Source organism: Mangrovimonas sp. sgz306409, from assembly GCF_059735265.1.
Map to the genome: position 1 here is coordinate 173,015 of NZ_JCAPEU010000002.1, position 57,671 is coordinate 230,685.

Consider the following 57,671-nt stretch of genomic DNA (forward strand, 5'->3'; position numbering starts at 1 on the left):
TATGTAGGAGATGCTCAATTTGTAGCTTTCGATCAATCTAGTTTTGCTGGTGATATTGCCAAATGGAGAACTTTTGCGAATTCTTTGAGGTTGCGCTTGGCAATTAGAGTGTCTAAAGTGAATCCAAGTTTGGCACAAACAGAAGGTGAAAAGGCATTTAACAGTAATGCAGGACTACTAGATGAAACTATGACCATTGATATGGGAGGTTTTGTGCACCCAATCTATACCATCAGTAAAGTTTGGGGAGATATCTGTATGAGTGCCGAAATGGAATCGATTCTAAAAGGATTCAACGATCCACGAATTGCCAAGTTTTTTGATGCGCCTCTAGATGAAACCTTAGGAGATTACAAGGGCATCAGACAGGGAATTGAAATTGAAGCGAAAGCACAATACGGAAGCCACTCTTTAATTGGTGAAGCTGTTGAAGGAGATTCAAAAGTATGGATGACAGCAGCTGAAATTCATTTCTTAAAAGCTGAAGCAGCTCTTAGGGGATGGACTGGTGCAGGAGATGCACAGGCTAATTATGAAGCGGGTGTGATGGCATCTTTTGCACAATTTGGTGTAGGTGGTGCTGATGCTTATTTAGCGGATGCTACAAGTACTCCAAATGATTTTATAGATGCTTTAAATCCGGACAATGATTATGTGTATCCAAGTGACGTTACAGTGGCATTTAATACGGCAGGAACCAATGAGGAAAAATTGGAGCAAATCATTACTCAAAAATGGATTGCCATGTTCCCTGATGGACAAGAGGCCTGGAGTGAATTTAGACGTACAGGATATCCTAGAGTATTCCCAGTGGTGGTGAACAATAGCGGTGGTGAAATAGATACTGATATTCAAATTAGACGTATCAATTTCGTGGACAATGAAATCAATACCAATGGGGAGAATGTCCAAACTGCGGTAGGCTATCTTAATGGTCCCGATACAGGAGGGACGCGTTTATGGTGGGATACCGGAGGATCTAACTTTTAAATTTTTTTCATATTCATTTTAGTTAGCAGAAAGGCAAGCGGGAGTTCAATTTTCCGCTTGTTTTATCAACATATCATTTAAAAAGAAATTTAGCATGAAACTGGATATTGCAGATTATAACAGTATCGTATATAGGGAAGCAGGGAAGTTTGAGGAAACCCGTTTTGAAAAAATCCACAACGTTATCTTTAAAACTTCCAATGAGGCCTCCATCTTGGTGGCTCATGAAATTGCTGATTTGATTAGGGGGAAGGCGGTCAAAAACCAACCTTGTGTGTTGGGGTTGGCAACAGGGTCGTCTCCCATTAAGGTGTATGAGGAGCTTGTTCGCATGCACAAAGAGGAGGGGTTGAGTTTTGTAAATGTGATTACATTCAACCTAGATGAGTATTATCCTATGGATAAAAGCAATATCCAAAGTTACCATTACTTTATGCACCAGCACTTGTTCGATCATGTTGATATTTTGCCGGAGAATGTTCATATTCCAGACGGTAAAGTAAGTCCGGAAGAACTGTATCAATATTGTATTGATTATGAATTGAAAATTAAAGCCGTTGGTGGTATAGATTTTCAGTTGTTGGGAATTGGAAGAACGGGACATATTGGCTTTAATGAGCCTGGGTCTCACTATAATTCTGCTACGCGAAGTATTACCTTGGATCACTTAACTAGAAGTGATGCGGCGCATTCGTTTTTAGGTATAGACAATGTACCAAGAAAAGCCATCACCATGGGAGTGGGAACGGTTAGAAATGCCAGAAGAATCGTTCTGTTGGCTTGGGGTGTGAGTAAAGCGGAAATTATCAGAAAAACTATTGAAGGGGAAATTACGGCCCATGTTCCTGCCACCTATTTGCAGGAACACGACAATACCACTTTTGTACTTGATGAAGGCGCTTCGGAAGAATTAACACGTGTGAAAACACCGTGGTTGGTAACTTCCTGTGTGTGGACCGAAGAACTTAAACTGAAAGCAGTAGTTTGGCTAAGTGAGTTGACAGGGAAGCCTATTTTAAAGTTAACCGATAAGGATTATAACGACAATGGGATGTCAGGATTGCTTACTGAAGAGGGCACAGCATACGATTTGAATATTAAGATGTTCAATAAGTTGCAGCATACCATTACGGGTTGGCCGGGAGGAAAACCAAATGCAGATGATTCCAATCGACCAGAGCGTGCCGATATTCCTAAGAAGCGTGTCATTATTTTTAGTCCGCATCCTGATGATGATGTCATTTCTATGGGCGGTACTTTTGACCGATTGGTAGAGCAAGGGCATGAGGTGCATATTGCTTATCAAACCTCAGGAAACATTGCAGTGTCTGATGAAGAAGCTTTAAAGTTTGCGGAAATCTCCAAAGCCTTGAATTCGCATTCTAACGGAGCCGATATAATCATTGAGTTTTTAAAGAAGAAAACTCAAAATGATGTTGATTCCTTGGAAGCGAGAAAGCTCAAGTCTATGATTCGTAGGAGTGAGTCTTTGGCAGCGACTAGGTATTTGGGATTGCCCGATGATCAAGTACACTTTTTGGACTTGCCTTTTTATGAAACGGGGACTATTAAAAAGAACAATTTGTCTCAGGATGATTTGGAAATCATGTGCAATCTTATAGAGAACATCAAACCGCATCAAATTTATGCCGCAGGTGATTTGGCCGATCCGCATGGAACCCACAAAGTGTGTTTGGATGTTTTGTTTGAAGCTTTGGATGTATTAAAACAAAGGGATTACATGAAAGACTGCTGGGTTTGGTTGTACCGTGGTGCTTGGCATGAATGGGAAACCTATCAAATAGAGATGGCAGTGCCTTTAAGTCCGGACCAAGTACTCAGAAAACGTCATGCGATTTTCTATCACCAAACTCAAAAGGATGGGGTGATGTTTCAAGGGGATGACTCCAGGGAATTTTGGGTGAGGGTAGAGGACAGAAACCGATTGACGGCAAAAAAATATAACGATTTGGGCTTGGCGGAATACGCCGCTATAGAAGCTTTTAAGCGATACCACTTTTAGTTTATGAAACAATTATTAATGATTTTTTTCTTCTTAATGGTCTTTGTGGGATATTCCCAAAATAGCCTTATGGAAACATACAATCTGATGCCTTGGCCATCAGAGATTAGGGAACATAATACTAGGTTGGTTGTTGACTCAGAACTTACTATTTCCATTAACGGAAATAGTAAGGGACGTGTTTATACGGCGGCTACAAAATTTTTAAGAAGGCTGTCTGGGAGAACAGGTGTGTTTCTAGATAAAGGATTTCCTGTGGATAATGTTCAGGGAACGATTCAAATTGCATTTGATAAGGTTTCCAATTTAACCATTGAAACAGACGAATCGTATTCTTTGGAGATTAAGCAGGATTCCGTTCTAATAAAAGCCAAAACCGATGTTGGTGCTATGAGGGCCTTGGAAACCTTGCTGCAAACAGTGACTTCCAATGAAACTCAATACTACTTTCCTGGGCTTTCCATTATTGACCAACCGCGTTTTGTTTGGCGAGGATTGATGATTGATGTAGCGAGGCATTTTCAGCCAGTAGATGTTCTAAAGCGAAATTTAGACGCCATGGCTTCCGTGAAAATGAATGTGTTTCATTGGCATTTGATAGATGATCAAGGATTTCGAATAGAGTCTAAGGTGTTTCCTGAGCTTACGGAATTGGCTTCAGATGGTTTGTTTTATACCCAAGAACAAGTTAAGGATGTGGTTGCATATGCTGATAAATTAGGGGTTCGTGTGGTTCCTGAATTTGATGTGCCAGGGCATGCTTCGGCTATTTTAACGGCTTTTCCTGAATTGGGCAGTAAGCCTGGGTATGTGTACGAAGTGGAACGTTATTCAGGCGTTTTTGACCCCACGTTGGATCCAACAAATGATAAAACCTATGTGTTCTTGGAGCGTTTGTTTACAGAAATGACTCCTTTGTTTCCGGATGCCTATTTTCATATTGGTGGAGACGAGAATGAAGGCAAACATTGGGATGAGAATGAGCAAATTCAAAAGTTTAAGCAAAAACATAAATTGAAGACGAATCATGATCTTCAAACCTATTTCAATATTAAGCTGGAAGTGATTCTAAATAAATTAGACAAAAAGTTGATGGGCTGGGATGAAATCATGACCGAGAATATGCCAACAACGGCAGTAATTCATTCTTGGAGAGGTGAAAATGAGGGGTTTTCAAAAGGGGAAACACTTATTGCTGCAGCCAAGTCGGGCTACAATACGGTGCTGTCCGATGGATTTTATATCGATAGGATGCAGTCTGTGGTGGAGCATTATTCGGTAGAACCCATTGGCGATACAAAATTGACAGCCGAAGAGCGTAAACGTATTTTAGGTGGTGAAGTAACGATGTGGAGTGAATTGGTAACACCGTTGACAATTGATTCTAGAATTTGGCCAAGAACGGCAGCTATTGCTGAACGATTTTGGTCACCAAAGGAAGTGAATGATGTTGATTTGATGTTATCTCGTCTTGATGAGGTGAGTTTTAGATTGGAGGAATTGGGGATCACACATCTCAAAAACCGTGATGTCATTTTAAGAATGATGACCAATAATCAAAATATTCAGCCGTTGGTTGAATTGTCAAATATTTGTGAGCCTTTGGAAATTTATACAAGAAATGAAAACGGTACCGAGTACAAAACCTATTCGCCATTTACTTTGTTTGCGGACGCCTGTGTTGCCGATGCAGCCAATAAATTTGTGTTTAATAAGCGTGTTCGGGCCTTTGTAGAAAATCCTTCGGAGGAGTCTAAGCAAAGTGTGTTGGTTTGGTTGCATATTTGGGAAGAAAACCATCAAGAATTGATGCAAATTAAAAATGCTCCGAATGTCCAGCCGCTTCTTCCTTTGTCTAAATCTTTGAGTGAAACAACTTTATTATTGACTGAAATTCTTGATGATAAACAGGTTTCCCAAAAACAGTTGGGTGAACTAAAAGGATTAATGCAAGCACTTAAAGCACCTTATGTGGATGTGGAACTGGTGATTGCGGAAGATTTAGAAAAACTGGCACTTTTTTCTGAGCAAAACTATCTAAGAAAATAGCATGGTCGTTATTGCAGATAGTGGTTCTTCAAAATGTGATTGGGTGTTTTATGAAGTTGGTGAGAATCCAATAAAGATTAGAACGGGAGGGCTAAATCCCTCTGTATCCAACAAAGATGCTTTGTTGGATATTTTAAGAAATACTGATGAGGTTTTGCAACATGGAGAAGGCGTGTGTCATGTTTATTTTTTTGGAGCGGGCTGCAATACGGTTGAGAGTAAAAATATGATGAAAGATGTTTTGGTGGAAGTGTTTCCTAATGCCGTTTTTGACGTGGAAGAAGATGTAATGGCAGCCGTGAAAGCTACTGTGAAAGGCAAACCGGGAGTTGTGTGCATTTTGGGGACGGGCTCTAATGCGTGTTATTTTGATGGAACTGAAATTATCACCAAAGTACCTTCGTTGGGCTATGTTTTGATGGATGAAGGCAGCGGTAATTACTTTGGTAGGGAGCTGCTCAAAAGCTATTACTATCAACAAATGCCAGAAGATTTGAGAATGGCATTTGAAAAGCAGTTTTCTCTGGAGGAGAAGGATGTGCTCCATAGGTTGTATAAGTGTGATGCGCCTAACAAATACTTGGCGCAATTTGCTCCATTTTTGGTGGAATACAAGCCGCATGAGTTTGTACAAGGGCTTTTGGTTCAGGGCTTTTCAGTGTTTGTTGATAACCAATTGATGCAGTATTCAGAAGAGTTGAAAACAAGTTCGCTACATTTTGTAGGCTCGATAGCGTTCTATGCACAAGATATTCTACAGGAAGTTCTTTCTGGATATGGTTTTAAGGCCAAGGGTTTTGTGAAATGCCCAATGGATAACTTGGTGCAGACCATGTTGAATGGTAATTCAGTTCAACTTAAATAGTGTCGATATGCAAATTGAAATTGATGGTGATAACATCATCAACTTTAATCAATCCCATAAGTTTTTTAGGGTTTTCCAAATCAAAATCACGAATATTCAATTGCAATTTTCCTGAAATCGATAAGTCATCTTTTCCGTCATAGGTAACGGGAACGGTATATTCCTTTGTTTTGCCAGCGATTTTAAAATCTACTTTGGCGTTTACTAAGTTTTTGTCTGTTGTAGAAGGAATGACTTCTTTTAAGATAAGGTAAATATCGGGATAGGTTTCTGCTTTAATTAAATCCTGAAAATCTTTATTGATAAGTTTTTTGCCACAATCAAAAAGATAGGTATTCAATTTTAGCTTCGCCTTTTTGAAGTAAATGTTGTCTCCTTTTTTTCGAAATTCAACAGGAATAGGTTCTTCCAAGGTTTTGGAATCGAACCCGCAATTAAATTTATTGATGTTTGTGTTACCTACGATAGTTAGTTGGCTGTCTGGATGTATTTTTACATTAATCTTGTATGTTCCGGTTGTGGAAGATACGGTTAGCAACATGCACAAAAAAACTAGCGTAGGTATTACAAACTTTTTCATTAATAGAATTCACTTTAAATTATAGACTTAAGGGTGTTTCTGCTTTAGAAACTTATAACGGCCTCTACCATAAGGCCATCAAATTTACCGTCTTCAAGTCTTCCAGTGGCCCCGTCATAGTTTTGGGTCACATATTCCAGTTTTGTTAAAATATTTTTGGTCATAAACCAACCTGCGGCTGCCTGAAATCTTTCAACGGTAATGTCGGCGGTATCATCGTATTCTGAATTTACGACGTTATACCGACCGCCAAGATAGAAATTTTCTCTGTGACCAAAACGATAAATTAACTCGGCAGCGTATTGTTGCGCTTTACCATCCTTCTTAGGGGTAATTACAACAACATCATCCACAATACTTGAGCTGGCATTGGTAGATCCAGAAGTATATTCAATAGTTCCGAACAATTCCAGTCCCCCAAATTTAACAAAAGGATTGAACATAAGCGCGGTAATACTGTTTCTAAAACTTGGAGAAAAACGTCCTGATCTAAAAGCACTGGAGCCAGGGGCTTCCAAAACACTATAGTATCTAGATCCAGCACGGTCTGCAGAATATAGATACAGACTTGGTACGTATCCCGTGTTGTACAGTGATCCTGTTAATCTAAGCCTGATACGATCTGTGATTTGGTTGTCGTATCCCAATTTGGCCAAAAAGGAAATACCGCCAGTTTTGCCGTTGGAGCCTTCAACAACGGATTGGTTTAACTTTCCATTGGCAACTCCCACCATTCCTATAAAACCATTTCTTTGGTGGTACACTTCGGCTCCTACTTCTGTAGTAAAGGAGTCCATGATCAAGTTTCCAACGAAAGGGTTATAGATGGCTTGGGCGTTGTCTGTTCTTCTAAAGTGGGCATCCCCATAGTTGTTTTCCATATGCCCAATTCTAATGGTGGTATATTTCATAAAGCCGTCCATAAGGCCGTCACTTAGAAAACTTAAATTGTCAATTTGGAAGTACCCACCTTTTACGTAAGGTTCTGGGTGATGGCGAGAGGATAAATAGGTTCTTAAGTGCATTCTAACTCCAGGTGCTAAAGCTACGTCCAAATCGAGGTTGGCCGTTGCCAAATTGAAGTTGTAGCCGATAGATTCCAATTCCGCTGCTCCGGAATTTTCATGGTCCAAAGCTTGGAATTGTAAGGCAAATGAGCCTCCAACTCTAACTTTGATACCGTCAAAAGTTAAAATGCTGTCCTTAGGGTCTTCAAATACGTTGACTCCTGTTTGGTCTGGATACCTAAAGTTGTCCAGATGTCGGTTTTGGGCATAACTCATTATGCATCCAAAAAATAATGTGCTTAGTAATAAGCATTTGATTGTTGCTTTCATGATGTGATAAATTAGTGTTGAAAAATGGTTGGATGATGGATTATTGACTTAAGACCGAAGTGAACTTAATAGTTACATCGTCCCCGGTTTTAACGGTGCCAAAAACCGCTGTAGGAGGATCAATCTTAAAAGTGGACATTTTAAAGGATTTGGCACCATTAAGTTTTACGGTGCTGCCACTTATTTCCATGGTGAAATCCAAATCGGTAGAATTGGTCACTCCGGCAATACTTAAATCTCCCGTAGTACTCACCTTAAATTTGCCATCGCTTACCTTGGAAATGCTTTTCACTTTGGTAAGCTTAAAGCTGATGGTTTTGTTGGATTTGGTCTTTAAAGCAGTATAGGTGTTTTTGTCCATTGCAGACTTACCACTTTTTAAACTTTCGGCTTCAATTTCAACAGAAAGGGAACTAATGGAAGGTTCCGACCCCGAATTGTCAATAACAATGCTGCCTTTTTGCTTTTCCGCAACTTCTTCCCAATCATGTAGACTAGAAGTTCCTTCCACTGTTAATTTGGAAGAAGAATTGTTTAGTGTGAATGTTTGTGCTGAAACATTAAAAGAAATGAAACAGAGGCAAAGTCCAAAAGCAAGACTTAAAATGTTGCTTGTAAGAGTAATTTTTTTCATAACTGATGGATTAAAAGTGTTCTAAAGATAGTAAATATATTGAATACTAGGTATTTGCGTGTTTGTAAATTGTTATGTAATGATTTGGAAGGTTATCAATATTTTAGGTTTTTGAAGATTTAGAGGAAGGAAAACTTTGGGCTTTTTTATAGTTTTATAAACTAAAATTTGTCCATGAAACTAAAATATATGTTAGGCCTGTTAGGGCTCATGTTTGTGAGTTGTAAACAGGAAGAAAACAAGGAGCTGAAATTTATGCCTTCCAATCCTCAATTTGAATATAAGGGAAGGGTTGCTACGCATGACAATGGTGATAGAGCCTTGGTTGGTTCGGCGGCTTCAGTGGCCTTTAAAGTTAAAGGGGATTCGGTGACGGTGTATTTGAAATCTGAATACAAGCCCCGTAATTATGTAGTGATAACTGTTGATGGGGAGTATCAAAAAAGACACACTATTAAAGGCGATAGTATAAACAAATTGGTACTTAAATTGGATGTAAAAGAAAGCCATCGCATAGAAATTTTTAAAGCGACCGAAGCGGCAAGTGGCGAAGTGATTTTTAAGGGAGTTGAAGCCCAAGCATTGCTTCCTATTGAAAATAAAGCATCCTTATCCATTGAATTTATTGGAGATTCCATTACCTGTGGAGCTTTAGCCGATAATAGTGGCATTCCTTGTAATAAAGGAGAATATATCGATCAGCATAATGCCTATTTGGCTTATGGGCCAAGGGCAGCAAGAGCTTTGAATGCTGATTTTGTGCTAAGCTCTGTTTCTGGTATGGGGATTTATCGCAATTGGAATGATGAAAATATAAACGAGCCTATTATGCCGCAGGTTTACGAGAATTTATATCTCAATAGAGATGTTTCAAAACCCTCTGATTTTTCGTTTCAACCAGACTTGGTAAGCATTTGTTTGGGGACGAACGATATGTCCAACGGAGATGGCGTGAAAGAGCGTTTGCCATTTAATGCAGAAAAGTTTACGGACAATTACATTAACTTCGTGAAAATGATTTACGGTCATTATCCTAATACAAAAATTGCATTGCTCAACAGTCCAATGATTCAGGGTGAAAACAATGAAATTTTGGTCAATTGTCTTGAAAAAGTACAAGGTTATTTCAGGGATAGTATGCAAAAGGATATCGCTGTTTTTCAGTTTGATACCTTGTACGTAAATGGTTGTAATTATCATCCAAGTGTTGAAGAAAATGAAATTATGGCAAAACAGTTAGTGCCATTCTATCAAGAAATTTTGAATAAAAACTAAAAAATCATGTATACGGCTTCCGAAAAAAGATACGATACTATGCAGTATCGAAGATGTGGAAACAGTGGTTTGTTGCTGCCTGAATTGTCGCTGGGTTTGTGGCATAATTTTGGGCATGTGGACCAATTTGACAATGGAAAACAAATTTTGCACACAGCTTTCGATAAGGGGATTACCCATTTTGATTTGGCCAACAACTATGGCCCACCTCCAGGATCTGCCGAGGAGAACTTTGGGAAAATCATGAAGAAAAGCTTCGCTCCTTATAGAGATGAAATGATCATTTCTACCAAAGCAGGCTATTTAATGTGGCCGGGGCCGTATGGTGAATGGGGATCCAAAAAGTATTTGGTGGCTAGTTTAGATCAAAGCTTAAAGCGAATGGGCTTGGAGTACGTGGACATTTTTTATAGTCACAGGCCAGATCCAAACACGCCTTTAGAGGAGACTATGGGGGCTTTGGATTTAATCGTACGACAAGGAAAAGCCTTGTATGTGGGAATCTCTTCTTACAGTGCTGAGGATACCAAAAAAGCGGTTGAAATATTGAAGGATTTGGGAACGCCTTGTTTGATTCATCAGCCAAGATATAACATGATGGACCGTTGGGTTGAGGGTGGTTTGTTGGAGGTTTTGAAAGATGAAGGAGTAGGTTGTATTCCTTTTTCTCCTTTGGAACAGGGTATCTTGACTTCTAAATATTTGAAAGGGATCCCTGAAGATTCCAGGGCAGCCAAAAGTACTGGGTTTCTTCAGTTGGATCAGGTTACAGCGGAAAAGGTATCAAAGGCTCAAAAACTGAACGCAATTGCTGAAGATAGAGGGCAAAGTTTGGCCCAAATGGCGGTTGCTTGGTTGTTGAAAGATGAACGAGTGACTTCCGTTTTGGTAGGGGTTAGTAGCGAAAAACAGTTGTTGGATAACTTGGGGGCTTTGGAAAATAAAACCTTTTCAACTTCGGAATTGGAAGCGATTGAAACCATTTTAAATGATACAAATGCGTAACCTATTTTTTATTGCAAGTTTTTTTATTGTTCAGGGAATTTGGGCAAATATCAGTTTGCCGGCCATATTTTCAGATCATATTGTCTTACAACAAAATGCCAATGTGAAATTTTGGGGTTGGGCAGCACCTGATGAAGAAGTGGTGATCCGGCCATCGTGGACTTCTGAAATCTATAAGGTAAAAGCCAATGTGCAGGCCCAGTGGGAAATGAATATTCAAACACCTAAAGCAGGAGAGGGTCATTCTATTGTTATTTCAGGATATAATACCATTGAAATTAAAGATGTTTTGATTGGGGAAGTTTGGTTGTGCTCCGGGCAGTCCAATATGGAAATGTCTCCGGCCTGGGGGATTAAAAATAATGATGAGGTAGCTAAGGCCAATGTGCCGAATCTGCGATTTTTCAGAGTGACTAAAACAACGTCCATTTATCCCCAAAATAATCTTCCAGGAAGATGGGAGGTGTGCACGCCTGAGACTATGAAAAACAATAGTGCCGTGGCCTATTTCTTTGCGCAACAGCTCCAAAGTAAAATACTGGATACTCCTGTTGGTTTGGTGGTGTCCGCTTGGGGAGGGACGCCTATTGAAGCATGGACTCCAGAAGAAACTATACTTGAAAATCCTGTTTTAAGAGATGCGGCTCAAAAATTAATACCTGTACCTTATGGGCCAGTGGAGCCTGCACGGATCTTTAATGCTATGATACAGCCTTTGGTAGGCTATCAATTGGCGGGTGCTCTTTGGTATCAAGGAGAAGCCAATGTTGGTGCAGATACCTATGATGCGTCTCTAGAAGCGATGATTCAATCTTGGAGAAAGTTGTGGAGTGCCGAATTTCCATTTTACTATGTGCAAATAGCGCCTTATAATTATGGGGAGGATATCTATTCAGCAGTTAAAATTAGAAATGCTCAACGTAAGGTTTTGGACCGTGTTTCCAATACCGGAATGGTGGTCATTGATGATGTGTCTACGGTAGATGATATTCATCCTAAAGATAAGAAGTCTGTTGGGGTGAGGTTGGCCAATTTAGCTTTAAACAAGCATTATAATGTAATTGATGAAGTTGCAGAAGGACCTTTGTTCGAAAGTGTAGATTTTGATGGAAAAAGGGCTGTTTTGACTTTCAAAAATAATGATGGTCTCTATCTGTCATCCTCGGAATCTTTATTTGAAATTGCAGGAGAAGATAAAGTGTTTTATAAGGCCAATGCAAAGTTGGTTAATGGAAGTGTGGAATTAAAATCGAAGGAAGTTAAAACGCCAAAATATGTAAGGTTTGCTTGGAACAATTCCTATCAATCAAATTTGTTTAACAGGGCTCATTTGCCGGCTTCTTGTTTTACTTCGGAATAAAAAAAATCCCCGAACATAGTTCGGGGATTTTTTTTAGCTATTTAAGTAGACTGTCGTTGGCCTTTTTAATTAATTCCAAGGTGGAGGTGTCTGAAGCAAACACCGAATTCAATCCTTGCGGTTCTTGTGGAGGATCGGCGCTAAAGTCGTCGCCATGTTGCCATTTCCCATTGGAAGGATTGGTTTTGGCATAGCCTGCAAAGCCCCAAAAATTCAAGCCAGCCAATACACCTTGCTTTGCTTTACTGTCCGAAATTCTATTGAAAATGGCGCTATAGAAGGTATTTCTGTTATCGATGGAGGCGTCCAAAGAAAGACTTTCTTTTTCCCTTGGAAATCCAAACTCCGACATCACGATTGGTTTTTGCTGTTTTTGGGCAATAGCAATATGTTCATTCATATAGGCATTGGCTTTTTCAATGGATTCTTGGGTGGTGACTTTTTCATTGTCAATATCATACCATCCCCAGTTTTTAGGCCACATATGCATGGTCAAGTAATCGATATTAGGATTGTCGTGCAATCTCTCATACATCGCAAGATCTTGCAGGTAACTTGCTTTTCCTTCAGCCCCGGTTGAGATGAGGTGTACAGAATCTAAAGATTCCATAAGGTCTACTGTTTCTTTAAGCCAGCCAGAAAAAGCTTCCTCATGATCTGGAGTCATTAATACACGAGGTTCGTTGGCAACCTGCCAAGACATAATGGTATTGTCTTCGGTGTATTTCAAACCGGTGTAGGCGTTGGTTCTTCCCATGATGAATTTCACATGCTTGTAAAAAGCTTTTTTACATGGTTCGCAACTGTGGAACTGCTTGGTATAGTTCATATATTGGTCCCAAGTGTATTGTTCTAAAAATGGGTTAGGAACTTCACCATAACCGTTCCATTTCAAGTATTCGGACATCCCTCCGGACCAAATCCAGTTATTGTTCAAATACAAAATGGCATACATGTTACGCTTGCGCATTTCGGCCATAAGGAAATCAAGGCCATCCAACAAATCTTCGTTATAAACTCCTTGTTCGGGTTGCAGGGCAGGGTGCACTCTAGAGTCGCCACCATCACCTTCGGCGCCAGCTAAAATTCTTAGGTTATCAATTCCTATAGATTTCATGAGGTCAAGCTCCTTGATCAAGCGCTCTCTGTCACCTCCGTTTTTGGCTCCAATAAGCGGTCCGTACCAATAATTGGCGCCTACGAAATAGTAAGGCTGGTCACCTTTGTAAAATTTTGAATCCTTAACCTGAATTAAAGGCACTTCGTTAAGGGCGATTTCGCTAGTGGATTTGTTGTCTTCTGCAACAGTTTGTTCTTTGGCATTCTCTTTACAAGAAAAAGCCATGAGCAATGATAGTAATAGAGTTGGGTAAATTCGCATTGTTTAATGGTTATGGTAATAAATACATGTCTGGAAGTTCGTTTTCCAGCGTAGATTTAGGTTTGTCTGTAAATTCTATAAAATCTGTCACGTCCGATTGTCCAGGCACAGGGGTGCAATACGTATTTTCGCTGTTGCTCCAAAACATCATATACGCAACATGGTTGTTGTTTTCGGAAATGGCGTTGTACAGATTTATGGAATAGAAGTTGGAAATAGGATTGTTTTCTCCAGGGGTTACAAAATAGCCGGTTTCCGTGAGGGCGGCAATTTTTACCTTCTCCTTAGCCAAATCCGAAACGATTTTAAGCTTGTTGTTGGCAGCGGTCACACCACTTTGCCCTTGATTGTTAAAATCGCCATAGTTGTCCATTCCTAAGATATCAACATAAGCATCGCCAGGATATCTAGACAGATATTCTACGGAAGAATTAAATTGATTATCTGGAGAAAAGGCGAATAAAATGTTGTCCACATTTAAAGTGTCCTTAAGATAAGTGACGGTGAACTGCCATGCCGTTTTAAACTCTTGGGCCGTGCAATAGGCTTCTCCCCACCAAAACCAATTGCCGTCAAATTCGTGGAAAGGCCTAAAGATAAATGGGACTTTCTTTCCGTCTGAACCAATCATATTATTGGCCACTTCGGCTACTTTGTTAAGTTTTTCCTTATAATAGTCATGATTTGCGCCTCCGGGAAGGATGCTTTTAAAGGCGTTGTTTTTTTGGAATTCGGTCATTTCACTAGTGTAGAAATGGTTGCCTTCATAAGGTTCTCTTAAATGCCAGCTAAACGAAGTCACCATGCCTTTGTTGTAGGCTTCAATGGCGTGTGAAGTTATTTGCTGTTCTTGTTGGTAAAACCAATTTCCAGAGGAACCATCATTTTGGTCGTCTGTAATAAACATAAAATCCAATCCAATTAAACCGGGGTCACTTCCTGTAGTTTTCTTAATATCCGAATCCCCAGAATTGTTATTGTAAAAACTGCTAAAAGCGTCTTGTTGTCCAACGATGAATTTGGTTCTGGATAATGTCTTTAGGTTGTAGAACAAGGCTACAGTTTCGGCAGAGGCGTTTGGGTTGACCATGTAATTTGGGGTGTCCTCTGCCTGTAAAATAAAGTCTTCTGGAATTTCCGAAATAGTGATCGTGGCCGAATTTGGGCTGCCAATGATTGCATTACTGCTCACCTCTATAATTTCAATCTCTACGGTTTCGACTCCTTCGGTTTCGAGATCGTCGATTATGGTTAAAGGGATGGTGAAACTTGTAGTGTTTGCTGGGATGGTGGCCGTGTTGGAAATGGCTTGATAATCTTCTCCGTTGGTCGCGCTTCCGGTGATGCTTAATGTGACCGTGGTGGCGGAACTGGAGGCTCCTGTAAGCGTTAGTTTGAAAGAACTGTTGGCGCCAGGTTCCTCTGCGGTGCTGTTTGTAGCGGCAATACTCACCTTTGGAAGAGTATCTCCATCTCCATCGGAGTCGCTATCGCTTGAACAATTGAACAGCGTCCAAAAGATAGTGGTTAGCATTGCTAATTTGGCAAGTGTTTTCATGGTGTTATGGTTTTGGACTCAACATGATGCAGGCGCGCGATGTGTGGTATGGTGCCTTCCACATGCTAACTTTGTTCTCGTTTTCATAAGGTGTTCCTTTGTCATCAACCCTAAAATGCCACTCTCCATTTTTGTGGTCTATCAAATAGGTTTTGGTGAACTCCCAAATAGGCAGGGAAGCCGAAAGGTATTTTTGGTCTTTGCTTATATGATAAGCATAATTGAGGCCAACCAAAGCTTCTACCTGTGGCCACCAGTGACGGTCATGGTCAATATGGTTGCTGTTAAGGTTCTTCTCATTGATAACCGCGCCTTCTTTGTCAATACCTTCGAAAAGAAAAGCATCCGCTACTTGAATAGCAATGGCTTCACATTCTTTAATCAGTGCGTCATCTCCAAGTGCTTTGGCGGCTTCAATCACCAGCCAAGCAGTTTCTATATCGTGACCATAGGAAATTGTGTTACTCAAGAGATTCCACTCTTCATCAAAAAATAAATCGTAGTGATTGGTTTTGTTTAAGAAGGTGTCATTGAATAAAGTTATGAGCTCGTGAAGCGAAGCCCTTAAGCTTGGGTGGTCATAAATTTTTAGTAATGAAGTGTAGGCTTCCAAAACATGAAGGTGGGTGTTCATGGTTTTGGCGGCATTCATATCTTTTTCGCTCAAACGCATGTCTTTAATAGGAGTCCAATCTTCATTAAAAGCTTCTAAATAGCCCTTGCGCTTGGTATCCTTGGCGTGGGTTTCCAAAAGATGAAACAATTCAATAGCCCATTGTTTGGCAGCTTCATCACCGGTTAATACATAATATTCAGATAGCGCATAAATCCCAAATGCTTGTGCGTATACCTGTTTACGTTTGTTGATGGGAGCTCCCGTATAATCGAGTTCCCAAAACAAACCTTTATGAATTGTATCCCTAAAATAGTCGTTTAGGTATGTAAAGGCTCTATCGCAAATGTCTTTGTAAGTGTCTGTTTTTAAATGATTGGAGGCTGCTGAAAATGACCATAAAATGCGCGTGTTCAAAATAATTCCTTTGGAAGCTAATGGGACTAACTCATTGAAATGATTTCTTGTTCCAACGAAACCGCCAAATTCCATATCGAGCGTATTCCCTACCCAATAATTGAGAATTTGTTTCAGTTCAGCAGCAAGCACCTGTTGTAAATTTTTATATGCCTCAAGCATTATAATGCCTTGTTTTTATTGATGAGGTCAATGATGTTTTGCACAGATCCTTCCGAAATAAAGGTGTCTTCGGGAGTGTTGGTAACATAATCGACCAATTTGTCAACGGTAGAAGTGGCCACATGCATTCTGGTATCTGAAGAAGCATAGTAGATATAAACCGTTCCATCTGTGTCTTCAATCCATCCATTTACAAACAAAACGTTGGAAACGTCGCCTACGCGCTCGTTGCCGATAGGTCCCATAAAATGACCAGCGGGTTGATGCGTTACCTTGGAAATATCATTCAAATCTGTCATGAACATGTACAAGGTATAGCGCAATCCAGCTGCAGTGTTACGAACACCGTGAGCCAAGTGTAGCCATCCTTTGTCGGTTTTGATTGGGGCTGGTCCCAAACCATTTTTCAATTCGTAAACGGTATGGTATTCTTTATTGTTGATGATGGTTTCATTTTCTACAACGGGGTTGTTCATGTCTTCAATGAAGCCCAGGCCAATCCCTCCGCCACTTCCAACACTGATGAAACCGTCTTGAGGTCGGGTGTAAAGGGCATATTTGCCATTGATAAATTCTGGGTGCATTACCACATTGCGCTGTTGCCCCGTATTGGAAATAAGGTCGGGCAGACGTTCCCAAGTCATTAAATCTTTGGTGCGGACAATTCCTGCATTGGCTACTGCTGCACTGGTATCTCCAGCAGGGGCATCAGGGTCTTTGCGTTCGGTACAAAAGATGCCGTAGATCCAGCCGTCCTCGTGCTGGGTCAAGCGCATGTCGTAGACGTTGGTATCTGGATTGCCTTCAATTTGAGGAATCACACAAGGTTGGTCCCAAAATTGAAAGTTGTCAATCCCGTTGTCGCTTTCGGCCATGGCAAAAAAGGACTTTCTGTCATTTCCTTCAACCCTTACACATAACACGTATTTGTCCTTCCATTTGATGGCGCCTGCATTAAAGGTGGCATTAAAGCCAATGCGTTCCAAAGCATTTGGATTGGTAGTTTCGTTTAAATCGAATCGCCAATGTAGTGGCACATGGGCAGCTGTTACAATAGGGTTTTTATAGCGGTTGTATATTCCGTTAGGGCTGAAAATAGCCTCGTTTTTTTGAGCGATCAATGCGTCAAATTCTTCCTTAACTTTTTGAAGTTTGGGGCCAACAGGGTAAACATCGTTTTGCATCATCTTAGTCTAATTTTTCTTCTAAATTATTCCACCAATATTTTTTCAATAGGAACACACAAACAATCAAAATGGCTATTGAAATGTATATTGGTAATGTCTGTCTGAAAATGAGATACATTGGAAGGATTACCAAAACCGTTTGGGCAATGGTACCAATAAGCACATTGAACATGTCTCTTCCAAAGTCTGTATTTTTTTTGAATCCAGGAGTTTCGGCTTCCAGTTTATCGTGAATTGGTTTCCAGAATCCCCACGGGCGTACGTTTTTGTAGAAAGTTTTCAATACTTCCTCATCGGTTGGAGGTGCGGAATAGGTGCCTATTATACACCCTATCAAAGAAATGATTAATAGGAGAGGGAATAGGTAAAGGCCTAAAACATTTGGGAACAGTTCTGGAAAGATGGCGGCGGATAACAAACCTGCGGCCATTCCCCAGAAAAAGCCTTCTCCATTAAAGCGCCACCAGTACCATTTTAGGATGTTGGCACCTACATAACTTCCGTAAAGTACAGAAACAATCCATTGCAGTACAGAATTAACATCTTTAGCGAAGAAGCCCAAAACAATACTGATAAGCACTACCAATATACCAGTAATGTAGTTCATGTTTTTAATTTGGTTGGTGCTGGCATTTGGGGCCTTGTATTTTAGGTAGATATCATTTACCAAATAGGCTTGCGCGGCATTCAAAGTTCCTGCGAAAGTGGACATAAAGGCGGCAATCAATCCTGCTAATAAAAGTCCAAGTAGGCCAACAGGTACAAATTGCATGATGGCTGTTGGTAGGATCAATTCAAAATCGATATTTCCAGCGGCATTTTCCAAGTTCAGTTTTTCGTAGTAGATCAAGGCTAAAGCGGCAAACCCAGCGATCATTAAATAACGGATTGGCATTAAAATAACCGATACAAATCCACTCATTTTAGATGCTTCGGCAGGTGATTTTGTGGATAGAATTTTTTGCATGTCGTAGGTTGGTGCTGGCCCAGCAACACTTACCAAAACACCTTTGAAGACCATCATCATAAAGAAAATAGTAAAGAGCCCAAAGCCGTCTTCCTTGATTTTTTGATTGACTTCAGGGATGATATTGCTCCAGTCCAAATTAAGTTCCCAACCAAAGAACGGGCTGTCCCATCCTTCTGGAACTGTGAGTCCTTGGGTGCCCACGGCTTGGAATCCTAAATATCCAATAACCAAAGCGGCAATGGTCATGATGGCAAATTGCACCACATCGGCCCAAACAATTCCGGACATTCCTCCCAATAGGGAATAGAACACGGCGAACAGGGTGAAGATGGTTCCGTAGAAATGTGGTACGTATTCTGGGGTTACATTAAATGGCACATAGTTGCTGACCATTTCCCATGGAATGAAAATTTCGATGAATTTTCCTAGACCTATAAAGCCATAGGCTAGATAGCCTAAACACATGATAAGGGCAAAAATCACTACAATAATATGGGAAAGTTTTGCGCCCTTTTTGAATCCAAATCGCGTCCCAATCCATTCCGCACCGGTTGTGGCATTGGATCGTCTGAGCCATTTGGAAAGGTAGACCATTAAAAATATTTGATTGAATACGGGCCATAGCCATGGAATCCACGCACTTTTAATTCCGTACACAAACATGAGGGTTACCAGCCAAATAGTTCCTGAAATGTCGAACATTCCTGAGGCATTGGAAAGACCCAACATGTACCACGGAATGGATTTTCCTCCCAATAAATAATCGTCTTTACTTTTTTGTGCTCTTTTCCTAAGGTAAAGCCCTATAAATACAATGGTTGCCAAATACAATAGGATGATAATAATATCAACGGTGTGCAATAATTTCATAAGTTAGTTTTTTATGTCCTGCAAAAATAAAGTTTTAGGAAGGGCTTTAAAGGTTTTAAAGTCATTTTCGCTAGGGTGGCCCTTGTAGGGCATATAATGATGGTCGGTTCGGGCATTCCTCCAGAACAATACCCATGCAATGCCAGTATTTTCAATGGCTGGGTACAATACTTCGGTAAACCAATTTGGGGAGGATAAGGTTTCTAGGCCAGTTTCGGTAAAAGCATATAGTTTTCCTTTTTGTGAGGCGATATTTTTTACGATTTTTAAATCATTCACAACTGATTTTATATAATCTTCCGAATTTTTAAAGTCGTAAATGTCAATTCCCAATATGTCCACATAATTGTCGCCGGGGTAGTATTTAAGGTAATCGTCTGTAGGGTTAAGTTTGTTTGGGGAATAGGCATAAAGCAGGTTGTGAACTTCGTGTTTGTCTCTCAAAAGTTCAAGAGTTTCTATCCAAAGCGTTTTGTAATCTTCGGCGCTACAGTTTCCTTCTCCCCACCAAAACCAAGAGCCGTTCATTTCGTGGAACGGTCTAAAAATGACAGGAACCATTTCGGTTTCAGTTTTAAGTGATTTCATGAAATCGGCCACTCTGGAAACCCAAAGTTCGTAGGTGTCCCTATGGTTACCTCCTTTGATGATGTCTTTAACGGCGGATGTTTTATCCCAAGAATTTCCTCCGGAAGTGGGATTGTCCAAATGCCAGCTTATGGTAATAATACCTCCTTTTTTATGAGCATCAATGATTAGGTCTCTCATTAATTTAAAAGGTACCGAATCCAGGTTTCTGTCGTTGCCAAGCTCAAGGTGGCCTATGTCAAAACCATAAACGGCGGGATAATCTCCACAGACCTCATAAACGTCACTTTTTATGGTTGTAGGGTTTTGTTCGTAAAGCCATCCTAATCCATAAGAAGTAGCATCTTGGTGTCCTATTGCGAAGCCTTTTTTGGAAGAGGCTTCCAATTTTTGATAAAGATTTTTTACACTTTTTGATACTTTTTTGTCAGAAAGTTGCAATTCTGGAGCTTTTTTCTGTTGGGCTTGTGCACAAGCGAAGTTGAGAGCTAAAAATAGAATTGCAAATTTCTTTGTGAATGCATTTTTATTAATGATAATCTGCATTTTTTGTGACTCGATTTAGTTATTTGATATTTTTATGCGATATAATTGTAAAATATCTATTTTTGTTAAGTAAAATTTACAGTATTCAAAATTAAACATACAGCTAACATATTCATGATATTATTTTATCAATATGTTACAATATAATTGCAAATTAAATGGACATACTTAAAAAGGTGCATCGCGAGATTACGCCCTTATCTCCAGAAGATAGCTTCTTAGTGTTTGACAGAATCAAGAATGATTTTGATTTTCCTATTCATTTCCATCCAGAGTACGAGCTCAATTTTATCAGTAATGGTAAGGGGGTGAAACGTGTTGTTGGGGATAGTGTAGAGGTTATTGACGATGTAGAGTTGGTGCTGGTTGGGCCTAATCTACATCACGGTTGGTTGACTCATGATTGTAAAAGTGAAGCTATTCATGAGGTGACTATTCAGTTTCATGAAAACCTTTTAAACAAGGAGTTGTTGTCCAGAAAAATAATGAAGTCCATTAAGGATATGTTTGAGAGATCCATCCATGGAATCCTGTTTTCCAAAAAGACGGCTGCCGAAATTGGGGAGCGTCTGGGGCAGGTGTCTAAATTGGATGGGATGGACTATTTTTTGGAGTTGGTATCTATTCTTCACGATCTCGCCAACTCTAGAAATCAAAGGCTTTTGTCGACCTATACTGTGAATCGAGACAATTTTGAGAATAGTGATAAAATCAAAATTGTATATGAGTTTGTGCAGGATAATTTTGAAAAGAAAATTTCCCTTTCGGAAGTGGCGGAATTGGTGAATATGAGCAATGTGTCTTTTAACCGTTTTATGAAAAAGAGAACCGGGAAAACCTTTGTGGATTATGTGAATGATGTTAGGATTGGCTATGCCTCGATGTGGCTTTTGGAGAAGGATATGAGCATTTCCGAAATCGCATTTAATTCAGGGTTTAACAACATTGCGAATTTTAATAGGGTGTTCAAAAAACTTAAAAATTGTACGCCAAGTCAATATAAAAACGAATTCTCAGGTATTAAACGGATTCTGTAAGAAAGGGATGAAAGTTAAAGTGGAGGTGTATGGTGTGATTTTGTTTTAGTGTCTTGTTGCTGTTTAAGTTGTTGTGGGTTAGCTTTTTGTGCTATTTAAAGTAGGTTTAGCTTAATTATTTTAGCTATAGGTGAAATATTTTATAGGTAAATGACAAAATAATATTAACAGTAGCTTAACATTTGAGCTAAATTTGAATATGATAAAAAACTCATTAATTATTTGTATTAATATCAATTATAAGGCATTTAAAATTAAAATTACTTAAATATACTGTACTAACACTTTAACAACATGCGAAAATTTGATCTGAAAAACATTTATAGGTGTACAAAATATTGTTACGCCTTTTTGTTCTTTTTTCTGGCGGGACAATTTGCCTTTGCACAATCTCAAGTCACTGGAACAGTCAGTGATGAAAATGGGATGGCGCTGCCAGGGGTGAACATTTTGGTGAAGGGCACAACGGTTGGGGCTGTTACAGATTTTGATGGGAACTATGCAATTAATGTCAAGCAAAATGCGACCTTAGTTTTTAGTTACCTAGGATTTGTGACGCAGGAAGTTCCTGTAGGAGGAAGGACTGTTGTGAATGTTACCCTTAAAGAAAACTTGGAGAGTCTTCAGGAAGTTGTGGTCATTGGTTATGGATCACAATTGAAGGAGGACCTCAGTGGATCTGTGGCAACTGTAGATACGGAAGCGATCCAGAACATGCCACAAGTGAGTGTGGACCAGTTGATTCAAGGTCGCGCTTCTGGGGTGAACGTTACTCTCAACTCTGGTCAGCCAGGTAGTGCGGTGTCCGTAAGGATTCGTGGGGTGAATACCATTTCTGGATCTGGTGAGCCGTTGTATATTATTGATGGCGTGCCAATTTCTGGGGATACCAACAATATTGCTACTAGTGGGCGTTCTATTGCCGATAACAATATTGGTCAGGGAGATGGTGCTACAGACGTAAGTCCATTGGCGGCACTGAATCCAAATGATATTGAAACGTTGAACGTTTTAAAGGATGCTTCCGCAACCGCTATCTACGGTTCTAGAGGAGCGAATGGGGTAGTAATCATTACCACTAAAAGTGGGAAAAACAAAAAGGGATCGCTTAAGTACAATACTTTTATGGCTATCCAGCGTCCTACCAATTTTATTGACGTTATGAACTTGCAGCAATATGCAAGATTGCAAAATGAAATTGGGACTATTTATGGATTGAATCTTCAGCCTGAGTTTGCTAATCCAAGTTTGTTGGGAGAAGGTACCAATTGGCAAAGTGCCATTTTTGATGATGCCTTAATGCAAAGTCACGAGTTGTCTTTTTCAGGAGGAAGCGATACAATGAATTACTTCTTGTCTGCTGGATTCTTGGATCAAGAAGGAACGGTGATCGGTTCTGGGTTTGACAGGATCAATATTCGCTCTAACATATCGGCTAAAGTAACCGACAAAATTACGGTTGGAGCTAACTTGACTGCCAGTAGAACCAATGACAAATTAACATTGAACAACGCGACAAACGGGATTGTTTTCTTATCTTTAATGAACAACCCTGCTACCGCGGTCTATAATCCGGATGGGTCTTTTGCAGGTCCTGATGCTGATGACGACTACAAAAACGAGAATCCTATTGCAAAGGCCTTAAGTCTTAAAAATACTTTGACTCGTAACCGTCTTTTTGGAAATATGTTTGCTGATATCCAATTAGGAAATAAAATTACCTATAGGGCTGAATTTGGTGGGGACTTTGGTTTTAATTTAAGTGACCGATTCCAGCCTACTTTCACATATGGTGAAATTACTGGAGGGGAGAGTTCCTTGAATGTAAGAAGAGAAAATAACGATTTTTGGATTGTTAAAAACTTGGTGACTTATAATGATCGTTTTAATGACAAGCATGATTTAACAGTGTTATTAGGGCAAGAAGCTCAGGAGTCCAAATGGGAAGGTGTCATTGGAAGCGATGGGGATTTCGTGAGTAACGATGTGCCTATTTTGGGTACTGGTGATGCCAATGATAACAACGAGCAATATAAAGGTAGCGCCGCTTTGTCTTCTTTCTTTGGAAGGGTGATTTATTCCTTCGATAGTCGTTACAATGTAACGGCTTCCTTAAGAGCGGATGGGTCTTCAAAATTTGCGGATGGCAAAAAATGGGGGTATTTCCCATCTATTTCGGGATCTTGGAGATTGTCCAATGAAAACTTTATGAACGATTTTAATGCCATACAAAATATCAAGTTATATGGAGGTTATGGAGAGGTAGGTAATCAGGCCATTCCAAACTTTGCCTATGGAGCAAGATTGAATACCATATCCACAGGCTTGGGAACTGGTTTTGAATTTGCCAATTTTGCCAACGAAGATTTAAAATGGGAATCTTCACAACAAACCAACTTTGGTTTGGACTTCTCATTGTTTGATTCTCGTTTCGGGGCAACAGTTGAAGTGTACAACAAGGTATCTAAGGATTTCTTGTACCAATTGGCGGTTACTGATTTTGTCACTGGTGGTAATTCTCCTGGATCCATTGGAGCTCCTTGGGTAAACCTTGGGGAAATGCAAAATAAAGGGGTTGATGTTACCTTAAGTTATAAAACTATTGGAAGCGGGGATTTTTCATATAATTCCTCTTTAACGTTTTCGAAGTATGAAAACAGAGTGAACGAACTTTTGGGTGATTTGACCATTTACGGTACGGTTACCATGAACACTTCCAACCAGATTATTACTATTACCGAGGTAGGTGAGCCAATCGGGATGTTTTACGGATACCAAGTGGAAGGAATGTTTAGAACCGTAGAAGATATGGAAGGGGCTCCAATACAATTTGGACGTCCTTTTGAAGACGCTTTATTCTCTACTACTTGGTTAGGAGACTTGAAGTTTAAGGATGTAAATGGTGATGGCGTGATTGATACTAACGATAGAACGGTGATTGGTAATCCGCACCCAGACTTTACATTTGGATTCCAAAACTCATTCAACTATAAAAACTTAGATCTTTCCATTTTCATGCAAGGATCTTATGGAAATGATGTGTTTAATGCTGTGGCAAGAAACTTAACTGCAGGTAATGCAACACATACCAACCAGTCGCCTTCAGTTTTGGATTATTGGTCAATAGACAATCCAAATGCAAGTTCTCCAAGACTGGCTAGAAATGATACCCCAAACATTAATATTTCCGATCGTTATATCGAAGACGGGTCTTATTTGAGAATTCAAAACGTGACCCTTGGGTATACTTTACCACATGATGTAACAAAATCTGTAGGTATTAACCGATTGAGATGTTATGGAATGATCCAAAACCTTTACACCTTCACCAACTACTCGGGATACGATCCAGAAGTTGGGGTGTATAACCAAAATGCGCTACTTATGGGAGTGGACAACGGACGTTACCCAACCCCAAGGATTTTTACGCTAGGATTTAATTTAGAATTTTAAAAACATCAGCTATGAATACATATACAAACAGACTATTTAAAACGAAACTTGTAGCCGTGTTAACGGTGGTGTTGGGCTTGTCGTCCTGTACGGGAGATTTCTTGGATAGGCCACCGGAGGATTCATATAACGTTGATGAATTTTATCAAACTACAGAGCAGGTCAATGCAGCAACTAATGCACTTTACACAAGGCCTTGGTACAATTTTGTGACCAATGTGTCCTGGTGTATTGGAGAGATCAGTTCTGGGAACGGACGTACTTGGGACCCTAGAAATGGGGACTTTATGAATTTTGCCATCACAGGTGAGCATGGAACTTTAACCCAAGCTTGGGAGTCCTTATATGCGGTGGTTGCACAAAGTAATGCTGTAATTAACACCTTGCCAGAAAAAGTAGCGGCAGATGTTCCGGTAGATGTAGTTAATAATGCCTTAGGAGAAGCTCGCGTAATTAGAGCTGCCGCTTATTTTTACCTGGTAAGAATTTTTGGGTCTATTCCAATTATTGCTGATAATAACGAATATGTTTTGGAGCCTGTGGTACCACGTAATCCAGAATCTGATGTGTATGAGTTCATCAAAAGAGATTTGGAGTTTGCCATCGACAATTGTTATGAAAAAGTAAGAGGTTCCAACTATGATGCCAATGCTAAAGTGTCTAGCGGATCTGCTAAAGCCTTATTGGCAAAGGTGTATTTATACGAGCAAAACTATACCATGGCTTATCAATTGGCGAGCGAAGTGATTAATTCAGGTGAATTTAAACTTTATGGAGGCGATGCTGAAGATGGGGACCCTGCAGGAAGCTACTACGATCTGTTTCTAACGGCAAATGACAATAATCCAGAATCTATCATTGCCTTACAATGGACCAACACAGGAGTGTGGGCCGAAGGGAATGGATTGCAATCCTTGTTTGCGCCAGCTGGTGTAACGGGATTCTCCGATGGATGGTCTGCAGTAGGGCCTTCAATAGACTTGCAGCAGGCTTATGAGGATACGGAATTGGATGAGAGATATTATGCTACAATTATGGCTCCAGGGGCCTATTATCCAGATTTAAATGATGGATATACAGTTTCCGAAAATATCAGTCACCAAGGAACCAATGCTGGCGTTAAAAAATATGTGGTAGGTAATGCTGCAACCAACGGTGGTGGTGCCGCGCAAAGTTATCCGAACAACACCTATATTTTACGTTATGGAGAGTTGTTGTTAATTCATGCTGAAGCGGCTTTAAGCGGAGGTGGCTCTACAGCCGATGGCATTGCGTCCTTCAATAAGGTGAGACGTAGAGCTGGATTGGCAGATAAGCCAAATCCAACTTTGGATGATGTGTTCAATGAAAGACGAATTGAGTTGGCTTATGAGTCTGAATTTTGGTACGATGTAGTAAGACGTGGGCCAAATTTCGCTTTGAATTTCTTAAGCAATACCGAAAGAGGTACTTATAACAATGATACTGATCCACCTTCTGTTTGGTCGGAAACTTATATAGCAACAATGGATGATTTGTTGTTCCCATATCCAAACAACGAGATTGAGAATAACCCAGCCCTATTGGAGCCACCGGTACCTTACGATTTTGAATAAAAAGAAGACTATGAAAACAATGCATATAAACTTACAGAAGGCAAGATGGTTTATGGTAATGATAATTGCAGCATTACAGTTAACATCTTGTGAAAATGACTTTAAAGACGCTCCCACGCCTGATGCTTCAAAGCCACCAGTGATTACTAGTGTGAGTGAAGTAACGGAAGACGTTGCCGTAACTCAAGGAGTTTTGGAGGGCACTTATATTATTAGAGGAAACTATTTAGGTAGCTTGCTCAAAGTATACTTTAACGGATATCAATCAGGATTTAATCCAGCATTGGTCACAGATAATGTTGCGTTTGTTACTATTCCAGAACAAGCACCTTATGTAAACCAGCCAAATATTTTGCGTTTGGAAACCTTGGGTGGTTCTGTTGAATACGATTTTTCCTTGTTAACTATTACAGACTTTACAGAGGAAACTGTAGACGGTGTAAAATTGGTACACCTAATGGGAGGTGATTTCACTGATACAGATACGGTAACCTTTGTAAGCGGTTCCGAGGAAAATGGAAACCTTGTAGAGTTGGAAGCAGAAATAGTGTCTATTACTCCTGAAGTGGTTACTGTAAAAGTTCCGGATGGTGTGGAACAAGCCTATATTTATTTGGCAACTACCAGAGGCGCTGTGGCCAGATCGGATTCTTACGGATTTTCATATTCCATTTATATAGATGATCTGCATCCAGATTGGACGGTTGGAGAATGGGGCGGAACCCATGATTTGTATTCTACAGAGCATGCTATCGGGCAATATTCTATCAAGTGTATTAGAGAGGCTTGGTCTGGATTTACTTTCTGGGTGCCAAATATTCCTTTCAATCAGTTTGATGCCATTACCGTATCGGTATATGGTACTGGAGCGTCTGGAGACACTGTAACCTTGGCAATCAATGATTTTGATGGCGCCGCAACGCACCAACCTATCCAATTGATTCCAGGAGAGTGGAACAAAGTGGTGATTCCGTTGTCAGATTTCTATCCAAACGGAGCGCCAAGTACAATTTTCAGATTGGATTTCCAAGAGTCATCCAACACTGGATTGGCTGAGTATATTTTTTATATCGATGATTTTGGATTCCTATAATTCATTGTCGGTATTATAATCAACTAAAACATATTAATTAAAAAGAATTATAATGAAAGTATCCAAAATATATAACACGTTCTTGTTTGTGGCCTTGGCATGCTTTACGGCATGTAAGGACGACGATGACCAGTTTCCTAGTTTGGGGAATGATCCAAGGAGTATTTCTGAAGTAATTTCTGAAACTCCAGACTTATCGTTATTGAACGACGCCTTGGCGCAAGCAGGTTTGGATGAAACCTTGGGAACGACATCTACCTATACCGTTTTTGCCCCAAATAACTCGGCCTTTGGAAATATCGATACGTCTTCATTGACGGAGGAAGAATTGGAAAATGCTTTGCTCAACCATGTCATTAGTACAGTGACTCCAGATTTCACCACTACAATGACAACTGGATACAGGAGCACAATGGCAACGGGACCAGATGGTCATAACTTGAGTTTTTTCACGAATGCCAATGCCGAATTGATGTTCAATGGAGTGGCTTCTCTAGTTGATGGTGCTTACGACATAGGAACTACTAATGGGGTACTTCATACCGTGGATGCCGTGTTGTTGCCTCCTACTGTAGTTGATCATGTTGCTGCAAACCCTGAGTATTCTTCTTTGGCGGAAGCTATTGAGTTGGCAGGCTTGGGAGAGGCGTTGTCGGAATCGGATCCTGAAAATGAAAACTATCCATTTACCGTATTTGCGCCAACTAATGAGGCCTTTGAAAGCTTGTTGGCTCAACTTAACGGTGCTTTTGGATGGACTTCATTGAGTGATGTGCCTGTAGAAATATTGCAGGAAATACTGTTGTATCATGTAGTTGCTGGAGAGAATATATTAAGTGAAGAAGTGAATGGAACTACGCCAACAACGATGCAAGGAGAAACATTCGCTATTAATGATAATTTAATCGATGATGCTTCTTATGATAATGGTGAAATCGTTCTGACCGATGTGCAAGCTGTAAACGGTATGGTACATGGCGTGAATAAAGTGTTGATTCCGAATTCCATATTTCAATCGGTGTTGAGTGCAACTTTGAATATTGTAGAGCGTTGCAACGACAGAGGGTTTACGTCATTTACTTCGGCTGTTGAAATGGTGGGCTTGACTGAAACCTTAACTACAGATGAACTAACAGTTTTTGCACCTAATAATGATGCTTTCTTGGCCTTGTTTGCTATTGCAGGTAACTTTGAAAGTTTAGATGATTTTGATACTCCTGAAGAATTAGCAGTATTGACAGATATTGTTAATTACCATTTGCATGTAGGAACATTAATGTCCAGTGAGTTTGTGGATGGTGGGGATATTAGTACGATTTACGGAGATGTTATTTCGGTAGATTTAAGTGGGGATGATCCTAGATTGTTGCCAACTTTTGAGGCTGCAATCCCTTCTTTGGTCGTAAATACAAATATTGGTGCTACTAACGGGATAGTGCATGAAATAAATAGAATTTTGGTTCCTGATGCCTTAACGAGTGCTCTAGGAATTGAAACGGGAGAAAGTGGCCTATGTCCTGTTGGGGATCCAGAATTGGTATTCTTCGATTGGGATGCTAATGGTCCTTGGTGGGGTAATGTAAATGCTGAAAATGATGCTTCCCTAAGCATCGATGGGTCTAGCTATGGTAGGGCTAACTTCCAAACTGGAGGCACTGGATGGCAGGATTTATTCTGGAGAAACGGGTCTACTTTAAATGGTCAAAATGTCGTTGGAAGTAACGTGAATGATTACGTATTGAAATTCGATTTGAGAACCATAGAGCCACTTTCAGCTGGAATGTTCAGAATTCGTTTCCATGATGGAGATGGTGTGGATGCCTTTTACAACTGGCAGCCATGGGTGGACACAGGTGAGCCTTTAGAGACGGATGGATGGGAAACCATTGAAATTCCTTTATCTGTTTTGGGAGTTCCGGATTTTAGTTTAGTAGATCAAGAATTTGGAATGGCCTTTGAAGGTGCCGATGTCTTATTGAACTTCGCTATAGATAATGTCCGTTTTGATACTGCTGGTTGTGGTGGTGTCGATCCTGTAGATGATACCGATTTGGTATTCTTCGATTGGGATGCCAATGGTCCTTGGTGGGGTAATGTAAATGCCGAAAACGATGCGGCTATTAGTTTGGACGGTTCCAGCTACGGAAGAGCCAATTTCCAAACAGGCGGTACCGGATGGCAAGATCTTTTCTGGAGAAACGGTTCCACATTGAACGGACAAAATACTGTGGCTGACAATATCAGTGACTATGTTTTGAAATTCGATATCATGACCATTGAACCGCTTACAGCGGGAATGTTCAGGATTCGTTTTCATGATGGTGACGGAGTGGATGCCTTCTATAATTGGCAGCCGTGGGCCGATACTGGAGAAGATTTTGATACCGATGGCAGCTGGACTACAGTCACTATTCCTTGTTCTGTCCTGGGAGTGCCAGATTTCAGTTTGATTGACCAGGAATTTGGAATGGCTTTCGAAGGAGCCGATGTCTTGTTGAATTTCGCCATAGACAATGTGCGTTTTGAAGCTCAGTAAATTGATTAATAACACTTATTTGAATTAGTTTTTTTATTCCCTGTAAAATACCTTTGCAGGGAATATTTTTTAAAATATTTATACTTATGAAAAAGATTTTTGCCCTTATTTTGCTTTTTGTCACCGTACAGATCCAAGCCCAAAAGTTTGACGGTTTGGCAGAAACACCTCCAATGGGGTGGAACAGTTGGAATACCTTTGGGACCAATATCAATGAGCAATTGGTAAAGGATATTGCAGATAAATTTGTAGAGCTTGGTTTGAAGGATGCAGGTTACGAATATATTGTGCTTGATGATGGTTGGATGGCCAAAGAGCGCGATGAAAATGGAAATTTGGTGCCAGACCCAGTGAAATTTCCAAATGGAATGAAAGCCGTTGCGGACTATGTGCATTCCAAAGGTTTGAAATTTGGATTGTACAATTGTGCAGGGGCACAAACCTGTGCGGGATATCCTGGAAGTAGAGGGTACGAGTATCAAGATGCCAGAAGTTATGCCTCTTGGGATGTAGACTATTTAAAATACGATTGGTGCAACACAGAAAAATTAAATGCCGAAGGAGCCTATATGACTATGCGTGACGCATTAAAGGCTGCAGGCAGGCCTGTTGTATTCAGTATTTGTGAATGGGGCGATAATGAGCCTTGGAAATGGGCTAAAGATATCGGACATTTGTGGCGTGTTACAGGTGATATCATCAACTGTTGGGATTGTGAGGTAGGACATGGTTCTTGGTCTTCATGGGGAATCTGGAAAATCATTGATATGCGTAAGGACATTCGCGGTGCTGCAGGCCCTGGTCATTGGAATGATTTGGATATGATGGAGGTTGGAAACGGAATGACCGATGCAGAAGACAGAAGTCATTTTGCCATGTGGAGCATCATGACCTCTCCGTTAATTATGGGGAACGATTTGAGAAGTGCTTCCAAGGAAACCATAAAAACGCTTTCCAATAAGGAGGTCGTTGCTATTAATCAGGATGAATTGGGAATCCAAGGGTTCCGATTTACTAATGAAAATGGTACCGAAATTTGGTTGAAACCTTTGGCTAACAATGCTTGGGCCATGGTTTTTGTCAATATGAAGAACGAGGAGGTAGAAATTGATTTTGATTTTGCCAAGCATGATATTGGAGATGATGTTCACGGTAGAATGTTAGAGCCAAAACACAATGTCTATAGCATTAGAGATTTGTTCAATCACAAGAATTTGGGAGATACTTCAAAAAGCATGAAAGCTAAAATTGGGGTTCACGATGTTCTGATGATTAAACTTGAAAAAAAATAATCACGAATAAAAAGATTTAGTAAATTTAAACCATGGGTACAAAAATAACGCTAAAGGATTTAGCGAAAATATTGAATGTGTCGGTATCAACGGTTTCGAAGGCCTTAAATGACAATCCTGAAATCAGTGTTGAAACCAGGACGAAAATTAAGGAGCTGGCGGAGTCGTATAGATATGTCCCGAACAACATAGCTCAGAGTTTAAAATCTAAATCGACCAAAACTATTGGAGTGGTAATTCCGGCAATCTTGCTGGAATTTTTCTGTAAAGTACTTTATGGTATCGAGAAGGAAGCCACTGCGCGAGGTTACAAGATCATTATCTGTTTGTCCAATGAACTTCAGAAGAAGGAAAGTGAAAGTATAGATACTTTTATTAACGGAAGTGTGGATGGTATTATTCTGTCGTTGGCAGAAGAAACCCAGAAAACAAAGAATTACTCGCATTTTTATAAGAGTATGAACTATAACCTGCCTATGGTTATGTTTGATAGAGTCTCTGATGAAATTGAATGCGATAAGGTAACTGTTGATGATTTTCATGGAGCTTATAATGCAGCAAAATTTCTATATGAAACTGGATGTAGAAATATTGTATTTGTAAATCCTATTCCAACTATTAGTGTTGGGCAAGCTCGTGAAAGTGGGTATTTGGAAGCTTTGGATGAGTTGAAAATTGAACCAAAAATCCTTCATGTAGAAAACTATAATACCATTGAAAGAGAACTTACGGAATTTTTGAAAAACCATAAAGTAGACGCTATTTTGGCTGCCGACGAATATTCTGCTGTGTTGTCTTTGAACGTAGCCAGATTGAATGATTATAAGATTCCTGATCAAATATCGGTCATTGGTTTTACAAACGGTCTTATGGCGGAGCATTCCATTCCTTCTTTAACGGTAGTAAGCCAACACGCCGAGCAAATTGGAAGAGAGTCTGTAAAAGCGTTACTGAATAAAATAACAGGTCAGACTACGGAGACAACGCATCATGTTGTAGAAACTACAATTATCCATAGAAATTCTACAAAAAAACTAGCTTAGAATATTTTGAAATAAAATTAACTTCAGGGTTACTTGTTTAATACTTGTAACTCTGAAGTTTCCTTTTAAAATAGGTTCCATGCCTTGATGGGGTGTAATTGTCGTCTGTAAATAACCGTGGCGCCCATTCTTTGTCAAACACCCAAATCATATAAGATATTTCTTTATCGTCGCAATAATTGGTTATGGCATCACCATAGCTTTCATCGCTAATAACGGGTTGATGAGCTCCTGGATCTTCCGGGCCGCAAAAACCGATTTCGGTGAGTATTAATGGATATTTGGCTTTTACAAATCCCCAATCTGCTGTCCACTGCTTTTCCCAAGGCTTTTCTCTTTTTTGAGGATAAGGATGGCTTACATAGGCAATGCCTTCAACGTCCAAAGGTGTATCTTTAACAGGGGTTAGGTCGTAGGCCCAATTAAATCCAGCTACCAAGGGAATCCCTTTTCCGCCATTGGCACGGATAATGGTAATCATCTCTTTGTTGAATTCAAACCATTGCTCCCAAGTAATAGTGCCGAGTTCATGGTTGTATGTAGTTGGCTCATTAAATAACTCGTAAAAGGCTACTGTTGGATTATTGCCATAACGCTTGGCAATCTTCCTCCAAAAATCATAGGTTTCTTTAGGAGATGTATCATAAATATCCGATTGATACATTTCGGTTCTAAGATTTCCAATGCTATGCCAATCGATAATAACGTACATCCCCAAGTCTCCGGCCCATTTAATGCCTTCATCCAAAAGTTTCAAGTAGTTCTCGTGTCCACGTTCGTTCCATCGTGGAGGATGCACCGGGAATCTCACTAGATTGGCCCCCCAATTTTTAATCTCCTGAAAATAACTTTTGTTCCAATAACCATCTTTTTTTAGTTTGTCAGGATCACTAGTGTTTAGTCCTCTAAATATGATAGTATCGCCTGTTTCGGTTACAAAGCTATTACCTTTAACTGCAATGCGAGACATTTTGGATTGGGCATTTAAGTTTAGGGTGAGGAAAAGCAGTGCGATAATTGTGAAAGGTTTGATAGTCATTTTTATGGATGTATAATATTGAATATTCTATTAGCAAGTTAGGGTTTTTGCGCGAAAAGCGAACGTATTATTTTGTCAAAGACTGCTATGATATTTCCTATAATTAACATTTATTTGTAGTCTTAAGATTACTTGAATGTATTTCGTCGAATAAATTGATGTGTTTATCGTGTATATTTTATCCGTTACATCATTTGATTATATCTTAGCTATACTTCTTTAAGCCCCAAACACTTATCGAGGTGATTTTAATTCATTGAATCTTATTTTGAGTAACTAAATTTTATTCCCTCAACTAGTTACGATTTGCACAGAAATGTGTATTTGTTAATCCATTCCTCCCTCCAATGGCATTTAACGATGCGTTGTTAATAGTAATTTAATAAACCCAAATATTAACTATTGTTCAACCAAAAAATAAGAATCATGAAAGCCCTAAAAATTACATTATTATTGTTAGCCGTATTAGTATTAACTGTATCTGGACAACGCAGCGATATTAGCAACGATAATACACCTACCTATAAAGAATACAACAATAAAAACTTATTGGCTCACGAGAGGTCTTTAGGAAAACTAAAAACCAACGGATAAACATATTTCTCCCTGTATAGTTTGTAAAAGCCTTTTGTCAAATGTTGATAAAGGGCTTTTTGTTGTTACATAAGTTCAAAATCTGTATTCATTTTCTTAATAATTATTCTAAATTTGAGAATAGATTGTAACAATTGGTATTTTGATAAGGCCCTTTCTTTTTGTTTTTGTCTTTCTATTCTCTCATCCATTTTTTTCTCAGGATAGTAAGAATTCTTCTGTTTTGGATAGCATTATTAAATTAAGGGCAATGTCCCAAGATGAAGAATTCTCTTTGGAGGAAAGGTTGGATTTTGCTTTAAAGTCTTCGCTGATGGCCAAGCAAATGGGGGTGGATTCTACCATATTGGCCAGTGACAGGAAATTGTCCTTGATGTATTTTGAAAGGGAACAATATGATGACTATGTCAAGATCAATCAACGAAATGTAAAACTGGCTGAAAAACTAAGGGATACTTCTGCAATGGGAGTAGCTAGTTCTAATTTAGGATATTTCTATCATTACAATAAGCAGATTGATAGCGCCTATTATTACCTCTATAAATCTTTAGACTATGCTCTCGCTTTGAAGGATAGGACTGGACAGGCTGATATTTTGTCCAGTATAGCTGATATACAGGTGGGAGAGAAGGATTATATGAGTGGAGAGGAGAATGCTATTAAGGCTATTAAGCTTTTGGAAAAGCAACCTAAAAGTGAATATAATCTTGGAAATCAATGGATGCTTACCAATTTGATAGGGATAGTCTCCAATAAATTGCAACACTATGATAAATCTATTGAACACTATGATCGTGCTATAGATATTGCAGATAGAATGGAGGACGGTTTTGTTGAAAGATGTATTTCTGTGAATAATAAGGCTTTTGTTTATAGAAAAAAGGGAGATTTTGAAACAGCCTTGGAATTATATGAAGGTCTAATGCCTTACAAGAAGGAGTATGAAGATTACGATCCATCTTTTTATGCGCTTATCGTGGACAACATTGCTTATACTAAATTAGAAGCGGGACGTACGGATTATGATTCTATGGAAGCCATGTTTAAGGAGGCGTACAGAATTTCAGATAGTTTGGAGGATCCAACTACTAAGCAGGCAGTATGTTTGGATATTTCAAAGTTTTATGTAGAATTAAAGCAAAAGGACTCCGCTTTGGTTTATGCCAATGAGGCGCGAAAATTGAGTAAAGAAACCTCTTCTAACGAAATATATTTGGATGCTCTAATGGTGCTTTCCCAACTGAAGGAAGGTGATTCAGGTAAAGTGTATTTGAATGAACATATTAAATTGGGCGATAGTCTACTCAATGTAGAGCGTAATGTACGTAACAAATTTGCGCGAATAGAATTTGAAACCGATCTTATAGAACAGGAAAACCACAGGATTTCGCGAGAGCGATTTTGGTTGTTTGTAGTGTCTTTGGTGTTGTTGTTTACGCTTTTTCTGTTGTATGTTATCGCCACCCAAAGGGCTAAAAATAAGGAGTTGAGGTTTAAGCAGGATCAGCAAAAGGCCAATGAGGACATCTATAATCTCATGTTGTCACAACAGGATAAGGTTGAAGAAGCTAGAGCCCACGAAAAGAAGCGTATTTCAGAAGAATTGCATGACGGTATTTTAGGGCGTTTGTTTGGCACTAGACTTAGTCTGGATAGTTTGAGCTTTAGTGAAGGGAAAGAGGCAGCCAAAAGCAGGATAGGGTACATTTCAGAACTCAAGAAAATAGAAGAGGACATTCGGAAGATTTCACACGACTTAAACACCGATTTCGTTTCAGGTTCTGGATTTATGGATATTGTGGGGGAACTTGTGGAAAAACAGGCCAATGCCTATCAATTGAAATATACCTTTAATTATACCGACGATATTAATTGGGAAAACGTACCCAATAAAACCAAAATCAATATTTACAGAGTGATTCAGGAGTCACTTCAAAATATTTATAAGCATGCTCAAGCCCAATTGGTGAAAATCAACGTAGATTTAAAAGATGATGTCATTATGTTGTCGCTTAAGGATGATGGAAAGGGCTTTGACGTCAACAAAAGCCGAAAGGGAATAGGCTTAAAAAATATTAATTCCAGAGTGGCAGAAATTGAAGGAAAGTTGAGTATAGATTCAGCTCCAAATCAGGGAACAATAATTACAATAGAAATTCCATATATAAATTAAAACTATGATGCAGCAGATAAATATCTTAATGGTAGACGATCACCCAATGATTATTGAGGGCTATCAAAACACCTTAATGGCCACTAAAAATGATGATCAAGTACTTTTAATTGATACTGCAAACAACTGCGATACTGCCAATGAATTGTTACAACGGGGATCGAAAGAACGTCCTTATGACGTCTGTTTTTTTGATATCAGTTTGCCTAGTTCGGCCGATGGTGCTATTTCTTCCGGTGAAGACTTGGCAAAAATAGCTCGCGATATCATGCCGCATTCCAAGATCATCATTCTTACCATGTTTAACGAATCTTATCGCATTCATAATATTATAAAGGCTGTGGAGCCTGATGGGTTTTTGATAAAAAGCGACTTGACTTCTATGGAATTGGCCGAGGCCTTTCAACATATATTGGTGTCTCCTCCCTATTACAGTAGTACGGTAAATAACTACCTTAAAAAATCGGTGACCAGTGATATCTATATAGATGATATCAACCGAAAGATATTACACTTATTATCACAAGGAATCAAGACCAGGAGTTTAAAGGAGTATATCGACTTGTCCATGAGTGCCATTGAAAAGCGAAAAAAGCAAATGAAATTGTTGTTTTCAGTGGAAGATGGTAAGGACGAAACCCTTTTAAAGGAAGCGCGTGATAAAGGATTTTTATAAAAATGTACTTTTTTTTGACTTTTTGATGGTTTCAAAAAATGCGAGAGGCCTTTCGTATTCTGGGTTTTACGGTTTTTCCGCATCAAGTTTGAGGTTTTTCCGCAGTTTTAAAAAGAAACCCTAACATATATTTGTATCAGTCAACAGAATTAATTAATCCCTCTAAGTAATTTGTTGAATTGATAGCAAAGAACTTAAGCCTGACAACCTACGTCAGGCTTATTTGTTTTTAGGAAATTAGGTTTCCCCAATTGTCAATGAGCTTTGCAATAAACAGACCTAAGTAAACAAGGGAGATTACAAACTTCATAAAGGTAGATGCCAAAAAGCCTAAAAAGGAGCCCCAAGCCGCTTTCATGGCGGTGTCAAAGGAACTTTTGTTAAATAGTTCTCCTATTAAGGCTCCTATAAATGGCCCGACGATAATACCAAATGGTCCAAGAAAAATTAGTCCTACAATAAGTCCGATAGTGGTTCCAATAATTCCCGCTTTACTACCTCCGTATCGTTTGGTGCCCACTGCAGGAATGATATAATCCAAAATCATAATGCCAACGGCAATAATAAAAGTGATCACCAAAAAGGTTTGGGTTACCGGGATGCTATTGGTGATGCCAATCAATAATAAACCTATCCAGCTTAACAGAGGTCCTGGCAGTACGGGAAGGAAGCTTCCCAAAATTCCGAGAAGCATACAGAAAGCTGAAATAAAAATCAAAAATATGTCCATGAAGTAATTTAAAATTTAATTGTTTGACGTCTTTACGATCTTAAAGTTACAGTTGTGAAACTTTAAATCCGGTGTATTGAAGAATAATTTGTGAATTTTGATATTGATATTTAGAGAGTTAAGAGCTGTGTTGCTTGTGATTTTAAGAAGCGATGATATTCCTGATTTTATTTGTATATTATTGAAACGATTGAAGTAGTATAATTGTATTTTAAATCCCTGAAAAAATTGTACTTTTCGTGTTCATTAATATATAAATGAAGCACTTATTACTAGTTTTTTGTGTTGTTTTGTTATCGTCCTGTAACTATTTTGAGCAAAAAAAGATGTCTTCGGATGAGCTTTTGGAAGAAGAGTTGCAAACGTTTAATTGGAAGGATGTAGACGAGTACCCTACATTTGCTTCCTGTGATTCCTCATCGGGGAAATATGTGAAAAAACAGTGTTTTGAACAAACGCTTCAAAACATTGTGGCTACGCAATTGTCTAAACAACACATTATAGTTTCACAAGATGTATCGGATACCATTCTACTGAAAATTACCATAGACAATAAGGGGCAATTCACCATTAATGACATCAGTTATAAACCGTTGACTGGACAACAAATTCCAAAGTTAGATAGTTTATTGCGTCATAGTTTCGATTCCTTGCCAAAAATATATCCCGCCATCAAAAGAAGCCAACAAGTGGCGACGCAGTTTAGCTTGCCAATTGTGGTGAATATTCAATAAGAAGTACCTAAAGTTTAAGTTTGTATCCTAGTGTAAAATCTGTAGAAAAGTGCTTGCCGTTTTCCAATCTTATCGCGGCAAGATTGTTGAAGCCAAACATGATGTAACTGCTGTTGGAAATGCGATAATCGGCTCCAATTCCAAAAATAAAAGGTGCATCAAAAATGGTTTCTTTGTAATTTTCACTCACAACAATATTATTTTCGTCGGTATAGGTGTCGACTCTGTTTGAAAGATTTAGTGTTGCAAATTTCACATCGGCATAGATGTCAAGCCTTTTGAATTTAAGAGCCCTAAAGCGGTATCCCAAAGAAATTTCGGTAGTGCGATATTCAAAATCCTTGTTTTCAAAAGTATGTCGAAATTGCAAAAATCCAGAATGTCTCTGTTTTTCGGCATTTGTAATTACTTCCAATTCGGCACCCAAAACCGAAGAGGTGTAATTCTCGGGGTTGTAGATAAAAGGGCTATTGGTAATGCCTCCAAACACACCAAGGCGCAATTCTGGTTGGGCTTTGATATCCTTTGATTGGTAAGACGAATCAGACGAGCTATTATAACTGTCTACAAATTTTTTCAGGCTAGGTAGGGTGAGGTTCACATTTTTTGTGGACATGCCAGAACCTTGCGTTGCTTCCTGAAGAGTGGTTTTGTATTCGTTTTGATATTTTCGGGTATCTGGATTTTTGGTGTTTTTCAGTTCAACAATATTGTTGTCAGTGGTTCTTATAAAATAGCGGTAAGTACCGTTGTCTATGGCCCAGAGTAAATCAAGTGTACCTTCAATTTCTGTTTTGAGTTCCAAAGTTTCTCCATTAACGGTGTACGAGTTTTGGGAATAAATAAGACTGCTAACCAACAGACAAATAATAAGAAGTGCTTGTTTCATTGGGTTGATACTTAATATTGGAGTAAAGCTAGTAAAAATAAACTACAGTCACCTATTTTTTGTAGGAGCGACCTTTCCATTTGTATCCTTTAAAAATGGAATTTACGGCCACGTAGACACTGAAAAATGGATATAAAAAACTGGCTGGGACATAGGTGCCTAAATATTGTTCCTGTTCAAAAAAACGGGAGGCTTTAAAAATGAGTAGGAAATCAATGCAGAATTTTAAGGTGAACAGATATACAAGCGTTCTTAAGGAGGCAATATCCATAATCCAAAACAGTAATAGACAAACCAAAATGGCATTCATAGCAAAAACCGACAATGCTGTAATTTTTGAAAAGTAGCCTGAATATTTCGATGTTTTTGCAGCCCACCTGATGCGTTGCGAAATTAAGAGTTTGAAACTTTTTTCGGCTGTTGTGGTTACCATAGCACCAGTGCTTTTCAAGTAATGCACATGATCCAAACCTGTTTTGGTAGCTTTCTCAAGCATAAAAATATCATCGCCACTGGCAATACCGTTGTTGCCTTCAAAACCATTAAGAGTGTGGAAAAGGTCTTTTTTGTAGGCCAAATTGGCGCCGTTACAAAGAAAGGGTTTGCCAATGCCAAAACCACCAATGGTAGCCCCTTGAAGGCTCAAAATGTCCAAAAGTTGAAATCTGTCCAAAAAGGAGGTTACATGATGATAGGAAACAGGTCCGACAATAAAATTTGTATTGTTGGTTTGGATAAAACCGTCAAAACAATCCAACCAATATTTTGGTACTATACAATCGGCATCAGTGGTAACAATCCATTCGTTTTTTGCCAAGCCTATGGCTGTGGAAATGGCATCTTTTTTAGGTGAATTTGAGCTGCGATGGTTCGGAATCACTTTAAAATTAACCTGTTTTCCTGAAAAATAGGTTTCAATAATGCTAACAGAATCATCGGTGGATTCATCGTTTACAAAGATGATTTCAAAAAGAGATTCAGGGTAATTTAGATTGCCAAATGATTTTAAAAGTTTGGGCAAGTTTTGGGTTTCATTCCTGAAGGGAATGATTATAGAAAATTGTGTTTTAGGACTGTTGTCCTGAAGGTGAAAATCGGGAACCTTGTCAAAACCTACAATAAGTTTTGCAATGATGATCAAATATACCACGCCAATAAAAAGGACAATAAAGGTCATAGGGAATATTCGGTTTTGGGTTGTTTGAAAATCAGCACAAAATAACTGCCAATGATGGCTGGAATTGCTAAGTTAAGAATCCACATTAAGGTTGTGATAGTTATAATGGGTAGTTCGGGTACTCCCAATAATCCAAATAGATAAACTGCAACACCACCTTTAATTACTACATCAAGAATGGTAAAACTTGGAATGATGGAGGCTAGTAGATACATGCTCGATACTACTATCATGGCATTTTCAAATGACAATGAAATCCCAAATAGAGAAAGTAACCAATACCATTGAAAGGAAAAGCTAGCATATCTTAGAAATGAAAGTCCTAAGGTTTTTAAGAATACTAATTTTGGAAGCTCTCTTAAAAACTGTAGTGTTTTGCTTTGCTTGGGTGTTGTCAATTTTTTTAAACCGATCAACAAAGCTAAAACGCAACCAACAAGTATTACGAGAGGTAGTGGCCATTTTAGGTTGTTCATAGCTAAAGGTAGATCGTATAAGATTGCAAAGAAGTACAATCCAATGGCACCAAAAACAGTCGTAATACACATTTGACTCAAGTTTCCTATAAGATTTAAGGCCATTATGCGTTTACGTAATGAAGGAGCAAAATAAATGGCTTTGGCTCCATATTCGCCAATACGGTTAGGAGTAAGCAATGAGGCCGCTAAAGAACCTAAGGTTTGTTCTGCTGAAGCTTTGGCTGAAATAGGTTGAATAGAACTGGCCAAACCTTGCCATTTGTAGATTCCAAACAACCAGTTACAACAGCTTAGAACAACCAGGAATAGTAGGTTGTTGAACGAAAAAAAGCTTTTTTGGGATAAAAAGAGGATAAATTCAGTAAATTCAATTGAATTGCAGTTTGCCAGTTTCTGGTAGATAAAATAAAAAACGCCAAGAACCACGCCCAATTTCAGAAGCGCAATGAAGAATTGCTTAGTTTTGTAGGGAAAAGCTATGGTTGGCATAGTACAAATAAAACCAAATATTATCAGATGACTTCAAATTTTAAATACAAAAAATTCCTGTTCATGTTAATGTGTATGGTGTTTGTATCTTCCTTTATGGATGCCCAAAATGCCACTAGTGAATGGAAGTTGCAATTGGCTGTGGGGTTTAATAACCCCATAGATAATGAGAAAGATCCTATTTTTTATACCGAATATGTTAATCTTCCAACGGTAAACATTGGGTTACAACATATGTTTTCGGAGACTTGGGGAGCTAAATTGGATGGTGGCTTCAACAGGGCTTCCAACGCTGAAAATTCAGAAGAGTTTAAGATGAACTATACACGTATCAATCTTCAGGCCGTCTACGACTTTAACAGGTTGATTTGGTTTTGGCCAGAACCCATTGCCATTGTAGCCCATGCAGGTCCTGGGGTAAGTTTTACCAAGCCATTGGGTAATTATGCAGATAACACATATACCTTTGTAAACGCCTTGGCAGGTCTGGAAGTGCATTATGGTTTGTCTAGAACCTTGTCTGTTTATGGGGATTTTGGATATGTGTTCTCTTTTTCGGGAGAAGATAAGTACGACCCCGTTATAGACGGTTATTCATTCCATAGAGATATGATGTATGTCACCATAGGAATTTCTATTTCGTTGAGTGGCTGTTCTTATTGTTAATGAATTTATGAAGCAGGAAAAAATTATTTTGGGAATCGATCCCGGGACTACCATTATGGGGTTTGGCCTCATTAAGGTAGTAGGAAACAAGATGTCTTTTTTACAGCTCAACGAGCTCGATTTGAAGAAGTACGAGGATCATTACCTAAAATTGAAGCTCATTTTTGAGCGTACCATTGAGTTGATTGAAACCCATCACCCAGATGAAATAGCGATTGAGGCTCCCTTTTTTGGAAAGAACGTGCAGAGTATGCTTAAGTTGGGCCGTGCCCAAGGGGTTGCTATGGCGGCAGGTTTGAGTAGGGAAGTACCAATTACCGAATATTCTCCCAAAAAAATAAAAATGGCCATTACCGGAAACGGAAATGCCAGTAAAGAGCAGGTGGCCAAAATGCTTCAAAGTTTATTGGGCTTAAAAACTTTGCCTAAAAATTTGGATGCAACCGATGGATTGGCGGCAGCGGTTTGTCATTTTTACAATCAAGGACGCGTAGAAGTTGGTAAAAGCTATTCTGGTTGGGCCAGTTTTGTAAGGCAGAATTCTTCAAAGATCAATAAGCAATAACCAATTAGCAGAGAAAGTTATGGTTGAAAATCCTTTGGCAGATAAATCGTATCAATTAGCTTTAGCCATTGTTTGTGTTTATAAGGACATTTTAGCTAACCATAAAGAGTTTGTGCTTTCTAAGCAGTTGTTGAGATGTGGTACAAGTATAGGAGCCAATGTAGCAGACGCTAACGGGGCTATCTCAACAGTCGACTTCTCAGCAAAAATGTCAATAGCTTATAAGGAAAGTTTAGAAACCAAATATTGGCTCCAACTTTTAAAAGACTCAGATTATATTTCTATTAAAGTTTTTATGATTTATTTTCGAAAACAGATGAAACATCCAAAATTTTATTTTCAATATTAAAGAAAACCCGTTTAAATAAATAATCAGTGTAGTTTCATTGTTTATTGCTAATTGTTAATTGTCAGGTATCTATTTCCATATCCCGTTTTGTAAGCAAGCATGTTATTATTGCGATTTTCATTTTTCAACCTCTTTGAAGAAGAAGGATGAATTGTTGCAGTGCTTGGTCCAGGAATTAGAAATGCGTCATGAGGAGTTCCAAAATGAAACCATAGAAACCATTTATTTTGGAGGGGGGACGCCTTCGTTATTGACTGCAGAAGAACTTCAGTGTTTATTGGATGCCGTTTATGAGAATTTCAAGGTAGTTGAAACTCCAGAAATTACTTTGGAAGCAAATCCAGACGATTTAACTCCTGAAAAAATAAAAGCTCTGGCCGCTTCTCCTATCAACCGACTGAGTATTGGAATACAATCTTTTTTTGATGAAGATTTAAAGGGGATGAATCGTGCCCACAATGCTGTCGAGGCCAAACAAGCTTTGGAATTGGCGACCCAATTGTTTGATAATATTACTATCGACTTGATTTACGGAATTCCAGATATGGATCTTCAAAAGTGGGATCAAAACCTGCAAATGGCTTTTGATTTTGGGGTACAGCACATTTCCAGTTATGCTTTAACTGTGGAGCCCAAAACCGCTTTGGATTCTTTTGTGAAAAAAGGAACTTACCCACCTGTAGATGAAACTTTGGCTCTTCAGCATTTCAACCATTTAATGGAACGAACCAATGTGGAAGGCTTTGTACATTATGAAATTTCCAATTTTGGAAAACCTGGGTTTTATTCCAAACACAATACCAGCTATTGGCAGGGAAAACCGTATTTAGGGATTGGCCCTTCGGCGCATTCTTTTAACGGGACGACGCGAAGTTGGAATGTGGCCAATAATTCAGCCTACATTAAATCCATTGAAAAAGATGAGTTACCATCTGCAGTTGAGGAACTAAGTGTGGAAGATCAATATAATGAATATGTCATGACTGGACTGCGAACCATTTGGGGCGTTTCATTGGATAAGATTGAAAGAGATTTTGGTCCAAACTTCAAAGAATACATCCTAAAAGCTGCCAAACCTCATTTGGAGCAGGGAGTATTGGCATTTTCATCGGATGAAGGCAATAACTTGCACACTACTTCAAAAGGAAAATTTTTGGCAGACGGCATTGCTTCCGATCTGTTCTTCGTATCCTAAAATTTATGCTTTCAGCCTTGAGGAAATAAAAACAATCCTCAATTAAAAGGCTTATATTTGAAACTAAAGCAAAAAATTAAAGAGAGTACCTAGTAAAATTGATAATTAATGATTGCAACAATACATTATAATTCCAAAAAATATAAAATAGATTTAACTCAGCCCATAGATATTTCAATACCAATGATTTCATCTGTAACAAATGTAAATGCTTGGTATTTGGGGCCACCAAAAATTGAGCCCGTTGTTGAGGATGATTGGGTGGCAAGCGTAGAGGAAGGTGCTGTGATAAATTTCAACAATATTTCCTTTAATCCGCATTCCCATGGTACGCATACGGAATGTGTGGGGCATATTACCAAAAAGGTACATTCCATTAATCAAAATCTGAAACAGTTTTTCTTCATGGCGGAGGTGATTACTGTAGCTCCAGAAAAATTGGGAGATGATTTTGTGATTTCTTCAAAGCAGATCCAAACGGCTTTGGGCAATAAAAAAAGGGATGCGGTTATCATTAGGACGATTCCAAATACAAAGGAAAAACTGTCTAAGCAATATTCACATACCAACCCTACCTATTTATTGGAGGAAACAGCCATTTATTTAAAGAAGAAGGGCATTAAACATTTGTTGGTAGATCTGCCAAGTGTGGATAAAGAAAAGGACGATGGCGAGCTTTTGGCCCATAATGCATTTTGGAACACAAGTGGAAAGTTAAGAATGGACGCTACCATCACCGAATTTATTTTTGTGCCAAACCATGTAGAAGATGGCTCCTATTTCTTAAACCTTCAAATTGCGCCTTTTGAAAATGATGCCTCACCAAGTAAACCTATTTTGTATAAGATAGAATAGTATGAAACAGTCACTAAAAACTGAAGAATTGCTAATGTTTCTTTTGGGGATATATGCATTTCACACTTTAGCCTATAGTTGGTGGTGGTTTTTGGTGTTGTTGATGCTTCCAGATATTGGGATGTTGGGCTATTTGGCTCATCCAAAAATTGGAGCCATAACCTATAATTTATGCCACCACAAAGCTATTGCGGTGGCATTATTTTTATTGGGAGTAAATTTCGAACTTGAAATACTAAAGTTGGTGGGCATTATTATGTTTTCGCATGCTTCTTTTGATCGTATGTTTGGCTTTGGCCTGAAATATTTTGATGACTTTAAAAATACCCATTTGGGAAAATTGAAGTAAGTATGGATATTGAACAGTTGCATAACTACTGCTTGGGCAAACACAAGGCCACGGAAGATTTCCCTTTTGATGCGGACACATTGGTGTTTAAGGTGCTTGGAAAAATGTTTGCTTTGATTTCGCTTGAAAAATGGGAGGCTGGGCAGAAGGCCATAAGCTTAAAATGCAACCCAGAATATGCCATTGAACTTCGAGAGCAATATGATGGTATTATTGTTCCTGGTTTCCATTTAAACAATAAGCATTGGAATACAGTTTACCTTAATGGAGAAATTCCGGTTTCCATGGTTTTAGAGCTTATTGATCACTCTTATGACATGGTTGTAAAGGCCATGCCCAAAAAACTTAGAGAGCAGTTATAAAATTACAGTTCATAACAATATGAAATGATTACAAGGTGCTAACATGTTAAATGTTAGGAAAATATTGTATATTAGTAAGATAAATCTCTTCCCAAAGAATACTGAAATTAAGCTTTTTATAACAACTTCCCCCAAAAGTTTGGTTGTCCCAAATTGAGTTTTTTTGAATTTTTTGTTGTCAATATAGTAATCTTAAAACTTAATTAATTATGAAAACGACCAAACGGATAATGCTATTAGTGGTGTTGTCGCTATTTGTAGAAATGGGCATGGCTTTTGCCCAAGAAACTTCAAAAAGGCCCCAATACGTAACTGTTACCACCATGCATTGGAACATGGACTTAAAGGACTTTAAAATGGAAGAATGGAAAGCTGTTGAAAAGGAGTTTTTGGACAAAGTCACCAGCAAAAATGAACATGTGGTATCCGCCGGATTTTATTTGCATAGAATGACCCCTGACAATACAGAGTTATTGTATGTCCAAGCATTTCCAACATGGAACGATATTGATTTGGCAGCCAATCGCAATGACGAGTTGATAAAGGAGGCATGGTCTTCTGAAAGTGCTAGAAAATCCTTTTTCGAAAAGCGAAACAAGTATTATTCGCCGTATCACTCCGATGAAATTTATGCCACGATGCCCAATGCAAAATTATTCAACGATGATAATATGACCGAGGACAAGATCTTGTATGTAAGAACGGGACATTTTGCTTATCCAAAAGATGGAAATGGCGATGAATTTAAAAAGGCTTTCGATGATTATACGTTGAATGTGTTCCATAAAAATGAATACATCAAAGGGTATTATCCACAGTCTCATGCATATGGGGCGGATAGAACGGTGTTTGTAGAGGCCTTTTATTTAGATTCTATGGCAGATTTGGAGAAGATGTATGATAGAAATGAAGAACTCTACAAAGCTTATTGGAAGGATGAAGCCGCTAGAAAGAAGATGGCAGATTTAGAAGGGAAGTATTTTACTCCCGTGCATAGCGATGCTATTTATACTGCAGTTGCTGGTTTGCGAAAGTGACCAAGATTAAACTTTTATTGTAAAAAGGAGCTTTTTAAAAAGCTCCTTTTTTTATTTAAACACTACTTTTGTGCAAATCTAAACTTGAAACCATGAGCGTATTACAGACATTACAGGAAAGAAGCAATAATACATGCGAATTGTGTGGGGCAACAGAGTATTTAAGCCAGTATACCATTCCACCTTCGTTAAATGAAAATGTCGCCAATGATGTATTGGTTTGTAAGACCTGTTTAGATCAAATTGAAGGCAATGAAGAGATGGATGCCAACCATTGGAGATGTTTAAACGACAGTATGTGGAATGAAAATGTTGCAGTGCAAATTATGGCTTGGAGAATGTTACAGCGTTTACGTAGTCAAGGTTGGCCGCAAGATTTGTTAGATATGATGTATCTGGACGATGAAGCATTGGCATTGGCAAGAGCTACGGGAGAGCATGAAGATGAAAGCAGCAAAATTGTACACCGCGATGCTAATGGCACTATTCTACAAGCTGGAGATTCTGTGGTTTTAATTAAGGATTTAAAGGTAAAAGGCTCCAGTATGGTGGCCAAACAAGGAACGGCTGTAAGACGCATTTCCTTAGATCATGAAAATGCCGAATATATCGAAGGAAAAGTGGACGGGCAGCAAATTGTAATCATCACCAAATACGTAAAAAAGATATAATCATTCGTCATCTTTCTTTCGGTTGAAAAATCCAAAACCGAAAGGAAGGATCAAAAATAGAAAGAAGAACTTTCCACTAATCACGCCATAAAGGGTAATGGGCAAGGCAATGCCCAAAAGGATATAGAGGTGTTTGGTTTTCATAGGCGTTCTGAGGTGTTTCTAAATTGTTTTGGGGATACTGCTTTCACATTTTTGAACTGTCTGTTAAAATTCGAAATGTTATTGTATCCGCACAAATAGCTTATTTCTGAGATAGTGTGATGTTTATTCGATTGTAGTAATCGGCATGCATTCTCAATTCGCAGTTCATTAAGAAACGTAAAATAACTTTTGTTTGTTCGTTTTTTAAAATACTTGCAAAAGGCATTTTTGGTCATTTTGGCAATTTCCGAAATCTCTTCCAAACTAATATCGTTCTGGTAATTGTTCACTGTGAATTCCATGATATCGCGCATGCGAGTACCTTCTGTATTGGTGTAGGTCTTTTCATAAACAAAGGAAGAAAGACTTTTAAATTCAGAGGAGGATGCTAATTGTAACAGTTCTAATAGGATCAAGAATCGATTAAGTTTGGAGCTTTTTTCCAATTGCATGAACAATGCTTTGATTTGATCTTGGTTGGATGTCACCTTAAATCCATGTTCTGCACGTTTGAAAAATGGATGGAGTTCTTTGAGTTCATCCAATTCAAAAAAGTGTTTTCCAAAGGATGCTTTTGTGAAAAATAAGCTCAGCATATGCGAATCTTTTTCAGCTTGGACATGACTTCTAAATACATGTGGAAGATTGCTGCCAATTACCAAAAAATCTCCTTTGGAATAGTGGTTCACACTATCTCCAACTATCAACGTGCCATTTCCCTCAACAATAAAGCTTAATTGAAACTCTTCATGCTGATGTAGCTGGTCATAAAATACAGCAGCAATGTCAACTTGATATACAAGTGAGTGAAATTCTGGCTTTGGTATTTTGAATGGCAAAACTTTCATGCGGATTTAAAATTACATAAATATTAGTCCATTTGGAATCATGACTGGCCTTTTTGGATAATATTGTATCGATTTTGGATAGGGTTGCATCATTTGCAAGTGTTTGGTTTGGCTAGTTTTACATTAAACTAAAAACAATATTATGGCAATGGATTGGAAAGGCGTTTTGCCTGCTATCACAACAAAATTTACCCAAGATGATGAATTGGATTTGCAGATGTTTGAGCATAATCTTAAAGCTCAATTGGATGCCGGTATCCATGGCATTGTATTGGGAGGCACCTTGGGAGAAGCAAGTACCTTAACTGAAAAGGAAAAACAAACCTTGACGCAACATACAATAAAGGTGATTAATGGGAAAATTCCAGTATTGGTGAATATCGCGGAACAAAGTACGAAAGCCGCCATAGCAGCAGCGAAACAAGCAGAAACAGGTGGCGCCGATGCTTTAATGATGTTACCGCCCATGCGTTATAAATCGTGCGAAACAGAAACGGTGGAATATTTTAAGGAAGTGGCAAGCAGTACTGCATTGCCCATAATGATTTACAACAACCCAATTGACTACAAAACAGAGGTTACTTTGGATATGTTCGAAGAGCTATTGCAAACCTGTCCCAATATTGAGGCGGTAAAGGAGTCTACACGCGATGTTACAAACATCACCCGAATTAAGAACCGCTTCGGAGACCGATTGAAAATATTGACAGGGGTGGATACCTTGGCTTTGGAAAGTTTGCTATTGGGAGCCGATGGTTGGGTTGCAGGTTTGGTGTGTGCGTTTCCAAAGGAAACGGTGGCCATTTATGAACTTCAAAAGGCTGGCCGAATTCAAGAAGCCTTGGATATTTATCGATGGTTTTTGCCATTGTTAGAATTGGATATAAACCCTAAATTAGTACAGAATATCAAATTGGCTGAAGTCTATACAGGTTTAGGAACGGAATATGTGAGAAAGCCAAGATTGCCATTGTTTGGAACAGAACGTGCAAATGTGATTCAAATCATAGAAGACAGTTTAAGGCATAGGCCAATTGTACCAGAATACAACTAGAATGATTACAGGAAAAAACTATATAGGAAATCAACTTTCTGCGGGAGGAGAAACAGATTACAAAACTTTCAATCCGCAACTCAATATTGAAAATCCCGTTGAATTTACTGAAGCCACAACTGATGAAATTGACCGAGCAGTAACATTGGCTTCCGAAGCTTTTAAAACTTATAGAAACATTTCCGGTCTTAGAAAAGCTGAGTTTTTAGATGCTATTGCCGATGAAATTCTGGATTTGGGTGAGGAACTTATTGAAATGTATTGCTCCGAATCGGGGTTGGCAAAAGGCAGAGCTGAGGGTGAACGCGCACGAACCATTTGGCAATTGCGTTCTTTTGCCGAATTATTGAAAGAAGGCAGTTGGGTAGAAGCTTCCATAGATACTGCCAACCCAGATAGAACACCCAACCCGAAACCTGATTTACGAAAAATGTTGGTGCCTATTGGACCTGTGGTGGTATTTGGGGCCAGTAATTTTCCTTTGGCCTATTCAACAGCGGGAGGCGATACAGCTGCGGCTTTGGCGGCAGGATGTCCGGTAATAGTAAAATCTCACCCTATGCATTCGGGAACTGGAGAATTGGTGGCTTCGGCAGTGATTAAAGCGGCCGAAAAAACAGGAATGCCCAATGGTGTATTTTCAAATTTAAACAGTAGCGGTATTGAAGTTGGTGTGCAATTGGTGGAGCATCCACAGGTAAAAGCTGTCGGGTTTACAGGAAGTATAAAAGGAGGTCGAGCCTTGTTTGATTTGGCCTCCAAACGTCCCGAACCAATTCCGGTGTTTGCTGAAATGGGCAGTATTAATCCGGTCGTGTTGCTGCCTCAGGCATTGGAGGAAAGAGCTGAAAGTTTGGCGAAAACCTATGCCAATTCGGTGACTTTGGGAACAGGACAGTTTTGCACTAATCCAGGTTTGATTTTAGGAATTAAAAGTTCCGGATTGAACAATTTCATCGAGACCCTTTCGGAAGAAATTTTAAAAATTGAACCTTCGTGTATGCTGCATCCCAATATAAAGGGGGCTTACGATAGGAATAAAGAATCGGCAATACAACAAGATGGTTTGAAGGTGACTGCAAATTATGATGATGAGGTCCAAATTAATTATGCGCAACAAGCAGTAACCACCGTTGATGGTAAGGTTTTTTTGGAAAATCCTACCTTACATCAAGAGGTGTTTGGCCCATTTACAATGGTGGTGCAATGTGAAAATATCGAGCAATTGGAAAAATTGATTCTAAAGTTGGAAGGACAGCTAACGGCTACTTTGATTGCAGAGGATGAAGAGGCGGCTGAATATCCACATATCATTTCAGCTTTACAAAACAGGGTAGGGCGTTTGATTTATAATGGTGTTCCAACCGGAGTTGAGGTTTGTCCGTCTATGGTGCATGGCGGACCTTTTCCAGCCTCTACCGATAGTCGATTTACAGCTGTGGGCGTGAATTCCATCAAGCGTTGGGTGCGTCCGTTTTGCTTTCAGAACTGGCCAGATCAATTGTTGCCCGATGAATTGAAGAATGATAACCCTTTGAATATTTCTAGACTCGTCAATAATATCCAAACCAAAAGCAAATTATAGTATGAATTGTAAATATATCGGCCTCATTATAATACTTGCTCTTTTTGGGTGCCAAAAAGAATCAAGTACAGTGACTCAAGTTCCAAAAGCCAAACAAGAGCTGGATTCCATTATTAAACACTACGAAGATCATAAGGGCTATGACGAAAAAACATATCCCTTGGGGCTCTATACTAAAACGTACTATCAAGCCGAGGCTGAATTTGCCAAATCACAACTTGAGGAGTTAAAGGCATTGGATGTTTCAGGTTTGAGTGAAACAGATCGAATTTCGGCAGAATTGTTGAGTTTCGAACTTCAGGATATTATAGATTATTATGAATTTGAGCAGTACCTCAATCCCTTACTTTCCGATACGGGATTTCACTCCAATTTAACATACGAAGTAAGACCGTTGACCAATTATGAACAAGTAAAGGATTACTTAAATAGGCTGAATGCGATTCCCGAATTTGTAGATCAACATTTTGAAAATCTTCGGGAAGGATTGAAAAAGGGAGTATCGCAACCATTGGTGATTTTTAAAGGATATGAGTCTACCTATGATGATAATATTGTTGAGAATTTTGAGGACAGTTATTATTATTCGCCCTTTAAAAATTTACCACATGGTTTAACAGCACAGCAAAAGGATTCAGTTTTGAGAGCAGCTCAAACGGCTATTGAAACTAATGTAATTCCCGAATTCAAACGTATCAAGACCTTTTTTGAAACCGAATATTTTCCGGCTACGAGAACTACTTTAGGGGTGTCCGAAACGCCCAATGGACAAGATTTTTACCAAAATAGAATCAATTATTACACTACAAGCACTGAATATACGGCAGAGGATATTCATGAAATCGGACTGAGTGAAGTGGCGAGAATTAAGGCAGAAATGGAGCAAATTATTTCAGACTTGAATTATAAAGGAAGCTTTGTCGACTTTTTGAAATTTTTAAGAACCGACTCGCAATTTTATGCCAAAACACCAAGAGAGTTGTTGATGATTGCCCGGGATATGGCCAAGCGGATCGATGCGCAATTGCCGAGGTATTTTAAAACCTTGCCAAGAAAACCCTATGGCGTGGCTCCAGTGCCCGATGCTATTGCCCCAAAATACACCACGGGACGTTATATTGGCACCTCAAAGGAAAGCACGGATCCTGGGTATTACTGGGTAAATACTTATGATTTACCTAGTAGAACTTTGTATACACTTCCGGCTCTTACGGCTCATGAAGCGGTTCCTGGACATCATTTGCAGGGCAGTTTAAACAATGAATTGGGAGATAGTATTCCAAAGTTTAGAAGGAATTTGTACCTGTCCGCTTATGGCGAAGGTTGGGGATTGTATTCGGAATACTTGGCTGATGAGATGGGTATTTACACCACGCCCTACGAAGAATTTGGAAAATTGACCTATGAAATGTGGCGTGCCTGCAGATTGGTGGTAGATACAGGAATCCATGCCAAAGGTTGGACGAGGGAGCAAGTGGTGGAATTTATGGCAGCTAATACAGCATTGTCGTTACATGAAATCAACACCGAAACCGATCGTTACATTTCTTGGCCAGGCCAAGCCTTGTCTTATAAAATTGGTGAACTTAAAATAAGGGAGCTTCGTCATAAGGCAGAAGCAGAATTGGGAACTAAGTTCAACATTCGTGATTTTCATGAAGTCATATTGGAGCAGGGAACCGTTACTTTGGCTATTTTGGAAAGTCGGGTGAACCATTATATAGAAAAGACCAAAACAGGGAAGCAAAACTCCAAGTAACGCCAAGGAAGATATGAGTAAACATGTTTTTGCGTGTATCGATGCCCATACTTGTGGCAATCCAGTTAGGGTGATTAAGGAAGGAGCGCCGCTCCTGAAAGGGAATTCCATGAGTGAAATGCGTCAACATTTTCTGAAGGAATTTGATTGGATTCGCAAAGGCCTAATGTTTGAGCCTCGCGGACATGATATGATGAGCGGTAGTTTGTTGTATCCCCCACATGATCCCGCTAACGACTTTGGAATTATTTTTATTGAAACTTCAGGGTGCTTGCCCATGTGCGGCCACGGAACCATTGGCACCATAACGGTAGCTGTTCAGGAAGGTTTGGTTATGCCTAAAACAGAAGGGGTTATTAAAATGGAAGCCCCTGCAGGAGTAATTCATATTGAATATGGAAAAAATGGCGATAAAGTAGATTGGGTAAAGTTGACCAATGTTACGAGTTATTTGGCTGCTGAAGGTTTGGAAGTAGAGTGCCCAACATTGGGAACTTTGATTTTTGATGTGGCTTATGGCGGAAATTTCTACGCAATTATTGATCCTCAAAAGAACTTTCCTGGAGTTCAGGATTATTCAGGAGCAGAACTTATCCAATTTTCTAAGGTGATTAGACAACGCATTAATGAGTTGTACCCTGATGATTTTGTTCATCCAGAAGATGCTACGATTAGAGATATTAGCCATGTGCTATGGACTGGGAATCCTATAGATTCTGGTTCTTCGGGAAGAAGTGCTGTGTTTTATGGTGATAAGGCTATTGATAGGAGTCCTTGCGGAACTGGAACTTCGGCTAGAATGGCTCAATTGTGTGCTAAAGATAAATTGAAGGTTGGGGAAGATTATATTCATGAGAGCTTTATAGGGAGTACATTTATTGGGCGTATTGAAGAGGAGGTTCCGTTTCATGGAAAATTAGGGATAGTTCCAAGTATTACGGGATGGGCAAAAGTTTTTGGGTATAATACCATTGTAATAGATCCAGAGGATGATCCATATGCTTTGGGGTTTCAAGTGATTTAAATAGTAGGCAATGAGCAAAAGGGTGATTGTTATCGGAGGTGGTATTATAGGGCTGTGTTCTGCATACTATCTCCATAAAGAAGGGCATCAAGTCACGGTGGTTGATCAATCTAATATGGACGGAGGTGCTTCATATGTCAATGCGGGGTATCTGTCTCCAAGTCATATTGTGCCGTTGTCTGCCCCAGGTGTTATGAAGCAAGGCTTGAAATGGATGTTGGATCCTGCAAGTCCGCTTTATATCAAACCGCGATTGGATGCGGATTTTCTCAAGTGGGCCTATGCTTTCAATAAAAGCTGTAATTCAGCACATGTTCAAAAAGCCATTCCCGTTATCAAGAAAATTTCTTTGTTGAGTCAGGAGCTTTATAAAGAGCTTAAAGCTTCCGAAGGATTTACATTTCAATTGGAGCATAAAGGCTTGTTGATGTTGTGCCAAACTGAAAAGATGTTGGAAGAAGAAATCCACATGGCACAGATGGCAAAAAAGGAAGGATTGGATGCTTCCGAAATTAGTTTGGAGGAATTGAAATCTTTAGAGCCCAATGTTGAGTTAAATGTCATTGGTGGGACTTACTATAAATGTGATTCGCATAGTACGCCTCATGAATTTATGACTGAGATGAAAACTTATTTGAACAAAGTAGGTGTTAGGTTTTTGTTGAATGAAAAGGTTGAGGACGTCACTTTGTCTGGATTAAAAATTACCCAGATGCACACTTCAAGCCGAAGTTTAAGGGCCGATGAATTTGTCTTGGCCGCAGGTTCTTGGAGCCCCTTGTTGACTAAAAAAATAGGACTGAACTTATTGCTTCAAGCGGGGAAAGGCTATCGTATCAATACCTCTAGGGAGACAGGAATAGGTATTCCAACCATATTGGCAGAATCCAAAGTGGCCGTTACACCTATGAATGGATTTACGCGTTTTGCAGGAACTATGGAGATTGCGGGTATCAATGATCATGTAAATGAGGTTCGAGCCAATGCAATTGCCAAGGCCGTCCATCAATACTATCCAGACATTAGCTTGACTAAATCTGAAATACAGGAGACGGCTTCAGGTTTAAGGCCTGTAACACCAGATGGGCTTCCATATATAGGCAAATCTTCAAAATGCCGTAATTTAACCATAGCTACTGGCCATGCCATGATGGGCTGGACCATGGGTACGGCCACTGGTAAATTGATTTCTGAGCTTATTTCTGACAAACAATTATCGATGTCTGTGACTTCTTTCTCTCCTGATAGAAAATATTGATTTACAATATGTTAATGTAAAGATAATGGCCTTGGTTTGCCGTTTTCCTGTTGTCTAAAGTTGTTGCATTTGGTCGAAAATAATAGATGATTAGGTTTTAATTTTTGATATTTACCTGTGAGTCAACTGATTAATAGCCCCAGTTTATTTTTTAACCTTTAAAACCTAATTGTTATGAGTCTAAGAATTACTAGTTGCAACAACTTCTTTAAAGTTAAAGGAGCACTTACCAAAAGAACCGTTCACTTATTCCATTCAGAATTTCACAATATTTTTGAAAGAATCAATACCATGACCTTGAGTATCGAAGGTGTTGAGGAAATTGATAAATATGGCATTCAAGCCTTGGTGAAATTGCACAATGAAGCCTTGGACAAAGGGAAAAACCTTTCCATTATAGGAATGGGCTGTGAGGGTTTGTACAATCACTTTAAATCGGAACAATCTGCGGTAGCCTAATTAGCTTAGGGTTTTCTTTTGATGCTTGAAAAAGGCGTCGGCCTGTAATTGCATCAATTCCCTAGCTTTTTTACGCTTGTAGGCGTAGAGTTCTTCCTCTTCGGCAATGTCGCTGTATACTTTATTGTTAATGGCTTTGTCCGTTTGCAATAACATGGAGCGCTCGTTCACCTTTTGCGTTACCCAAGATTTAATGGCAGTTTCGGCATCTTCCAATTTAAAATCATATTCACCTTTAGGGGAAATGAGTTTGGCAAAAATAGGAGCCGTTTCTATGGCCAAAAACAGTAAGAAGATAAAAAAAGAAGGCAGCCATGGAAGTTCTCCCAAGGCATTCACTCTTGCCATCAGACCATCAAAGCCATCGATGATGGGTTGTGAAGTGCTGACTTGGCTGTTGTAATTAGCTTTTAATTGAACTATTTCCGATTCTAAATTTGAAATTTTAAGCCTATTTTCGGTTTTTAGTTGTTGTAATTCGACCAAAGCGGCATCGTGCTTTTCACGTTTTTCTTTATACACAGGACCTTTACCTAAAAGCTTGGTGCCCGCTGTTCCTTCAGCTTCGGAGATGTAGGTGTCGTAAAGAGCATTCACCTCAGTTTCTTTACTGGTAATTTGCTGCTGCAGGTTCTTGATAGAACTTTCCAGCTCCGTGACTTTTGGAGTGTACTGTTCTGCAATTTGGTTTTGGTTGTTGAGAGTCAAGGTATTCTTCTGCTCCAATAATACTTGATTGATTTCCTTTTCAAAGATTTTAAGTTCCAATGGTTTTGAAATCACCACCGCAATAATGATGGCCAAAATTATTCTTGGGGTGGCCTGAAGGAACTCGTCAACTGCACTGTTTCTTTTTTTGATGGTCGACACAATAAAGCGGTCCAGATTAAAAATGAGCAAACCCCATATGAGGCCAAAGAAAATGGAGGCAAAGAGATTGTCGAATACTGTGAAAAGGGCATAAGCCGAAGCAATAAAAGCCATGACTGCCGTGAAAAATACCGTAGCACCAATACCGGCATATTTGTTTTGTTCCCCCGAAGAACAGGTTTCCAAAATATCGCCATCGGCGCCTGAACAGATGATGAAAAACTTTTTTAACATAACGTGTTTGATTTTGATTGATAGACTATTAGAACGTGAAAAGTGGTGAAATGTTACAAAAAAAGGCTTCAATTATTTGAAGCCTTTTTTCTTAAATTTATATGAGGTCTCTTCAGACCATATCAATCCAAAACTGTGATGACAATTGGATAGTATTTTGTTTGACTGCTAGAAGATTTTATATCGAAAATAATAACCTTATCATCTTTCTCTGCTTCCAATAGATATTCCTTGGTAATGGCATTCAACGTATTGCTGGAGATAGATTGGGTAGGTTTTCGGGGAAATTTTATTCTAAAGCTCATTAAATTGGCATTTTCAACAGAGAGGATTAAATTTTTGATGTCTTTTTTGACCATTTCGGTCGGACCAGTTTTTTTACCATTGATAAGTGCATAGGTGGTTTGGCGCGACGAATCACTTTCCGTTTCAAAACTGCTACATAAGTTTGTTTTCTGGGCACCTTTAGATCTTAATTCATCCAAGATATGTTCGGCATAATTTCTGTTCGATTTCGGATCAGTTTTTATAGAAACATGTAGATGTTTGTTTTTTGCCAATAGGGCTTCAATTTCTTCTAGGCTTATGGTTTCATCATTATGGATAAGGTTTCCTTTTTCATCAAGGTAAAGGTCTAATGAGTTTAAATTTTTTTCTTCAGAATTTTGCGTTGCAACGACTTCATTTTTTGTGCTAAAGCCATAGGTGGTAAGTGTAACCATAGGAAGGATTAATATTCCAAGAATCCATGTTTTTGTTGATGAGGTGTTGGTTTTCATAACTGTAAAACGTTTTTTGATTAATAAATAGTTGATAGATGACGATAATTGAAAATTGGATTGTTTTGTGGTGTAGCTCAGTAATAGTTTTTGATATGTTTTAGGGTTGTATCCTTGGTTGAGAACGCCGCGATCGGCTAAAAATTCATGGTTTAATTTAATCTCTCTT

The 57,671-nt window shown here is 39.0% G+C and carries 51 protein-coding genes (2 of these 51 running past the window's edge); 33 read left to right on the plus strand and 18 right to left on the minus strand.

The window, feature by feature from the left end; genetic code table 11:
* From AC6I5C_RS04180 to AC6I5C_RS04195, 4 genes are all read left to right on the plus strand, one after another.
* Nucleotides 1–990, plus strand: the 3' portion of a protein-coding gene (locus AC6I5C_RS04180) for a RagB/SusD family nutrient uptake outer membrane protein (RefSeq protein WP_497904065.1). The gene continues 600 nt to the left of window position 1, outside the view; only the last 990 of its 1,590 coding nucleotides appear in the window; its start codon lies beyond the left edge, outside the window; the stop codon is at nt 988–990.
* A gap of 94 nt (nt 991–1,084) precedes the next feature.
* Nucleotides 1,085–3,013: a glucosamine-6-phosphate deaminase gene (gene nagB, locus AC6I5C_RS04185; protein ID WP_497904066.1), complete on the plus strand. Its 1,929-nt coding sequence runs from the start codon at nt 1,085–1,087 to the stop codon at nt 3,011–3,013.
* Nucleotides 3,014–3,082: 69 nt separating this feature from the next.
* Nucleotides 3,083–5,062, plus strand: coding sequence for a beta-N-acetylhexosaminidase (locus AC6I5C_RS04190; protein WP_497904067.1), 1,980 nt, complete (start codon nt 3,083–3,085; stop codon nt 5,060–5,062).
* A 1-nt stretch (nt 5,063) separates the two neighbouring features.
* Entirely contained in the window at nt 5,064–5,927 is an 864-nt protein-coding gene (locus AC6I5C_RS04195; RefSeq protein WP_497904068.1) for an N-acetylglucosamine kinase, read from the plus strand.
* Here the strand turns inward: AC6I5C_RS04195 and AC6I5C_RS04200 are convergent.
* From AC6I5C_RS04200 to AC6I5C_RS04210, 3 genes are all read right to left on the minus strand, one after another.
* On the minus strand, nt 5,920–6,468 hold the full coding sequence (locus AC6I5C_RS04200; RefSeq protein ID WP_497904069.1) for a YceI family protein: 549 nt from the start codon (nt 6,466–6,468) through the stop codon (nt 5,920–5,922). The genes AC6I5C_RS04195 and AC6I5C_RS04200 overlap by 8 nt on opposite strands.
* A gap of 83 nt (nt 6,469–6,551) precedes the next feature.
* Nucleotides 6,552–7,844 (minus strand): hypothetical protein, encoded by a 1,293-nt coding sequence (locus AC6I5C_RS04205; protein WP_497904070.1) that lies wholly within the window; start codon nt 7,842–7,844, stop codon nt 6,552–6,554.
* Nucleotides 7,845–7,884: 40 nt separating this feature from the next.
* A complete protein-coding gene (locus AC6I5C_RS04210; RefSeq protein WP_497904071.1) occupies nt 7,885–8,478 on the minus strand; it encodes a YceI family protein in 594 nt (197 codons plus the stop codon).
* 174 nt (nt 8,479–8,652) lie between these two features.
* Between AC6I5C_RS04210 and AC6I5C_RS04215 the strand changes: the two genes are divergently transcribed.
* Genes AC6I5C_RS04215 through AC6I5C_RS04225 form a run of 3 tightly spaced genes read left to right on the plus strand, consistent with a single transcriptional unit; the run spans nt 8,653 to nt 12,118 of the window.
* Nucleotides 8,653–9,753 (plus strand): SGNH/GDSL hydrolase family protein, encoded by a 1,101-nt coding sequence (locus AC6I5C_RS04215; protein WP_497904072.1) that lies wholly within the window; start codon nt 8,653–8,655, stop codon nt 9,751–9,753.
* A 6-nt stretch (nt 9,754–9,759) separates the two neighbouring features.
* On the plus strand, nt 9,760–10,758 hold the full coding sequence (gene mgrA / locus AC6I5C_RS04220; protein ID WP_497904073.1) for an L-glyceraldehyde 3-phosphate reductase: 999 nt from the start codon (nt 9,760–9,762) through the stop codon (nt 10,756–10,758).
* Nucleotides 10,751–12,118, plus strand: a complete 1,368-nt coding sequence (locus AC6I5C_RS04225; protein WP_497904074.1) for a sialate O-acetylesterase — start codon at nt 10,751–10,753, stop codon at nt 12,116–12,118. Before mgrA ends, AC6I5C_RS04225 begins: the two co-directional genes overlap by 8 nt.
* 37 nt (nt 12,119–12,155) lie before the next feature.
* On the opposite strand, the gene AC6I5C_RS04230 is transcribed toward AC6I5C_RS04225, so the two are convergent.
* From AC6I5C_RS04230 to AC6I5C_RS04255, 6 genes are read right to left on the minus strand one after another with little or no spacing between them, the layout of a single operon-like run.
* Nucleotides 12,156–13,499, minus strand: coding sequence for a glycoside hydrolase 5 family protein (locus AC6I5C_RS04230; RefSeq protein ID WP_497904075.1), 1,344 nt, complete (start codon nt 13,497–13,499; stop codon nt 12,156–12,158).
* Nucleotides 13,500–13,509: 10 nt separating this feature from the next.
* Nucleotides 13,510–15,057 (minus strand): glycosyl hydrolase, encoded by a 1,548-nt coding sequence (locus tag AC6I5C_RS04235; protein ID WP_497904076.1) that lies wholly within the window; start codon nt 15,055–15,057, stop codon nt 13,510–13,512.
* Nucleotides 15,058–15,061: 4 nt separating this feature from the next.
* Nucleotides 15,062–16,249: an AGE family epimerase/isomerase gene (locus tag AC6I5C_RS04240; RefSeq protein ID WP_497904077.1), complete on the minus strand. Its 1,188-nt coding sequence runs from the start codon at nt 16,247–16,249 to the stop codon at nt 15,062–15,064.
* Nucleotides 16,249–17,436 (minus strand): glycoside hydrolase family 130 protein, encoded by a 1,188-nt coding sequence (locus AC6I5C_RS04245; protein WP_497904078.1) that lies wholly within the window; start codon nt 17,434–17,436, stop codon nt 16,249–16,251. Before AC6I5C_RS04245 ends, AC6I5C_RS04240 begins: the two co-directional genes overlap by 1 nt.
* 1 nt (nt 17,437) lies before the next feature.
* Nucleotides 17,438–19,276 carry a sodium:solute symporter family protein gene (locus AC6I5C_RS04250; protein ID WP_497904079.1) on the minus strand — a complete coding sequence of 613 codons (1,839 nt, stop codon included), beginning with the start codon at nt 19,274–19,276 and terminating at the stop codon, nt 17,438–17,440.
* Between the two features lie 3 nt (nt 19,277–19,279).
* Nucleotides 19,280–20,410, minus strand: a complete 1,131-nt coding sequence (locus AC6I5C_RS04255) for a glycoside hydrolase family 26 protein (RefSeq protein WP_497904080.1) — start codon at nt 20,408–20,410, stop codon at nt 19,280–19,282.
* 158 nt (nt 20,411–20,568) lie between these two features.
* Here AC6I5C_RS04255 and AC6I5C_RS04260 point away from each other — a divergent pair, with 158 nt between their 5' ends.
* The 7 genes from AC6I5C_RS04260 to AC6I5C_RS04290 all read left to right on the plus strand — a co-directional run bounded on the left by AC6I5C_RS04260 (nt 20,569) and on the right by AC6I5C_RS04290 (nt 32,459).
* Complete coding sequence (locus tag AC6I5C_RS04260) at nt 20,569–21,447, plus strand: AraC family transcriptional regulator (protein ID WP_076662404.1); 879 nt, start codon at nt 20,569–20,571, stop codon at nt 21,445–21,447.
* 351 nt (nt 21,448–21,798) lie between these two features.
* Entirely contained in the window at nt 21,799–24,900 is a 3,102-nt protein-coding gene (locus AC6I5C_RS04265; protein WP_497904081.1) for a SusC/RagA family TonB-linked outer membrane protein, read from the plus strand.
* A gap of 11 nt (nt 24,901–24,911) precedes the next feature.
* Nucleotides 24,912–26,495: a RagB/SusD family nutrient uptake outer membrane protein gene (locus tag AC6I5C_RS04270; RefSeq protein WP_497904082.1), complete on the plus strand. Its 1,584-nt coding sequence runs from the start codon at nt 24,912–24,914 to the stop codon at nt 26,493–26,495.
* 10 nt (nt 26,496–26,505) lie between these two features.
* Nucleotides 26,506–27,588 (plus strand): CIA30 family protein, encoded by a 1,083-nt coding sequence (locus AC6I5C_RS04275; RefSeq protein ID WP_497904083.1) that lies wholly within the window; start codon nt 26,506–26,508, stop codon nt 27,586–27,588.
* A gap of 52 nt (nt 27,589–27,640) precedes the next feature.
* Nucleotides 27,641–30,124: a glycan-binding surface protein gene (locus AC6I5C_RS04280; RefSeq protein ID WP_497904084.1), complete on the plus strand. Its 2,484-nt coding sequence runs from the start codon at nt 27,641–27,643 to the stop codon at nt 30,122–30,124.
* Between the two features lie 86 nt (nt 30,125–30,210).
* The gene (locus AC6I5C_RS04285; RefSeq protein ID WP_497904085.1) at nt 30,211–31,416 is read left to right on the plus strand and encodes a glycoside hydrolase family 27 protein; all 1,206 of its coding nucleotides are present in this window, start codon (nt 30,211–30,213) and stop codon (nt 31,414–31,416) included.
* A gap of 32 nt (nt 31,417–31,448) precedes the next feature.
* Nucleotides 31,449–32,459, plus strand: a complete 1,011-nt coding sequence (locus AC6I5C_RS04290; RefSeq protein WP_497904086.1) for a LacI family DNA-binding transcriptional regulator — start codon at nt 31,449–31,451, stop codon at nt 32,457–32,459.
* Nucleotides 32,460–32,496: 37 nt separating this feature from the next.
* On the opposite strand, the gene AC6I5C_RS04295 is transcribed toward AC6I5C_RS04290, so the two are convergent.
* Nucleotides 32,497–33,498: a glycoside hydrolase family 5 protein gene (locus AC6I5C_RS04295; RefSeq protein WP_497904087.1), complete on the minus strand. Its 1,002-nt coding sequence runs from the start codon at nt 33,496–33,498 to the stop codon at nt 32,497–32,499.
* A gap of 426 nt (nt 33,499–33,924) precedes the next feature.
* Between AC6I5C_RS04295 and AC6I5C_RS04300 the strand changes: the two genes are divergently transcribed.
* The 3 genes from AC6I5C_RS04300 to AC6I5C_RS04310 all read left to right on the plus strand — a co-directional run bounded on the left by AC6I5C_RS04300 (nt 33,925) and on the right by AC6I5C_RS04310 (nt 36,941).
* Nucleotides 33,925–34,092 (plus strand): hypothetical protein, encoded by a 168-nt coding sequence (locus AC6I5C_RS04300; RefSeq protein ID WP_157503100.1) that lies wholly within the window; start codon nt 33,925–33,927, stop codon nt 34,090–34,092.
* A 250-nt stretch (nt 34,093–34,342) separates the two neighbouring features.
* The gene (locus AC6I5C_RS04305; protein ID WP_497904088.1) at nt 34,343–36,265 is read left to right on the plus strand and encodes a tetratricopeptide repeat-containing sensor histidine kinase; all 1,923 of its coding nucleotides are present in this window, start codon (nt 34,343–34,345) and stop codon (nt 36,263–36,265) included.
* Between the two features lie 4 nt (nt 36,266–36,269).
* Nucleotides 36,270–36,941: a response regulator gene (locus AC6I5C_RS04310; protein ID WP_497904089.1), complete on the plus strand. Its 672-nt coding sequence runs from the start codon at nt 36,270–36,272 to the stop codon at nt 36,939–36,941.
* A gap of 229 nt (nt 36,942–37,170) precedes the next feature.
* Here the strand turns inward: AC6I5C_RS04310 and AC6I5C_RS04315 are convergent, their stop codons facing one another.
* Nucleotides 37,171–37,671: a DUF456 domain-containing protein gene (locus AC6I5C_RS04315; RefSeq protein WP_497904090.1), complete on the minus strand. Its 501-nt coding sequence runs from the start codon at nt 37,669–37,671 to the stop codon at nt 37,171–37,173.
* A gap of 257 nt (nt 37,672–37,928) precedes the next feature.
* Between AC6I5C_RS04315 and AC6I5C_RS04320 the strand changes: the two genes are divergently transcribed.
* Nucleotides 37,929–38,405 (plus strand): hypothetical protein, encoded by a 477-nt coding sequence (locus tag AC6I5C_RS04320; protein WP_497904091.1) that lies wholly within the window; start codon nt 37,929–37,931, stop codon nt 38,403–38,405.
* Nucleotides 38,406–38,412: 7 nt separating this feature from the next.
* Here AC6I5C_RS04320 and AC6I5C_RS04325 read toward each other — a convergent pair whose 3' ends face one another.
* From AC6I5C_RS04325 to AC6I5C_RS04335, 3 genes are read right to left on the minus strand one after another with little or no spacing between them, the layout of a single operon-like run.
* Nucleotides 38,413–39,294: a hypothetical protein gene (locus AC6I5C_RS04325; protein WP_497904092.1), complete on the minus strand. Its 882-nt coding sequence runs from the start codon at nt 39,292–39,294 to the stop codon at nt 38,413–38,415.
* A gap of 52 nt (nt 39,295–39,346) precedes the next feature.
* A complete protein-coding gene (locus AC6I5C_RS04330; RefSeq protein WP_497904093.1) occupies nt 39,347–40,471 on the minus strand; it encodes a glycosyltransferase family 2 protein in 1,125 nt (374 codons plus the stop codon).
* Nucleotides 40,468–41,199, minus strand: coding sequence for a hypothetical protein (locus AC6I5C_RS04335; protein WP_497904094.1), 732 nt, complete (start codon nt 41,197–41,199; stop codon nt 40,468–40,470). Before AC6I5C_RS04335 ends, AC6I5C_RS04330 begins: the two co-directional genes overlap by 4 nt.
* A 267-nt stretch (nt 41,200–41,466) precedes the next feature.
* Here AC6I5C_RS04335 and AC6I5C_RS04340 point away from each other — a divergent pair, with 267 nt between their 5' ends.
* From AC6I5C_RS04340 to AC6I5C_RS04380, 9 genes are all read left to right on the plus strand, one after another.
* Nucleotides 41,467–42,105 carry a putative outer membrane beta-barrel protein gene (locus tag AC6I5C_RS04340; protein WP_497904095.1) on the plus strand — a complete coding sequence of 213 codons (639 nt, stop codon included), beginning with the start codon at nt 41,467–41,469 and terminating at the stop codon, nt 42,103–42,105.
* Nucleotides 42,106–42,112: 7 nt separating this feature from the next.
* Nucleotides 42,113–42,670: a crossover junction endodeoxyribonuclease RuvC gene (ruvC, locus tag AC6I5C_RS04345; RefSeq protein WP_053976208.1), complete on the plus strand. Its 558-nt coding sequence runs from the start codon at nt 42,113–42,115 to the stop codon at nt 42,668–42,670.
* 19 nt (nt 42,671–42,689) lie between these two features.
* The gene (locus AC6I5C_RS04350; RefSeq protein ID WP_497904096.1) at nt 42,690–43,019 is read left to right on the plus strand and encodes a four helix bundle protein; all 330 of its coding nucleotides are present in this window, start codon (nt 42,690–42,692) and stop codon (nt 43,017–43,019) included.
* Nucleotides 43,020–43,077: 58 nt separating this feature from the next.
* Nucleotides 43,078–44,214 (plus strand): radical SAM family heme chaperone HemW, encoded by a 1,137-nt coding sequence (gene hemW / locus AC6I5C_RS04355; protein ID WP_497904097.1) that lies wholly within the window; start codon nt 43,078–43,080, stop codon nt 44,212–44,214.
* Between the two features lie 108 nt (nt 44,215–44,322).
* Complete coding sequence (locus AC6I5C_RS04360; protein ID WP_497904098.1) at nt 44,323–45,069, plus strand: cyclase family protein; 747 nt, start codon at nt 44,323–44,325, stop codon at nt 45,067–45,069.
* A gap of 1 nt (nt 45,070) precedes the next feature.
* Complete coding sequence (locus tag AC6I5C_RS04365) at nt 45,071–45,418, plus strand: DUF4260 domain-containing protein (RefSeq protein WP_497904099.1); 348 nt, start codon at nt 45,071–45,073, stop codon at nt 45,416–45,418.
* A gap of 2 nt (nt 45,419–45,420) precedes the next feature.
* Nucleotides 45,421–45,780: an MmcQ/YjbR family DNA-binding protein gene (locus tag AC6I5C_RS04370; protein WP_076662387.1), complete on the plus strand. Its 360-nt coding sequence runs from the start codon at nt 45,421–45,423 to the stop codon at nt 45,778–45,780.
* 209 nt (nt 45,781–45,989) lie between these two features.
* The gene (locus AC6I5C_RS04375; protein ID WP_497904100.1) at nt 45,990–46,817 is read left to right on the plus strand and encodes a hypothetical protein; all 828 of its coding nucleotides are present in this window, start codon (nt 45,990–45,992) and stop codon (nt 46,815–46,817) included.
* Nucleotides 46,818–46,909: 92 nt separating this feature from the next.
* Entirely contained in the window at nt 46,910–47,488 is a 579-nt protein-coding gene (locus AC6I5C_RS04380) for a PhnA domain-containing protein (RefSeq protein WP_497904101.1), read from the plus strand.
* Here AC6I5C_RS04380 and AC6I5C_RS04385 read toward each other — a convergent pair whose 3' ends face one another.
* Together AC6I5C_RS04385 and AC6I5C_RS04390 are read right to left on the minus strand one after the other, a co-directional pair.
* Nucleotides 47,489–47,632, minus strand: a complete 144-nt coding sequence (locus AC6I5C_RS04385) for a hypothetical protein (protein WP_497904102.1) — start codon at nt 47,630–47,632, stop codon at nt 47,489–47,491. It abuts the gene before it with no gap.
* A complete protein-coding gene (locus tag AC6I5C_RS04390) occupies nt 47,629–48,480 on the minus strand; it encodes an AraC family transcriptional regulator (RefSeq protein ID WP_497904103.1) in 852 nt (283 codons plus the stop codon). The genes AC6I5C_RS04385 and AC6I5C_RS04390 overlap by 4 nt, the downstream gene beginning before the upstream one ends.
* A 142-nt stretch (nt 48,481–48,622) precedes the next feature.
* Here AC6I5C_RS04390 and AC6I5C_RS04395 point away from each other — a divergent pair, with 142 nt between their 5' ends.
* From AC6I5C_RS04395 to AC6I5C_RS04420, 6 genes are all read left to right on the plus strand, one after another.
* Nucleotides 48,623–49,534 carry a dihydrodipicolinate synthase family protein gene (locus AC6I5C_RS04395; protein ID WP_497904104.1) on the plus strand — a complete coding sequence of 304 codons (912 nt, stop codon included), beginning with the start codon at nt 48,623–48,625 and terminating at the stop codon, nt 49,532–49,534.
* Between the two features lies 1 nt (nt 49,535).
* Nucleotides 49,536–51,119, plus strand: coding sequence for an aldehyde dehydrogenase (NADP(+)) (locus AC6I5C_RS04400; RefSeq protein WP_497904105.1), 1,584 nt, complete (start codon nt 49,536–49,538; stop codon nt 51,117–51,119).
* A 1-nt stretch (nt 51,120) separates the two neighbouring features.
* Nucleotides 51,121–52,878, plus strand: a complete 1,758-nt coding sequence (locus tag AC6I5C_RS04405; RefSeq protein WP_497904106.1) for a DUF885 domain-containing protein — start codon at nt 51,121–51,123, stop codon at nt 52,876–52,878.
* Between the two features lie 13 nt (nt 52,879–52,891).
* A complete protein-coding gene (locus AC6I5C_RS04410; protein WP_497904107.1) occupies nt 52,892–53,902 on the plus strand; it encodes a 4-hydroxyproline epimerase in 1,011 nt (336 codons plus the stop codon).
* Nucleotides 53,903–53,912: 10 nt separating this feature from the next.
* Entirely contained in the window at nt 53,913–55,160 is a 1,248-nt protein-coding gene (locus AC6I5C_RS04415; protein ID WP_497904108.1) for an NAD(P)/FAD-dependent oxidoreductase, read from the plus strand.
* A gap of 174 nt (nt 55,161–55,334) precedes the next feature.
* Nucleotides 55,335–55,619 (plus strand): STAS domain-containing protein, encoded by a 285-nt coding sequence (locus tag AC6I5C_RS04420; RefSeq protein ID WP_053976194.1) that lies wholly within the window; start codon nt 55,335–55,337, stop codon nt 55,617–55,619.
* Here the strand turns inward: AC6I5C_RS04420 and AC6I5C_RS04425 are convergent, their stop codons facing one another.
* Together AC6I5C_RS04425 and AC6I5C_RS04430 are read right to left on the minus strand one after the other, a co-directional pair.
* Nucleotides 55,620–56,723 (minus strand): DUF4407 domain-containing protein, encoded by a 1,104-nt coding sequence (locus AC6I5C_RS04425; protein WP_497904109.1) that lies wholly within the window; start codon nt 56,721–56,723, stop codon nt 55,620–55,622.
* A gap of 122 nt (nt 56,724–56,845) precedes the next feature.
* On the minus strand, nt 56,846–57,671 hold the 3' portion of the coding sequence (locus AC6I5C_RS04430; RefSeq protein ID WP_497904110.1) for a M56 family metallopeptidase. It continues 584 nt past the right edge of the window; the window shows 826 of its 1,410 coding nt (coding positions 585–1,410); its start codon lies off the right edge, out of view — the gene reads right to left on this strand; the stop codon is at nt 56,846–56,848.

Coding starts and splice junctions, on each gene's coding strand:
- nagB (WP_497904066.1), top strand. CDS start 1,085: ATGAAACTGGATATTGCAGATTATAACAGTATCGTATATAGGGAAGCA.
- AC6I5C_RS04190 (WP_497904067.1), top strand. CDS start 3,083: ATGGAAACATACAATCTGATGCCTTGGCCATCAGAGATTAGGGAACAT.
- AC6I5C_RS04195 (WP_497904068.1), top strand. CDS start 5,064: ATGGTCGTTATTGCAGATAGTGGTTCTTCAAAATGTGATTGGGTGTTT.
- AC6I5C_RS04200 (WP_497904069.1), bottom strand. CDS start 6,468: ATGTTGCTAACCGTATCTTCCACAACCGGAACATACAAGATTAATGTA.
- AC6I5C_RS04205 (WP_497904070.1), bottom strand. CDS start 7,844: ATGAAAGCAACAATCAAATGCTTATTACTAAGCACATTATTTTTTGGA.
- AC6I5C_RS04210 (WP_497904071.1), bottom strand. CDS start 8,478: ATGAAAAAAATTACTCTTACAAGCAACATTTTAAGTCTTGCTTTTGGA.
- AC6I5C_RS04215 (WP_497904072.1), top strand. CDS start 8,653: ATGAAACTAAAATATATGTTAGGCCTGTTAGGGCTCATGTTTGTGAGT.
- mgrA (WP_497904073.1), top strand. CDS start 9,760: ATGTATACGGCTTCCGAAAAAAGATACGATACTATGCAGTATCGAAGA.
- AC6I5C_RS04225 (WP_497904074.1), top strand. CDS start 10,751: ATGCGTAACCTATTTTTTATTGCAAGTTTTTTTATTGTTCAGGGAATT.
- AC6I5C_RS04230 (WP_497904075.1), bottom strand. CDS start 13,499: ATGCGAATTTACCCAACTCTATTACTATCATTGCTCATGGCTTTTTCT.
- AC6I5C_RS04235 (WP_497904076.1), bottom strand. CDS start 15,057: ATGAAAACACTTGCCAAATTAGCAATGCTAACCACTATCTTTTGGACG.
- AC6I5C_RS04240 (WP_497904077.1), bottom strand. CDS start 16,249: ATGCTTGAGGCATATAAAAATTTACAACAGGTGCTTGCTGCTGAACTG.
- AC6I5C_RS04245 (WP_497904078.1), bottom strand. CDS start 17,436: ATGATGCAAAACGATGTTTACCCTGTTGGCCCCAAACTTCAAAAAGTT.
- AC6I5C_RS04250 (WP_497904079.1), bottom strand. CDS start 19,276: ATGAAATTATTGCACACCGTTGATATTATTATCATCCTATTGTATTTG.
- AC6I5C_RS04255 (WP_497904080.1), bottom strand. CDS start 20,410: ATGCAGATTATCATTAATAAAAATGCATTCACAAAGAAATTTGCAATT.
- AC6I5C_RS04260 (WP_076662404.1), top strand. CDS start 20,569: ATGGACATACTTAAAAAGGTGCATCGCGAGATTACGCCCTTATCTCCA.
- AC6I5C_RS04270 (WP_497904082.1), top strand. CDS start 24,912: ATGAATACATATACAAACAGACTATTTAAAACGAAACTTGTAGCCGTG.
- AC6I5C_RS04275 (WP_497904083.1), top strand. CDS start 26,506: ATGAAAACAATGCATATAAACTTACAGAAGGCAAGATGGTTTATGGTA.
- AC6I5C_RS04280 (WP_497904084.1), top strand. CDS start 27,641: ATGAAAGTATCCAAAATATATAACACGTTCTTGTTTGTGGCCTTGGCA.
- AC6I5C_RS04285 (WP_497904085.1), top strand. CDS start 30,211: ATGAAAAAGATTTTTGCCCTTATTTTGCTTTTTGTCACCGTACAGATC.
- AC6I5C_RS04290 (WP_497904086.1), top strand. CDS start 31,449: ATGGGTACAAAAATAACGCTAAAGGATTTAGCGAAAATATTGAATGTG.
- AC6I5C_RS04295 (WP_497904087.1), bottom strand. CDS start 33,498: ATGACTATCAAACCTTTCACAATTATCGCACTGCTTTTCCTCACCCTA.
- AC6I5C_RS04300 (WP_157503100.1), top strand. CDS start 33,925: ATGAAAGCCCTAAAAATTACATTATTATTGTTAGCCGTATTAGTATTA.
- AC6I5C_RS04305 (WP_497904088.1), top strand. CDS start 34,343: ATGTCCCAAGATGAAGAATTCTCTTTGGAGGAAAGGTTGGATTTTGCT.
- AC6I5C_RS04310 (WP_497904089.1), top strand. CDS start 36,270: ATGATGCAGCAGATAAATATCTTAATGGTAGACGATCACCCAATGATT.
- AC6I5C_RS04315 (WP_497904090.1), bottom strand. CDS start 37,671: ATGGACATATTTTTGATTTTTATTTCAGCTTTCTGTATGCTTCTCGGA.
- AC6I5C_RS04320 (WP_497904091.1), top strand. CDS start 37,929: ATGAAGCACTTATTACTAGTTTTTTGTGTTGTTTTGTTATCGTCCTGT.
- AC6I5C_RS04325 (WP_497904092.1), bottom strand. CDS start 39,294: ATGAAACAAGCACTTCTTATTATTTGTCTGTTGGTTAGCAGTCTTATT.
- AC6I5C_RS04330 (WP_497904093.1), bottom strand. CDS start 40,471: ATGACCTTTATTGTCCTTTTTATTGGCGTGGTATATTTGATCATCATT.
- AC6I5C_RS04340 (WP_497904095.1), top strand. CDS start 41,467: ATGACTTCAAATTTTAAATACAAAAAATTCCTGTTCATGTTAATGTGT.
- ruvC (WP_053976208.1), top strand. CDS start 42,113: ATGAAGCAGGAAAAAATTATTTTGGGAATCGATCCCGGGACTACCATT.
- AC6I5C_RS04350 (WP_497904096.1), top strand. CDS start 42,690: ATGGTTGAAAATCCTTTGGCAGATAAATCGTATCAATTAGCTTTAGCC.
- AC6I5C_RS04360 (WP_497904098.1), top strand. CDS start 44,323: ATGATTGCAACAATACATTATAATTCCAAAAAATATAAAATAGATTTA.
- AC6I5C_RS04365 (WP_497904099.1), top strand. CDS start 45,071: ATGAAACAGTCACTAAAAACTGAAGAATTGCTAATGTTTCTTTTGGGG.
- AC6I5C_RS04370 (WP_076662387.1), top strand. CDS start 45,421: ATGGATATTGAACAGTTGCATAACTACTGCTTGGGCAAACACAAGGCC.
- AC6I5C_RS04375 (WP_497904100.1), top strand. CDS start 45,990: ATGAAAACGACCAAACGGATAATGCTATTAGTGGTGTTGTCGCTATTT.
- AC6I5C_RS04380 (WP_497904101.1), top strand. CDS start 46,910: ATGAGCGTATTACAGACATTACAGGAAAGAAGCAATAATACATGCGAA.
- AC6I5C_RS04385 (WP_497904102.1), bottom strand. CDS start 47,632: ATGAAAACCAAACACCTCTATATCCTTTTGGGCATTGCCTTGCCCATT.
- AC6I5C_RS04390 (WP_497904103.1), bottom strand. CDS start 48,480: ATGAAAGTTTTGCCATTCAAAATACCAAAGCCAGAATTTCACTCACTT.
- AC6I5C_RS04395 (WP_497904104.1), top strand. CDS start 48,623: ATGGCAATGGATTGGAAAGGCGTTTTGCCTGCTATCACAACAAAATTT.
- AC6I5C_RS04400 (WP_497904105.1), top strand. CDS start 49,536: ATGATTACAGGAAAAAACTATATAGGAAATCAACTTTCTGCGGGAGGA.
- AC6I5C_RS04405 (WP_497904106.1), top strand. CDS start 51,121: ATGAATTGTAAATATATCGGCCTCATTATAATACTTGCTCTTTTTGGG.
- AC6I5C_RS04410 (WP_497904107.1), top strand. CDS start 52,892: ATGAGTAAACATGTTTTTGCGTGTATCGATGCCCATACTTGTGGCAAT.
- AC6I5C_RS04415 (WP_497904108.1), top strand. CDS start 53,913: ATGAGCAAAAGGGTGATTGTTATCGGAGGTGGTATTATAGGGCTGTGT.
- AC6I5C_RS04420 (WP_053976194.1), top strand. CDS start 55,335: ATGAGTCTAAGAATTACTAGTTGCAACAACTTCTTTAAAGTTAAAGGA.
- AC6I5C_RS04425 (WP_497904109.1), bottom strand. CDS start 56,723: ATGTTAAAAAAGTTTTTCATCATCTGTTCAGGCGCCGATGGCGATATT.